Source organism: Exiguobacterium sp. s34, from assembly GCF_018617435.1.
Lineage (GTDB): Bacteria > Bacillota > Bacilli > Exiguobacteriales > Exiguobacteriaceae > Exiguobacterium > Exiguobacterium aestuarii.
Genome location: NZ_JACSKE010000002.1, coordinates 516,502 through 574,172, shown reverse-complemented (window position 1 = coordinate 574,172; position 57,671 = coordinate 516,502). Strand labels below are relative to the sequence as shown.

The window sequence follows — 57,671 nt, the reverse complement described above, 5'->3', positions numbered from 1 at the left end:
GAAGCGCGACTGACGAGTGAAGAGCTAGATGTTGAAGTGGAGTTGAATCGCTACCGGGAACGCGTCATCGAAACGTTTGATCCCTTGCTGTCGGATTTGAAACAGGCGAAGACGATGCAAGCCTACACGCATGCCATGTATGCCTTCTTAGAACGAATCGGTGTATCGGACTGTCTGACTCATTGGCGTGACGAAGCGATTGAAGAAGCGCAGTTGCTCGAAGCTCGTGAACATACTCAAGTATGGGACGCGGTCTTACATTTACTCGAACAGTTAGAAGCGGCAGCTCCAGAAGAGACGTTGTCAACGGAACTGTTTCTCCAGATGATGGACACGGGTCTAGATAGTCTTCGTTATGCGCTCATTCCACCTTCACTCGATCAATTGACGGTGACGGACTATGTCCGTGGTCGATTAATTGATAAGAAAGTGGTGTTCTTGCTCGGGGCGAATGAAGATCAAATTCCTCTTGTCACGACGCAGTCCAAGCTATTGACCGATCACGACTTGGACTTCATGCATGAGAACGGTCTGCGTGCTGGGAAAGCGACCGAGCACTTGTTTGATGATGAAACATATTACTTATATAAAGCAGTGACGGCACCGAGTGAGCGTCTCTACATTAGTTATGCCCTCGTCGATAGAACAGGTAAGGCGATTCAACCGGCGCGCTTCATTGCGGATTTAAAGGCCCGTCTCCATAAAAACGTCATCAAGACCCATTTCGCTGAAGCCGGGGAACACCGACCGCATGACCAATTCGCCTTTTTGACGAATGTGAACCAGACAGCAGCGGTCACGGCTCTCGAACTTCAGCGCTTAAGTCGTCATTATCCGATTCAAGATATGTGGTTCGCCGTCTATAACGAACTGTTGAAACATCCGGACGGTCGCGAGCGATTGCAATTGTTGACGAGCGCCTTGTTTTATCAAAATATCCCGAAATCATTAGACGACGATGTTGCCAAATCGCTTTACACGCCATCGATTCGGGCGAGTGTCTCGCGACTCGAGACGTTCCAAGCGTGTCCGTTCAAGCATTTTGCAAGTTATGGATTGCGTTTAAAAGAACGTCGGCTGTATCGACTCGAAGCACCGGATATCGGAAACCTCTATCACCGAACGATTGAACATATGTCACAGACAGTGAAGATGGACGGAAAAGAATGGCGGGACGTGGCGCCAGATGAATGTGTGAACTTAGCGGAACAGGCGGTAGAACTTGTGACGCCTGAAATCCAACATGCGATTCTGATGAGTTCAAACCGATACGCCTATTTGAAGAAAAAATTGACGGATGTCGTCAGCAAGACGGCAGAGGTATTGATTGAACAGTCGAAACGGGACGGTTTCGACCCGAAAGCGTTTGAACTTGCATTCGGGAGCGGTCAGTTTCCACCTGTCTCATTCACGTTGTCGAATGGGGCGACGTGCGAGCTCATTGGTCGAATCGATCGTGTCGACACGGCAATGGTTCATGACCAGCTGTACGTTCGCATCGTTGATTACAAGTCGAGCAAGCGCGAAGTCGATTTTGCGGAAATTTATTACGGTCTCGCGATGCAAATGCTCATTTATTTGAAAGTGTTGATTGAGCAGGCAGAGGTATGGACGAAAGAGAACGTGGCGCCGGCTGCGGCACTGTATTTCCACGTTCATCGCCCACTCGTACCACCGGCAGGTTCTGATGAAGAGACGCGACAAAAAGTGTTGGAGTCTTATCAGATGCAAGGGTTATTGGTCGACGACCCAGAAATTTTGGAGATGATGGACCGTTCAGCGAAAGAATCTTCGAAAAAATCGATTGTCATCCCGGTCAAATATAAAAAAGATGGCACGCCTGACGCGAATACGTTGAAGAAAATCGTCACACCGCCTCAACTCGAACAGTTGATGGACCATGCGTTTGATGTCGTCAAATCGAGTGCCGAGGAAATGTATGACGGAAAAATAGACGTAGAGCCGTACGAATATAAAGAACGGCGACCGTGTCAGACATGTCCGTATCAGAGTGTCTGCCATTTTGACGAGGCGCTCTCGAATGAACCTCGCAAATTGAAAAAGTTAGAGAAAGAAGATGTATTTCAGGAGTTAGGAGGGGATGACCGTGAAATGGACGAATGACCAGTTCGCCGCAATTGAAGCGAGGGGAAGTCACGTCCTCGTCTCGGCTGCGGCCGGATCGGGGAAGACAGCAGTTCTCGTCGAGCGGTTGTCTAGCCGATTGCTCGATGAAGCAGATGAATTGACGGCAGATCGTATGCTCGTCGTGACATTTACAAACGCGGCAGCGGCAGAAATGAAGCGACGCATCGCAAAGGCGCTGGAAGAGGCGTTGCGTGACGACCCGACGAATGAGTATGTCCGGAAACAGCGACAAATGTTGAACCGGGCACTCATTACAACCATCCACTCGTTCTGTTTAGAAGTGATTCGCGAAAATTACTATTTATTGGACTTAGATCCGGCATTCAAGATTGCGGAAGAGCGAGATCTCGTGTTGTTACAAGATGATGTGTTAGAAGAAGTGCTTGAAGAAGAGTACGGGAAGCAGGATACAGATTTCTTCGCCCTTGTCGATGCTTACACATCAGATCGCGGGGACAGTGAAATCGAAGACCTCATTCTCGGTCTATATCATTATGCCCGTACACTCCCGGACCCCGACGCCTATTTAGATAACCTCATTTCGATGTATACGTTCGGAGATGACCCGGATCGAGAAGCCATCCTCATCGAATTTGGCCACATGTTGTGGCAAGACATCGAAAAAGCGGTGCGTAATCTTCGGAAGCTTGAGGCGGAGCTTCGGGTTGCAGGATATGAACCCCAGTCGGAAAACATCCGTCAGGCAATTTTCCCGTTAGAACAGTTAGAAGGGGAAGCCGTCGTCTGGAGCGAACTCGAGACGGCTGCACGTGCGATGAAGTTTGGCACGATGAAATCCGTTCCTAAAAAAGAGGAACACCAGATTTATCATGAGGTGCTCAAACCGGCGTATGATCAAGCGAAGAAAAAATTGACGGCGGCTGTTGAGCAGGCACGTGTCAGCGGGGCGGATTTATTGGAAAGCGTCTCGATGCAACAACCTCTCGTCAAGACGCTCGTCCAAACGGTTCGTGCGTTCGGAAAAGCATATGAACAAGCGAAGCGCGACCGAGCCTTCGTCGACTTCAGCGACTTGGAACATTATGCGCTCGCCATCTTACGGCAGGAAGATGGACCGTCTGATGTCGCGGCTCTGTACAAAGAACGCTTTGTCGAGGTACTGGTCGATGAGTATCAAGATACGAACGAAATTCAAGAAACCATCATCAATCTTGTCGCAAATGAACGGGAAGAAATCGGGAACTTGTTTATGGTTGGAGACATCAAGCAATCCATTTATCGGTTCCGTCATGCGGAGCCAGGTCTCTTCATCGATAAGGCGACACGCTTCAAACAGGCGGACACGGGAAAACGAATCGATCTCTCCCAAAACTTCCGTAGTCGGGCAGAGGTGCTTCATGGGATCAATGACTTGTTCGTTCAGCTCATGGACGAAGAGGTCGGAGAAATCGCTTATGATGAGGCCGCTCAACTCGTTCCGGGTCGTGAGTATGAACCGATCCCAGCGAATCCCGAATTGATGATTGTCGACGGAGCGAGTCGTGAATTATCGAAACAGGAAGTCGAAGGACGAGCCATCGCGACCCGAATTTTAGAGCTAGTGTCTGGAGATGAACCGTTCAAAGTGACGGATGAAGCGACGGGACAACTCAGGAACTGTGAGTATCGGGACATCGTGATTCTCGTCCGTTCAAAAAAAGGACGAGTCGAGCAGTTGATGGACATTTTGACTCAGTACAATATTCCAGCTTATACGGATTCCGATGGCGGCTATTTTCAAGCGACAGAGATTCGCATGATTCTTGCTCTCTTGAAAGTAATTGATAACCCGCTTCAGGATATTCCGCTCGCCGGAGCGCTCCGTTCCCCGATGTTTCGATTCGATGATGGTGAGCTAGCACGAATCCGACTCGAGTCCGAAGATTCGTTCTATGAGGCGCTGAAGGCGAAAGCGGATGATGATGACGAGCTCGGTGTGAAGTGTGGAGACTTTCTCGATCGTCTTTCCCGCTGGCGTACCTATGCGCGCAATCATAGCTTATCCGAATTGATTCAACAGTTGTTCAACGACACTGGATTTTATGACTTTTCCGGTGGATTGCCTGGTGGAAAAGGGCGCCAAGAAAATTTGAAGGCGCTCTATGACCGCGCGCTCTCTTATGAACGAAGCGGCTATCGTGGACTGTATCGCTTTTTACGTGTCATGGACCGTTTACAAGATACGGGGGAAGATCTATCCGAGGCGCGGTCTCTCGGCGACGAAGAAAACGTCGTTCGTATCATGACTGTGCATAAGTCAAAAGGTCTCGAGTTCCCGGTAACGATTGTCGCCCAGCTCGGAAAACAGTTCAATACACTCGATCAGAAACAGCGAGTCATTTTCCATAAGCAGTATGGAATTTCACTTGATGCAATCGATGTCGTGACACGTACAAAGGCGGAGACGTTCGTGAAAGCGATGATTCGACGAGATTTAGACGCGACGATGAAAGCAGAAGAGATGCGTGTCCTCTATGTCGCGTTGACACGGGCAAAAGAGAAATTGATTCTCGTCGGAACGGTCGGGGATTCGCTCAAACAGCTCCAACAGTGGCTACAAGTCGAACAATCTGGAGAATTGTTAGCGAGTGAGGCGAGACGTGAAGCGAAAACGTACTTGGATTGGATTGCGCCAGCACTCTTACGTCTACCAAGTGCCTCGCCATTTATCGAATCGTTCGGATTCACTACAGCCGCTACATTCTATGAGTCGTCTTCTTGGACGTACCGTATGATTGGTGAAGCTGATTTGGCGGAGGTTGCGACACTACAAGAGATGATGGCGCAGCTACATCATGTTCAACAGTTTGAAGCGATTGATTTCCCTATTCAAAATGAGGAAGCGACGATTCATGCCATTCACCAAGCATTGACATATGCATATCCGGCTCAAGATGCCGTACGCACGGCGGCGAAACAAACGGTGACGGAATTGAAACGAGCGATGCAACTGGAACAAGCCGCCTTTGAAGACCCGGTTCGACCAATCGATACACCTTATCGGGAGCCGAAATGGCGTCAAGTGAAACAGAGCGGTGCCGAACGCGGGACTACGTTACATCTGATTTTCCAAATGGCTGATCCGAATCAACCGATTGTCGATCAAATCGATCAATGGGAGAGACAAGGGATGCTTAGCCCGGTCGAGGCTGAAACGGCACGTCTCGCCATTCCTGACGTAGAGGCGTTTTTCCGTACCGACGTCGGACAGGCGCTCGCCGATGCGCTCAAACAGGGTACCGCTTGGCGAGAACTGCCATTCACCTATACCGTACCGGCTGAACGGGTCAACCCAGATGGGCAGTTTACCGATGAAGACGTACTGATTCAAGGGATTATCGACTGTCTGTACTTCGATGGGACATCTTATATCCTGTTGGACTATAAATCAGACGCCGTCGTTCATTTATCCGGATCCCGTGAAGACGCACATCAACGGCTTCGGGATCGTTACGCGATTCAATTGCAACTGTACCGAGAAGCGATTGAGACGATTTGGGATATTCGTGTCGAGCAGACGCTTATTTACTCACTCGACTTACAAGAAATCGTCACAGTGGCCACCTCATAAAGAGCAAGCCAAGAGCGATGTCAGTTATATGACATCGCTCTTTTTGTTATGTGCATTTTCACATTCTAAATCGTTGACAAGTAAGAGGCGGAGGAGTAATTTATTTTATATAAGTAATTGTTCCATATAGAACAATCCGAGTCGGAACGATAAAAGGAGTGAAGTAGCATGACCGAGATGAGTGCAACAAGAGCGCGGGAAATGATGCAATCGTTTTGGCGCGTACAGCGCGTCTTGATTCGCCTCATGCATCAGACGGCCCAACAAAACGACCTTACCTTGCCACAACTTCATGGACTGATGATGTTGAATGAACAGGGTGCGATCACACAAAAAGAATTAGTGCGGCGCACAAGAATGCCGAAGAGTACGTTGAGTCAATCATTGGATGGTCTAGTGGAGAGAGGGTTGATTCGACGAGACATCAATCCGGATAATCGCCGCGAAGTGGTATTGACGATTGATCAATCTGGCAAACAATTGATTGATGAGATTGAACAACAAGAGGAAGGGACCGAACAACAGTTGAATCAAATCTTGTCTCGCTTAGATGAGGAGACGTATCGTCATATGATTGAAGCCCATCAACAGATTGCAGATGGATTAAATGAAGGATTCACAGATTGTGAAGGGGGATGTCGTCATGATTAAGTTGTTAAAACGTTTGATTACTTATAAATGGGCCGTCCTCATGGTCTTGTTATTTGTGTTCGCACAGTCACTAGCAGATTTATTCTTACCGACATTAATGGCGGATATTATCGATAACGGGGTCGTGACAGGAGATACCGGCTATATTTGGCAAATGGGTGGAATCATGCTCGGTGTGACCGGACTTGGGGCACTCGCGGCAGTCGTGGCAAGTTTTTATTCATCGAAAGCGGCGATGGGATTCGGTCGTGATTTACGAAGACGCGTCTTTAACCATGTCGAGCGTTTCTCGCTCGAAGAGTTCGACCGTGTCGGAACAGCCTCGCTCATCACGCGGACGACGAATGACATCACGCAAGTCCAACAAGTCATTATCATGATGCTTCGGATGGTCGTCAGTGCACCGATCATGTTTGTCGGTGGTTTGATCATGGCGACGTCGAAAGATGCCACGTTGTCACTCGTCATCGTTGCCGCCATGCCTTTTCTCGTCATCTCGATCTTCCTTATTTTTTGGAAAGCGATGCCGCTCTTTAAGAAAGTACAGAAGCGATTGGATCGTTTGAATCTTGTCCTCCGAGAAAACTTGACAGGCATTCGAGTCATTCGGGCCTTCAATCGTGAAAAAGAAGAACAAGTCCGTTTGACAGAGGCGAATGAGCGATTGACGGATGTCTCAATCAAAGTCAACCAAATCATGGCGTTTCTCATGCCGGTCATGATGCTCGTCATGAACTTGACCGTTGTCGGCGTCATTTGGTTCGGTGGCATCCGAATCGATAACGGGGCGATGCAAATCGGGGATTTGATGGCGTTCATTCAATATGTCATGCAAATCATGTTCGCGCTCGTCATGGCTTCTGTCATGTTCATCATGATTCCGCGGGCGTCGGTATCGGCGAACCGAATCAATGAAGTGCTCGAGATGACACCTTCACTAGTTGATGAAGGCACAAAAGCGGCGGATGCTGAGCACGGGACACTCGTGTTTGATGATGTCACGTTCTTTTACCCCGGTGCCGAGGAACCGGCATTATCACATGTCAGTTTTTCAGCGAACCCGGGTGAAGTCACAGCTGTGATTGGTGGAACCGGATCTGGGAAATCGACACTCGTTAATCTGATTCCACGATTTTATGATGTGACATCTGGAGAAATTCGTGTGAACGGGGTCGATGTTCAAGCCGTATCGCAAGAAGAGCTCCGTTCAAAAATCGGATACGTGCCGCAAAAGGCGTTGCTGTTCACGGGAACGATTGCAGAGAACATTCGATACGGGAAAGCCGATGCGTCGACCGAAGAAGTCATACATGCCGCATCGATCGCACAGGCGAGCGACTTTATCGAGAAGATGCCAGATCGATATGAATCTGTGATTGAGCAAGGTGGGTCGAACGTGTCGGGTGGACAAAAGCAACGCCTCTCCATCGCCCGGGCGCTCGTTCGAAAACCAGATTTGTATGTATTCGACGACAGCTTTTCGGCACTCGATTTCAAGACGGATGCCGCGTTACGCAAGGCGTTAAAAGAAGAAACGAAAGATGCGACCGTATTGATTGTCGCACAACGGGTGAGTACGATCATGGATGCTGATCGCATCATCGTACTCGAAGAAGGAAGTGTGGCCGGAATCGGTACACATGAAGAATTGTTTGCGACGAATGCGGTATATCAAGAAATCGTGAAGTCGCAGCTGTCTGAGGAGGAAATCGCATGAGTGAGAAACAAACAACGACGCGACAAACTCATGGCGGGCATGGTGGCCCAGGAGGTCCTGGCGGTGGGAATATGATGATGATGGGTGAGAAGCCGAAGGCGTTCAAAGTCACATTCCGTCGTCTGCTCGCCTATTTGAAACCACGACGAAATACGTTGATTGCGGTTTTCGTCGCAGCCATTCTAAGTACGGTATTCATGATTGCTGGTCCAAAAATCATGGGGATTGCCATCACGGAACTCTTTGAAGGTGCCTATGCGAAATTTACAGGTGTGCCGGGCGCGGAGATCGATTTCACGAGAATCGGACAAATCTTGTCCTTGCTCGCAGGACTTTACGTCATCAGTAGCCTATTCAATTACGTTCAACAGTATTTGATGTCTGGCGTTGCCCAGAAGACCGTTTATGATTTGCGAGAAGACGTCAACAAAAAATTAGAACGACTACCGCTTAAGTATTATGATGGACGTTCAAATGGGGAGACGTTAAGCCGAGTGACGAACGATATTGACTTGATTGGGAGCACGCTTCAACAAAGTGTGACGTCATTCATTACATCAATCGTCACGATTATCGGGATCTTGATTATGATGCTGTCCATCAGTCCCCTTTTGACGATCATCTCCCTTGTGTCATTACCACTGACAATCTTTGCAATTCGTCCGATTTTAAAACGTTCGCAACAATACTTTTCCGATCAACAGCGTCATCTAGGACGATTGAATGGTCATGTGGAGGAAATGTATACCGGACACGCGGTCGTTAAAGCGTTCGGGCGTGAAGATACAGCTGTCCGTGAGTTTGATGAGGTGAATGAAGAACTCTACAATGCCGGGCGTAAGGCGCAATTTATCTCAGGGATTATCATGCCAATGACGATGTTCATCGGAAACATCAGCTATGTGTTAATCAGTGTTGTCGGTGGGATTTTAGTCACACAACGAAGCATCTCGATCGGGGATATTCAAGCGTTTATCACGTATACGCGGCAGTTCACCCAACCGATTACGCAAACAGCGAACATCGCAAACATCGTCCAGTCGACGGTCGCTGCAGCAGAACGGGTATTTGAGTTGTTAGACGAAGAGGAAGAAGTGAAAGAAGTGACGACGTATCGCCTAGAGCGGGCGGAAGGAAATGTCGCATTCCGTCACGTCGACTTTGGATACGGGGACAATCTCCTCATTCAAGACATGAACCTCGACGTGAAGACGGGACAAACGGTGGCGATCGTCGGTCCGACCGGTGCCGGAAAAACGACATTGATCAATCTCCTCATGCGTTTCTATGAATTGAACGGTGGAGAGATTCTGATTGACGGTAAAGATTCTAGACACATGTCGAGAGAAGATTTACGTCATACGTTCGGGATGGTCTTACAGGATACGTGGCTCTTTAATGGAACAATCCGTGACAACATCGCTTACGGAAAAGTGGGTGCGACGGAAGCGGAAATCGTCAACGCAGCGAAGACAGCGCATGCGGATTCATTCATTCGGACGTTGCCGGACGGATATGACACAGTCTTGAACGAAGAAGCGAATAACATCTCACAAGGACAGAAGCAATTGCTGACGATTGCGCGAGCGGTACTCGCGAATCCGCCGATAATGATTTTGGATGAGGCAACATCAAGTGTAGATACGCGTACCGAGATTTTGATTCAACAGGCGATGAAGCGGTTGATGAAAGGACGAACGAGTTTCGTCATCGCCCACCGGTTATCGACGATTAAAGATGCAGACTTGATCTTGGTGATGGACCAAGGCCGTGTCATCGAACAAGGGACACATGAGTCGCTGCTTGAAGCCGGTGGTTTTTATGAAGATTTGTACAACAGTCAGTTTGCTGAAAAAGAAGTTGTATAAGAAGAATATAGGTTTTACGGCCAGGCGATTAGGCAAAAGACGTACGAAGATGAGTTTCGTACGTCTTTTTATTTTGTGTAACAATTACAAATCCGTTAAAATAAAAAAATGGGATAAAAAATGGAGGAACGATTATGGTAAAAATCTTACTTGCGGAAGACGAAGAAGTACTACGCATGCTCGTTATGGATACATTAGAAGACGAAGGATATGACATCGATGAGGCACAAGATGGAGTAGAGGCCTATCGATTGATTGAAGAGAACGAATATGATTTGGTGATTGTGGACCATATGATGCCCGGGATGACAGGGCTTGAGGTCATTGAAAAAGTAAGGAAGTTACCAGGGCGACAAGATACGAAAGTGATGATGTTGACAGCGAAAAGCCAACAATCTGACCGTGATTGCGCGAATGAGATTGGTGTCGACTACTTCATTTCAAAACCGTTCAGCCCACTTGAACTTGTCAAAATCATAGGAGGCATCGTGAAGTGAAAAGGTGGTTTAAACAAAAACTCGGGCGCGACATCATGGTCGTCCTCTATTCGTTCCTCGCCATCGCGTTGGTCGGATCGGTTCTGACCTATGTGTATATCGAGAATCGACTCGAAGCGAATGAGGCTCGTTTACGTCAAGTTGATGAACGCGTCAATCGTTTGACGACGCTCTGGGATGATTGGCAGGCCGATCAGTATGATACACGTGGATATCTCTTGTTTGGAGATACATCGTCTCTTGAACGCGCAAGTGCGAACGAAGCGAAGTTCCAACAAGAAATCAATTGGTTTAAAACGCAAGTCACTACTCGTCAAGGTGAGTTGTTCGCAGAAGATTTGCAGCAGTTCCATGACTTTTACTACGACGTCATCATTCCGGTGACGTATGAGTATGCGCAGGCACAGCTTGATGGTGATGTAACGGAAACGTTTATCGATGCTGAAACAATCGCCGAGTTACCGACGGCGCAACGATTGATTGATCAAGGTGTCGTCCAATTTAATCCGGAGCGTGGCATCGATATTTTAGGGCCGATTGATGAAGTCGAATCCTCGTTAGAAAACTATCGTAAATTGATGGCTTCTGAAAAAGAGGCGGTCTACGCGGAATGGCGCCAAAACAATAACATGCTTCAATTCTTGTGGATTATGAGCATTGCCTCATTCGCTGCATTGATTTTGTTATTCGTCCAACCGTTCCTTCGTCGTCAAACACGCTTGATTTCAAAACTCTCAATCGCATCGAACCGTTTGTTGAAAGGTGAGATCGTCGACTTGAGTGATCAAATGAAACGAGAAGATGAGATTGGTACGATGTCTCGCTCGTTCCATAAGATGGCCGAGACACTTCGTGACAACGAACGTCATTTGATTGAAAAGAACCATGAACTTCAGGCGCAACAAGAAGAATTGATTGCCCAACAAGAAGAGCTTCAGGCACAGCAACAAGAGCTTGAAGAGATTCTCGAGCAGACTCAACAGAACGAACAACATCTCGCTTACCGAAACGAATTGACGGAGACGTTAGCGTCACGTGATTCGCTTACGGCGTATCCAGAGATTATCGAGAAACTCGTTACGATTACGGACTCGGAAGTCGGTGCACTCGTCTTCGTCGATGAATCGGGCACGTACCGCGTGACGAGCCATGGTTTGAATGACACGTTGTCCCGTCAATTGCTCGATAGTGAGAATTCTGTGTTAACGCGGGCGATGACGTTGAAGACGACGGTACACTCAGCGAAACAAGTTGCGAGCGACCATCCGCTTCCTTACCCGTACTATATGTTCGAAACGGCGGTACCGGTCCATGACCCGACGGACGATTCGATTATCGCGTTCATCTATTTGGTCCGCTATAAAGACCGTTTCACACAGACACAGATGGGTGACATCATGTCGTTCGCTCGTCAGCTTTCACTCTCGCTCTTACGGATGCGTCTATTCGAAGAGATGAAACGCGAGAAAGGGAAGACAGAACGCATCCTCGACTCGATTCGAGAGGCGGTCGTCTATATCGAACATGCGACAGATGATGTATTCGTCAACCGTCCACTTTATGAAATGTTCCCGGAACTGAGTGACGTCAGCACACAGGACCTTGAAGAAGAAACATGGGAAGAGTGGCGTAATCGCCTTGTCGAAACGGTGGACCAAGCAGAAGACTTTACGAAGTATACAAATCGATTGTTCACGGAAGACTTCCCACATGACAGTGTGAGCTTCTCAATCCGTAAAGGTGAAATGAACTTGCAGATGTATGCTGAACGGATTATTGTCGGCGGTCTATCGAAAGGGACGCTTCTCGTCTTCCGGGATATCACAAGTGAGACAGAGGCTGAACGATTGAAGAGTGAATTCATCTCAACGATTTCTCATGAATTGCGGACACCGCTTTCGTCCATCTACGGATTCACAGAATTGATGGTGAAAAAGCAGTTACCGAATGAGAAACAAGCAAAATATTTAGAGACAATTCATGCGGAGACGGAACGTCTGACGCATCTCGTCAATGATTTCCTTGATGTGCAGCGGATGGAATCCGGTAGTCAAATGTACGACCGGGAACAACTCGATATCGAACCGGTCGTCCGAGACATGTTGACGTTCTATGAAGCGTCATCTTTGAAGCACGAATTCGAATTGATTGCGGATGATGCACGTCCTTACGAATTGTTCGTCGACTGCCAGAAGTTCAAGCAGTTGATGAGTAATCTCTTGTCGAACGCAGTGAAGTATTCTCCACGTGGTGGAAAAATCACGGTAGAGCTTGCTCATCATGAGCAAATCGTGTCCATCAAAGTGAAGGACGAAGGAATTGGAATTCCGAGCGACGCGCTCGACCGATTATTTGATAAGTTCTATCGCGTCGATAACTCCGACAGCCGTGAGATCGGCGGAACGGGTCTTGGTTTACCAATCTGTCAAGAAATCGTCCGAGGTCATAACGGTCAAATTCATGTGGAATCGATTCAACATGAGGGGTCGACCTTCATCGTTGAAATTCCTAGCTATGAATACGCTGTCCAAGAGGCAGAGATAACACCAGTATAATGAATGGAGTCATCCTCGAAGGATGGCTCTTTTTTTTAGGAAAGCGTTCGCTTGACCAATCAGGAGAGGGTTCGTGTACAATGAAGACTGTACAACAACATAAAGGGGGGCATTAGAATGCCACTGATTGCATTCTTGCACACACACGTCACGAGCTGGATTTTGTTACTTATCTTATTTGCCGTAGCCTATATTGGTTACAAGAACGGCAACAAGAGTGGAAAGATCGCACATATGGCGTTTCGACTCATGTTACTCATCGCATTCGGGACAGGACTTTATCTCTACCTTCAATTGAACGGAGGCGGCACGTTCTATCACGTGAAAATCACAGTCGGGTTACTGGCATTGATTTTCGGTGAGATGACACTTGTCAAAGTGAAAAAGAACAAACCATCGAACGCCTTTTTCGGCGGATTTATCGTATTGGCACTCGTGACAATCTTTATCGGTTACGCATTACCATACGGACAATCTTTCTTCAACAGCTTCATTCAATAATACTTTCCCACTTCGCACACCGAAGTGGGAATTTTTTGTTTGTACACAAATTATTAGGGGAAAATAAAAAAATCAGTAATCATGACGATGAGGTGAAACGATGGATCAACAAATGACGGAATGGACACGCGTATTACATGCACGGAAATGGATGAAACAAACAGAATCATTTTTACCACTATGGCACGGCTATATCGGATATAAGTTTGGTTTATTCGATGCACTTCAAGGTGGCGCAAGTATGGCGGAGATGAATTTACGACTCAAACGCCCGTTGACGCAACTTGCGCTAGAGCGTTGGTTAGAAGTTGGGGTCGCAGTGCGTCATTTGAAGAAGAGAGGATGGCGCTACTATCCGACACGTGGATTAAAATACCAGTTGTCTGGTAACGATGAGCGGAGCATCGGATTCATGCTCCAAGAGATGATGGAACTTCACATCCCTGCGTTGATCGCTTACCCAGAATTCTTAGAGTCTGGGAAACAAAAGACGTTTGATGGGGCCGAACACGGTCAAGTCGTCGCGAAAACATCGACGCTCGTCGAGACGGTCGCATTCCCGATCGTACAGCAACTGTTACGTCAGGCGAACGTCGGGTCGATGCTTGATATCGGTTGTGGGCATGGTGGTTATTTACGTAAATTACAAGCGCTCGAACCGAATTGTGAATTGACGGGAATCGATTTAGAGGAAGAGGTTATCGAAGAAGCGCGGTCTCGTGATGAACGGGGCGATATTCATTTTGAAGTCGCCGATTTCATGAACTGGGAAACAGAAGAACAATTCGATGCGGTCATGATGAACAATATGCTCTATTATTTCTCACCAGAGGAGCGAATCAAACTGCTTGAACGGCTTCGGGATCGTTTAGAAGAGAACGGGGTCGCAGTTCTTGTGACACCACTTGCGGAGACGGCACTCGGCGGACGGTTCGCTTCTGCATTCAACGCCTTCATGACGCTTCACGATAACTTATATCCGCTCCCGACCATTCCACGATTACGCCGACAAATGCAGGAAGTCGGATTTGAACAAATTCGATTCATCCCATTCATCCCAGAAGGGTCTTGGTATATCGTCATCGCCGAGCGAGGAAACAAGAACCTGCTCAATCAACCGATTCAAAATTGAACTTGTCTCCGGTCATTTCTATAATGATAGAGAAGCATAAGAGACTATTCACATAGGGAGTTGTTGAGTGTGTCGAAACAAAGAGTTGCCGTAATAGGGGCAGGACCCGGTGGATTGGCTGCTGCGATGCTACTAGCGCATCGTGGCGTAGACGTCACCGTATTTGAGAAACAACCGTTTGTAGGAGGCAGAACGTCACGTCTACAAGTAGGCGAGTTCACGTTTGACCGAGGACCTACATTTTTAAATATGCCTTACATTTTAGAAGAGATCTTCGAAGAAACGGGACGTGATTTACATGATTACGTCGAGATGAAACGGCTAGAACCGATGTATGATTTGTATTTTGATCGTGGGACGCGCCATCTCTCGATGACGACTGATCGTGACCAGATGCATCAAGCCATCGAAGAACAATTCCCGGGAAATGGGGAAGGATATGAACGGTTCATGAGCGAACAGGCGATCAAGCTCTCCAAGTTGATGCCTGTTCTTCAAACCGCGCATGACAAACTGACCGACTATGTCTCATTACGCGTACTCAAAGCGTTACCGTTCCTTTCAATCGGGAAGTCGCTTTATGACGTCTTATCCGAGTACTTCACGAGCGAAGAGTTGAAGTATGCGTTCACGTTCCAAGCAAAATATTTAGGAATGTCCGCTTGGGAATGTCCAGGCGGTTTCTCGATTTTATCTTATATGGAGCATGCATACGGGGTTCATCATCCGATTGGAGGCGTGAATCAACTTTGTTATGCGATGGCGAAGGTCGTAGAAGAAGAGGGTGGCGTGATTCGCTTAGGTGAACCAGTAGAGCGTCTTCTCATGGATGACAAGAAAGTGACCGGTCTCGTAGCAGGGAGCGTTCATTATGCGTTCGACGAAGTCGTGATCGGTGCTGACTTTGCTCACGCGATGACGTCGTTAGTCCCAGACGGCAAACTGTCGAAGTGGAGTCCGGCTCAACTGAAGAAGAAACGCTACTCGTGCTCGACATTCATGCTTTATCTCGGGCTCGATCACGTCTATGAAGACGTGGCACACCATTCGATTCACTTCGCAGACGATTATGAGTTGAACGTCAAAGAGATGACGCAAGAGTTGAAACTGAGCGAGGATTTCTCATTCTACGTTCAAAACGCCTCGCGCATCGACCCGACGCTCGCACCTGCAGGAAAATCGTCGCTATACGTCCTCGTACCGGTACCGAACAACTTATCTGGTTTGCCATGGGAAGAGTTGCAGCCAACGATGACAGAACGTGTACTCGACGCCCTTGAGACACGGTCACCATACCGAGACATTCGCCAACATATTGAGGTGATGGAGACGTTGACACCTGAGGATTGGGAAACGTTCGGGGTATACGAAGGCGCAACCTTTAACTTGGGCCATAATCTATCGCAAATGATGTATTTCCGTCCGCACAATCAGTTTGAAGAGCTCGACAACGTCTGGCTCGTCGGTGGCGGGACGCATCCAGGAAGCGGGCTTCCGACCATCTTTGAATCAGCGCGCATCACAACGAACTTGTTGCGTGACCGGGCAGGTGTCGGCCGATGAACATCAGCTTTGTCGGGGCCGGGGTCGGCACACTTTACGCCGCCCTCTTATTGACGAAACGAAACCCTTCACTTCACATCACGATTTACGAGAAGGAAGCGCGTGTCGGTGGACGACTAAACTATGTTGAATTTGAAAATGGAGCGAAAGTCGATGAAGGTCCGACGATCGTCTTGTTACCGGGCAAACTGAAGCAACAGTTGATGGAAGCGGGGCTACCGGAAAGTGAGGTCGAATTACTCGAAGTCGATCCACTCTATCGTTTGCGCTATCAAGACGGGACATCGTTCTATAAATATCGGGATATCGAGCGACAGGCAGAAGAGATCGAGCGGACTTTCGGCGAAGGGGACGCATTCCGTCATTATATGTCGCAGAAGAAAGAAGAGTATCGGATTGGGTTCGATACGTTTTTAGACCGCAGTTATGCATCGAAAACAGAGTTGTTCGAACCTAAACTATTGCTTCTCCTCATGCGCTTGAAAGCATATGAAACGGCCCATGCGAACATGAAACGTTTTTTTGAGGACGAACGCTTACGTGTCGCCTACAGTTTACAGACGCTCTATATCGGTGGGAACCCTTATGCGACCCCCTCGTTATATGGACTCATTCCTTATCGTGAACAAGAAGAGGGAGTCTGGTATGTAAAAGGAGGATATTTCTCGCTCGCGGCGAAAATGGAACAAGAGCTGAAACGACGAGGTGTTCATTTCGTAATGAATGCGACCGTCAATCGTGTCCACGTCACGAACGGTGTAGCCACTGGCGTCACGGTCAATGACGAATACGTGCCTTATGACGCGGTCGTCGTGAACGGTGACTTTCCGCTTATGGAACGACTCATTGATGGCGTGACACCGAAGACGTATGAACCGTCCAGTGGTACGCTACTCCTTTATTTCACGGTCAGCGGAGAAATCGATTTACCGGTCCATCAATTCGATTTACCGAATGATTTTGAGGGATCGATGCGAACAATCTTTGAGGATGGTAAACTAAGTGAGTATCCGGCGATGTACACGTTCAATCCATCACGGATTGATCCGACACTTGCGCCGAATGGGACGAGTGTATTATATGTCCTCGTTCCGGTACCTCGTAAATTGGAGCGAGAAGACTTTGAGACGCAAGGAACGATTGACCATCTATTAGGAAGACTCGAGGCACTATTACCCGATTTTCGGGACCGTGTCATCGAGATGAAAGTACGGACACCGATGGATGCCGAGCGATTTGGTCTATTTGAAGGAGGAAGTTTTGGGATTGCACCAAAATTGTCTCAATCAGCCGCTTTCAAGCCACAGGCAAGACCGTTCCCAAAAATCGAACGATTGTATGCGGTTGGTGCATCTGTCCATCCATGTGGAGGCGTGCCGATTGTCATGATTGGTTCACAGTTACTCGTGAAAAAATTGGAAGAAGAAATGGGGGCAATACATCGTGACGACACAAGAAGCGTATCGTCAATGTGAGGAAATCATGAAGAAAGGCTCGTTGACCTTTTATCGGGCCTTCTCTTTGCTCTCAAAACCAGATCGACAAGCGGTCATGGCCGTGTATACGTTTTGTCGGACTCTTGATGATGCGGTCGATGAATCAGACCGTCCAGAAGAGAGTTTGGCGTCGTTTTTGCATGCATTCGATCGCTTTTTAGCAGGATATGACCAGGATGAAGCGCTATGGGTCGCCCTTCGAGATGTATGGCAACGCTATGAGATGGACGTCGATCCATTCTTTGAGCTAGCGGAAGGCATGAAGTGGGATTTACATAAGTCACGATATGAGACGCTCGAAGAGACCGAGCAGTATAGCTATTATGCCGCGAGTACGGTCGGTTTGATGCTACTTCCGATTCTTGTCCCGAATCAAGACGCCGAGACGAAACGTCAGCTCCGACAAGGCGCCATCGACCTCGGCATCGCGATGCAACTGACCAATATTTTGCGAGATGTCGGGGAAGATTTGAATAGAGACCGCATCTATTTGCCACGCACGATGATGCGACAGTATGGCGTAAGTGAAGAGGTGTTACAGCAACGTGAAGTGACACCTTCCTTCATCGAGCTATGGGAGGCGTTGGCGAAGCGCGCGGAGTCCTTGTATGAGCGGGCACGTGCGACCCATCACCTCTATCCACTCGCCAGTCGAAAACCGGTTCAAGCAGCAGCTCTTCTATATGAAGGAATTTTAGATGCAGCTCGAGCAAACGGATATGACGTCTTCACAAAACGGGCATACGTATCGACCTTACAAAAAGGAAAGTTGTTAGCAAAATTATAAGTCATCCAATCTACTGTAGATGCTCCTCGCGTCTACAGTTTTTTGCGCAAAAAAAAACCACTTTTGGCGGGGGACCAAAAGTGGCGTAAGCGTTATGTGATCCATTCATCGGGGAAATGAATGAATCGATTTGTGATGAAGCCCTAAAGATGTGCCGGGATTCATGGGGAATGAATCAGTTGGGACATCTTCGTTGAAACAGGATGCTTGATGGACTAAGGGGGAACATCATACGCAAGCTGTCTCAACTACGGGATACGAGTGGGGAAACTCGCTCATCACTTTTTTCTCGGGTGTGACAAGTTCAAAACGCGATAAGGCTCGGGGAAGCCATTCGATCGCTACAGGTGCAACAAACGTTACAGAACTGCTTGAACTCGAATATGATATTATCACGTCTTTCAATTGTCGACAAGTGTCGAAACTCGCGTTCACAAAATGTTCATATCGTCAGAGGTATGTCCTCTAACATCGATCGTGCCGCGAATTGTCCTGAAAGCGTGACCATTGGGCTCCCGCCTCCAGGATGGGTCGAACCACCTGCAAACCAGATGTTTGACACGTCCGTCGACCGAGCTGCCGGTCTAAAGAATGCCCCTTTTTTCGAATTGGCCGACGTACCGTAAAGTGCACCGTAGTATGCATAAAAATCACGCGTTAAATCTTGCGGTGTCACACGTTGATGGAAAATGACCTCTTCATCTTCCCAGTCCACGCCGAACTCACGCAACCGGCGACGAATCAAATGTTCATACGTGTCGGCATCGATGTCAGTCAAATGGGCAGGTGCATTGACGAGAATGAACAGATTGTCGCCAGCCTCGCCCATCGATGAATCGGTTGCAGATGAATTGGAGATATAGATAGTCGGCTCGTCCGCATAGCGCTCTTCTTGAAAGAGTGATTTGAATTCTCGCTTGTAGTCGTCAGAGAAATAGACGTTATGGTGAGCCAGGTTCAATCGCTTCGATAGTCCGATCATTAAGACGAATGCAGAGATGGACGGTTCGACGGTATCGCGTGTCGGGACTGGGAAAGAAGGACGGTCTTTCGCGTCGACAAGGCGAGGATATTGCGTGAGTAGCTCGCCATTGAGCAAAACGGCATCGCAAGAGATGACTTCTTTATCGTCGACGACGACTTCATGGGCTTTCCCGTTCAAGACCTCGATTTTCGTCACTTCGTGTCCGAGACGGAATGTCACTCCGAGTTCACTCGCTCGCTTCGCAAACCCTTTCGCGATGTTCCAGTTGCCTCCCTTCGCGAAGTAGACGCCATCATTTAATTCTAGATGCGCGATGAGCGCGAACGTTCCTGGCGTCACGTACGGGCTGCTTCCGATGTATGTCGCATATCGGTCGAGTGCCTGGATGATGCGTTTGTCTTTGAAGTATTTTTGATGAAGGGCATGCAAACTTTGGAGCGGGTGTACTTTTACCATGTCCGCCCAAAGACCCGGGTCTAATTTTGTCTCCATGCGGGTGAAGAAGCGTTCGTTCGCGATACGGAATAACTTCTCCGCTTCGTCTAAATAAGCCTTTAATTGATTTTTCTTCATTTGATCATTCGTCAAACGTCGCACTTCCGCCTCGAGCTGTGCACGATCTGCGCTAAATGTGAACGAGGAGCCATCCGAATAATGATTGACGGTATGTTGATCGAGTTTGATCAATTCGAAATAATCATCCGGGTTGGCACCACTGTTTCGGATGACGGAACGAAACACATCTGGCATCGTGATCGTATTCGGACCAAAGTCAAAACGATGACCGTCGGTAATGACGGGCATAAGTTTTCCGCCGACATGTTCATTCTTTTCAATGACCGTGACGTCATAGCCGTGTGTGGCGAGCGTGACGGCAGCGCTCAGTCCACCTAGTCCGGCTCCAATGACAACAATTTGCTTCATACATGTGTCCCCCTTAAGTAAGACGCTCGATTAAGAATAATGGCGACCTTTCCACGTGATGGGTAGTCGTCTCCATTTTCGGATGACGGCGTTCCCGAGTAAGGTCAGATAAGCGATTAAGCTGAGTGGATGCAACCATGTACCAGATCCATGTGATCTCATATCGACAGCAAGTCGGGCTAAGAGTACGAAGAGTGCCGCACTGATTGTTTGCCAACTCGGTGAAACGAGCCATGCGAACATGGCGGTCAACTGGATCCCGTAGTACGTCAAAAAGTACAAGGCAAGTCCTACTGATTCATTCATTCCCTTGAATACGTTTTTTGAAAACCCGCTCCATACTTCTTCATTCGTCTCATACATATCACAGGAGATAAACGGGGCGACTTGAACGAGTGATGTCACTTTTCGATGTCGCTTGAACGTCCGACATAAATCGATGTCATCGATTAACGATGATCGGATCGTGGCATGCCCACCAACTTCCTCGTAACTGTCTCGCTCGACGAGTACGTTCATTCCGTTCGCTGCCGCAAATGCTGGATGTTTTACTTTACGCCAAAACAAAGGCAGGTGTTGGGCGATGAGTACGTGTTGCATCGGGATCAACAATTTCCCGAGAAATGTCGTTGTCGGAAATTGGGGGAATCCTGACAGAAAGACAGCCTGCTCGCGACGGAGAGTGGCATGCATGCGGGCGATAAAGCTCGGATCGATCGTGACGTCCGCATCTAAAAAGAGGAGATATGGTTCAGTCGTGCGTGATGCGAGCTGATGACAGGCATGGACTTTTCCGGCCCAGTCATTAGGCAAAGGGACTCCTTGAATGACGGTGAATCGGACATCGTCCCCAATCGCGCGATTCAATCTTTCGTATGTATCATCTTCGGAGCGGTCTTCATAAATGTAGACATGAGTATTCTCCGGGATCGCCATTTGTAAATTAGAGATCAATCGGTCGACATGTCGAGACTCATTCCGCATCGGGATGCAGACGGCCGTCGCAGGTGTTTTTCCAGGAGTTGCGAGCGGTCGTAAAAACGCTAGATTGATGAGTGTGAAGAGGAGCATACTGAGGGTCACAATCCAAAGTATCATGATTCCCTCCTCCCGAGTCGGACGAGCGTTTCTGTCCATTCGGCAAGGTTACGCCGCGAACGAAACAGGGCAGTGTAGGCGGTCGAACGTGTGATGACGTCATCTCTGACGTCGTCATACAGCTGTTCAAGTGCCTGCGCAATCTCCTGCTTCTGACCTCTCCGTGTCGACGAGGTTACGTTGTGCTTTCGGAATCGGACATAGACGACGGGTTCCGCGTGGCTTTCGAATGCATAATACATGGCGCATAAATGAATCGGGCGATCATTTAGTAGAAGGGTCGCTCCTGATTCGATTTCGACAGGTCGCTGTTCTTGTGGAACTTCTCGACCTTGAGGATATATCCATACGGATTTGCCTGATGTCAGCAACTCATTCGCGTAGGCGAGGGAAGCTCGTACGTCGGAAAGACTTCCCTTTTTTACTGAGAAGGCGCCGAGGTGACGAAAGAACGGGAAGCGGCGCAAACCGTCCTCGTCCATCAATACATGAATGTCATGTCTCAAAAAATATTCATTCACCATATACATGACGAGCCCATCCCACCACGCACTATGTGTACTCAAAATCAATCCTGGCGTCGGGATATCATCAGTTCGTATGTAAATATTGTGGAACGTCGGACGAATCTGACGTTCTCGTACGAATGTTGAGAAGACGTTATTGAACCATCTCTTTTTGTGTGACTCGATCATCGCGACCTCTCCTTTCTAACAGAATGACCCCGGACGTCAACATGCTAAGGAAACCAATCCCATAGAGACCTGCGTTCACGGCTGTGACGCCGAACAAGGCGTGAAGCATGACGAACAAGTACACGCCATGTCGGATGAATAAAGCATCGACGGATCGTTCATGGCGTTGTAACAGCCATGAGAAAATGAGAGAGAGTCCGAACCAGCCGATAAAGTTTTGGGTCGGAATATCATAATACAGCCCATCGTTCGCCCATTCCCAGTAGCCTTTCACGTTAGCCGCCACCGGGTCGATCGCCATATCGAGCCATACCGCGAGAATCGGGACGAGCCATAAAATATGGTTACGGAATGTGAAGAGACGGGCCACGGCAAAACTAGAACCGATCACGGCGAGCCACGCCGCACCGATTGTGACAGGGACTCCAAACACCGTCGGACCAAACGCCTCGGCATAGATGTATTCACTGAACGGGAACCCGGTTTTCACGCCGAGCGTCTCGACAGCGATTGAACCAAAGAAAATAAACGGGACAATCCAGGCGCCTTGCCGCACGCCTTGATAGAGAATGGTTCCGCCAATCGCACCGGCGAGCCATAAAAAGACAGGGTTTGCCCACTCTAGCCAAGGCGGAAGCAGGTCGAACCCAACCAAAATTAACCCAATGAAATACCAGACAATAAACCATTTCCAAATAAACGGATACACTTTCATTCCATCACCTCTTCTTTCATTCTAAAGCTCATCGGAGTCTTCGTCTAACAAATGCATGTACGAAAAAAGAGCCTCGTCGAACGAGACTCTTAATTGGCCATCCGTTTCCGTTTTTTCACGAACGAAAAGGCGATGAATAAGACATAGAACGGCACCGCGATAAACCAGAATGTCGGCCACTCTTTCCAACGTGCGAACATCATGTACGTCACGTAGACGAGACTGATCGTGATGATAAAGGAGTGGCGTGGCAATGGCACATCTTTAAAACTCGGGATGCGGACGCGGCTGACCATCAAAAGGGCGAGCCCTGTAAAGAAAATTGGCGTCAATAGTTCGCTGACGCGGTCACCGAACGTCGTGATGACAGCGAGAAGTCCACCAGCGGCCGTGATCGGCACACCAGAGAAGTAACTCGCCGCAACGTTTGTCGCAGACAAGTTGAAACGGGCGAGACGGTATGCACCGAATAGCGGGAACAGTGCCGCAAAAAACAATCCATAATTGCCGTAATCAATGAAAAACGTATAGTAGGCGAGCATCGCTGGTGCGACACCGAACGTGACGATGTCAGCGAGCGAGTCTAGCTCTTTCCCGAAGTCCCCAGCGACTCCGAGCATACGGGCGAGGCGCCCGTCTAAACTGTCGAGCATCATCGCGATGATGATTAACAGTGTGGCGTTTGAAAAGTCACCACGTGCGGCGTAGACGATTGCGACGACCCCACAAAATAAGTTTCCGAACGTAAAGGAGTTTGGGACCCACGAACGGATGCGTTCTTTCCACATAATTATGCCCCCAGTAAGGTCATTGGCTAAACCAGCGACCGTTTGTGAATTGCAGTAAATCTTCTGGCTTCAACTCGAGTTGATAGCCACGTTTCCCAGCAGAGATGGTGATTGTCTCTTTTTCTTTGGCTGCTTCATGCACATACACCGGAAAAGGTTTCTTCGCTCCGATCGGAGAGACACCCCCTCGGATATACCCGGTCAGAGCTTCGAGCTCTTTCATCGGGACAGGGGCTGCTTTTTTCGCTCCCCAAGCTTTCGCGGCTGCCTTCAAATCGATATCACGCTCTCCGGAGATGAGAAAGAAGGCGTATTGTTTTTTCTCGTTCATGAGACAAATCGTTTTGTATAGTTCATCGAGCGGTTTCTGCAATGTCATCGCCACGTGTTTGGCGGAGACGTCAGACTCATCGACTTCATACGTATGATAGGTGAACGGAATCTTCTTTTGTTTCAGTTGCCGAGCGGCGTTTGTCAGTTGCATCTGACTCATCCTTTCGTGACCGACTCCTTTTAGAATAGCAAATCAACCAACTGCCCGGCAATTGAACTTCAAAAAACTTTTCAGTAAAGGAAGGAGTTTGACGGAATGACGAAGAAATGAACAGTGATTCATTTTAAAGGGGGAATGAAAGTGGAGACGATTCAATTGACGACACACAATGGGGTAGGGTGGTTAAAACTGAACCGCCCGGAAAAGCTGAACGCCTTGAACGAGACGTTGCTTCGCGAAATGAAAACGGCAATCGATGAATTTGAACAGGACGACGCGGTTCGCATCATCGTCCTTGTCGGTGAAGGCCGGGCGTTCTCATCTGGGCAAGATTTAACGATTGAGAGCGATGCAGATTACGGGGAATATTTAGAAGATGTGTATCATCCACTCGTGCGGGCGCTTTTCTCGAGCCGTAAACCAATCATCGCGGGGATTCATGGCGTCGTCGCAGGGGCGGGGCTTAGTTTGGCACTTGCGGCAGACGTTCGAATTGTCGCCAAATCGACGAAGTTCAGTTCAGCCTTCATTAAAATCGGTTTGGTCGCGGATGCGGGCGGACCATATCACTTGCGCCGTCTCATGCGAGACGATCTCGCTTTAGATTGGTTATGGAGTGGCAGTACCATCGATTCAGAAGCGGCGCATACGTTCGGACTCGTCACAGAGCTCGTGGAAGATGCGATGTATACGGAACGATTGACATCATACGCGGAGACGCTTGCTGCAAAATCACCAGTCGCCGTCCAAGGGATGAAGGCGCTCATGCGAGCTGCTTCGTTTGAAGAGGGACTGAGTGAGGAAATCGAATGGCAACGGAAGTGTGGGGACACAGACGTTCACCGCCAGGCGATGCAGGCATTCTTAATGAAATAAAAAAAGCGGCCGCGGCCGCTTTTTTACGTGGTTGTTTTTGCTTCGAACTGGAAGCCTTTTTGTTGCCACGTCCCATATTTCCAACGGCGGAACGCGAAGAAACCGCGGAACCATTCATCAAGAGAGAAGGCGAGCCAAATCCCGAGGATGCCGAGTCCCATTTGAAGACCGAACAAGTAACTGAACGCCACGGCGACGCCCCACATCGAAGCGATTCCGATCATGACCGGGAAACGGACGTCCCCAACGGACTTCAATGACCCCATCAACACGATGTTCATGGCGCGACCCGGTTCTAAAATGAGCGTTGCCCATAAGATTGGCACGCCGACCGCGATAATATCAGGGTTTGAGGTGAACAGCCCAAGTAGCGACTCGCTGAATACCGCCAAACCAAGAGAGGCGACGAACGAGGCGAACATGGCAATTTTCAACGTTTTGACGGCGCGATGATACGCCTCTTTGAAACGTTTGCCTCCGATATCTCGAGCGATCAGGAGTTGCGTCCCTTGTGCGACAGCGACGGTGAACAAGAAAGCGAGCATCGACAAGTTCATCACATATACGCGAGCAGCAAGGGAAGCCTCGCCCATCGTCGCGATGAATCCCGTGATGATGATTTGTGATGCCTGATACGATAAGTTCTCCCCAGCAGAAGGGACGCCGATTTGGAGGAGCGACTGAATGTCGTCTTTCTTCGGACGAATCACTTCTTTTAATGGGAAGCGGATCATAAGCTTCCGTTTGACGAGCCAGAACAACAGAATCATGGCAGCGAATCGTGCAATCACGATGGCCCAGGCGACACCGGCAACACCAGTGACCGGAAGTCCGAACAAGCCGGTAACGGCAAAGATGGCACCGACGGCAGTGATAATATCAATCAACAACGTTGCGAGCATGGCGTGTTTCGTCATACCGTGACTCCGGAGGATTGAGCTGAGCGCCATGATGAGTGCTTCGGTGAATAACGACAAGCCGACAATTTGTAGGAACAACAAACCGTGTGCGAACAATTCGTCCGATAGACCGAATAGGCGTAAGAACGTCTCACCGAACAAGAAGATGACGACGACCATGATTGCACCGAGCCACATATTCAAACTGACAGCGGAGCGGGCGAAGTCCCGACTCTTCTTCATGCGCCCTGCCCCGATGGCCTGACCAATCAAGATGGTCGCGCCGACAGACGTCACACTAAAGACAATCAAGAACACGTTTAAAATTTGGTTGGCGACCCCGACGGCCGAAGCGGCGGCGTCTGAGTAGTGTGCGAGCATCAATGTGGCGATGATCCCGGTTCCCATATGGAGGGCAAGCTCGATGAAAATCGGCCACGACAGTTTGAACAGGGTGAGCTGTTCCGTTTGTTTCGTCTGCATGTAGTGTATTCTCCCTTTTCTCTATAATTCTTTCTGTTAACTATTTGTTTTATAAAAATGTCAAAGGTCATCTTACTCCTTATAAAATGAAAAAGATAGGGGGTTTGCTAAATTATTTTCAACAAAAAAATCACCCGAAGAAATCAGGTGATTTTCGAAATTATTTCAATTTCAGAATAGCTGCACTAAATGGTGCCAGTTCGATTTCGAGTGACTCGAGATTGCGGTCGTGTAACAAATCATAGGCGGCGCCACGATAACCGAGCGGACTTAGTTTCGAAGTGGAGTCCGAGTTGTTGAAGTAGACCAAGTACGTCTCATCTTTCGTGCATCGCTCGATGATGACGGCGTTGTTGGCATCGTCAACCAAGTTGAAACGATACGAGCCAGCGTTCGCGAGCACGGGATGGTCTTTTCGTAGCTGGATAAGCTTTTGGATGTAGCGGAAGAGGTTCCGGTCTTCAACGGATTCGTCCCATGGCATACAGCGACGGCATCCTGGGTCTTGTTCGCCTTCGAGTCCGATTTCGTCTCCGTAGTAAATGCATGGGCTACCAGTATATGTGAGCATCGAGGTCATCAAAAGCTTGAACTTTCCTTTATGACCTTTCGCCCGAGTCAACGCACGTGGTGTGTCGTGTGAGTCAATCAAGTTGAACGTGACTTCGTTGACGTTCATCGTGTTCATCATCTCGACACGCGTCAATTCATTACGGAACTCAGAAGCGGTCGTCCGGTCGAGCGCAAAATAGTTCAAGCTCGCGTTCGTGAACGGGTAGTTCATAACAGCGTCGAACTGGTCACCTTGTAGCCAAGGCTGCGAATCGTGCCAGATTTCCCCGAGGATATAAGCTTCTGGGTTCGCTTGTTTAACTGCCTTGCGGAAGTCACGCCAGAACGCATGGTCGACTTCGTTGGCGACGTCAAGACGCCACCCGTCGATCCCGAACTCTTCGACCCAGTAACGGGCAACATCTAATAAGTAAGCTTTTAATTCTGGATGCTCCGTATTAATCTTCGGCATGTTCTTCTCGAACGCGAACGTATCATAGTTCGGCTTCGGTTCTGTGACAACCGGGAAGTCGCGAAGATAGAACCAGTCGCGGTACTCAGAAGACGGACCGTTCTCGACGACATCTTGGAACCACGGGTGATGGTATCCGATATGGTTGAAGACGGCGTCGAGCATCACTTTGATGCCATTGTCGTGTAAGAGGTCGACCATCTCTTTGAACTTCTCTTTCGTCCCGAACTGTGGATCGATTTCCATATAGTCGAGCGTGTCGTACTTATGGTTCGTCGTCGCTTTAAAGATTGGACAGAAATAGACTCCGGTAATGCCGAGCTCGACTAAGTGGTCAATATGGTCGATCACCCCTTGGAAATCGCCACCGAAGAAGTTGGTGATCGTTGGCTCTGTCGAGTTCCATGGAAGCGTGCCTTCTGGATTGAGTGAAGCATCTCCATTTGCGAAGCGGTCCGGGAAGATTTGATACCAAACCGTATCTTTCACCCAAGAAGGTGCATGGAAGATATCAACGGGATTGATGAACGGGACGCAGAAGTAATAGCCCGTATCATCGAGTGGTTTTTCCTCGAACCATCCTTTTTCGGTATAGACGGCCGTCTCTTGTCCGTCATTCAGACGGAATCCGTAGCGAAGGCGACGGAATGGAGGCTTAACTGCAATAAACCAGTAGTCATAGGCGTCGTCAAAACCGATTTTCTCCATTGGAGTCTCGTATGTACGCCAGTAACTCGGTTTGTCCGGATCAAAGTTCCACATCGCCGGGTCTTCAGAATGCCAATCGTATGGGTCGTTCCAAATCAAATCGACCGATTCGATATCGCCACGCTTCGTATGGAAACGAATGTGGATCGTCTCACGATCATATTTGTAAACGAACGGGGACATGGCACGATGATAAATCGCTTCTTTCATCATAAGGAAAACATTCCTTTCTTTATAGGGGATGACATCATTTTACAACACTGTGAATCAAAGAGAATAGGTGTTGCGAAAACGTTTGCTCAAGCAAAGGGTAATAAAGCGTTTACATTTTGTCAATTGCTGAAACTCATAAAAAGTGAGGAATTAAGAACAAAATTTTATAAATTACATAAATGGGTCAACAGACGTAAAAAAAGTGTAAAAAAAGACTTGTAAAACGCTTTCACAACTGTATAATAAAAATTGAGGTGAGGATGCAAACGTTTTCACTACCGTGTCAATTTCGTAGCGGAGTTTTAAAATTGACGTGGTCGTGCGATTGCGCAAATCTGACCATACTATTTCCTTGGGGAGGTTTTTCATCATGAAGATGAAAAAAATGGTAGCAGGACTTTCAACAGCAGTATTCGCATTCGGTGCACTTGCTGCATGTGGTGGCGGAACAGACAACGGATCTTCTAACGAAGGTGGTTCTTCAAGCGAGAACAAACCTGAAAAGATCGTCATCTGGGAAGACATCGAAAAGTCTGAAACAACGAAAGAAGTTGCGAAGGCGTTCGAAGAAGAGCATGGCGTAAAAGTTGAAGTCGTTGAAGTACAGATGACGGATCAAAAAGACAAGCTCGCGCTTGACGGTCCAGCTGGTAAAGGTCCAGACATCGTTCTCGTACCACACGACCAAATCGGTACAATCGCTGACCAAGGTCACTTGGCTCCGATCGCTGACGAAGGATCACTTGATGCATTCACAGACGCTGCGAAATCAGCTGTTATGTTCGATGGTCAAGCTTACGGATATCCTAAATCAGTTGAGACACCAGTTCTCATGTACAACAAAGACTTGATGTCTGAAGCTCCAGCATCTATGGACGACCTTTACAAGTTGTCAAACGATGTAAAAGCTGACGGTCAATACGGATTCCTCGCACTTTGGGATAACTTCTACTTCGCACACGGTGTTGTCGCTGGATTCGGCGGATACGTGTTCAAAGAAGACGGTGGCGCACTCGACCCATCTGACATCGGTTTGAACAACGAAGGCGCAGTTGAAGGATTCGAATACATCGGTAAATGGTACGAAGAAGGCCTCTTCCCTAAAGGATTGATCGGTGAGTCTGGTGGCCAGGCGATGGACCAACTCTTCACTGAGAAGAAAGCTCATTCAGTCATGAACGGACCTTGGGCTGTAGCTGGTTACACAGATGCAGGCGTGAACCTCGGAGCGGCTCCAATGCCAACACTTCCGAACGGTGAGCCAATCAAGACGTTCATGGGTGTGAAAACATATGCCCTTTCAGCTTACACAGAAAACCAAGAGTGGGCTGAAATGTTCCTTCAAGAGTTGACGAATGAAGAAAACGCATTGGCAATGTTTGAAGCTTACAACGAGATCCCACCAGTAGCAGCACTCGAGTCGAACGAGACAATCACGTCGAACGAAGTTGCGAAAGCGGTATTCGATCAAGCAACAAACGCAATCCCAATGCCGAACATTCCTGAAATGGGACAAGTTTGGGAGCCAATGGCACAAGCACTTCAGCTTGTAGCGACTGGTAAACAAGATGCACAAAAATCTGCAGACGATGCAGTGAAAGTCATCGAACAACAAATCCAAGCAAACAACCAATAAGGAATTGAAATGACGGGGTGCGCCATATGGCGTTCCCCCTCATTTTCTAGCATTGAGCAAACGTTTGCTTGATTGATTTGCTCAAATCGAAAGGAGAAACTGAGGATGGCTGCAATTGCGAACCCTAAAACACCGGACCAACGCCCGGACAAGCCTACAAACCATGCTCGGAACGCGGGACTACTTTCCATCATTCCGGGACTCGGACAGTTATACAATAAACAATACGCGAAAGCGGTAGCGTTCTTTATCGTCGTCGTATCATATTTTGCCGTAAACTATGATCTATTTTTCAAAGGGGCGGGCGCCGGACCAGGTGACCGTGGAGGACTTTGGGGATTGATCACGCTTGGTGAAGTGCCAGGACCTCGTAACGACCACTCCATCTTCTTGATGGTCGAGGGGATTGTCGCGTTAATTTTACTTTTCTTCGGAATCGCGTTCTATGTTTGGAACATTCGTGACGCCTATCGTGTCGGTCGCGCTCGTGATCAGCATCTAAACCTTCCATCGTTCCAAATGCAACTTCGCAACTTGCGTGACCATGGATTCCCATACTTAATGTTAATCCCATCACTCATTTTGTTAGTGTTTACAGTTATTCTTCCATTGATCTTCACGTTCTTGATCGCCTTCACGAACTATCGCTACAACAACGCACCACCAGCGAAACTCGTCGAATGGGTCGGATTCGAGAACTTCACGCGTATTTTTGAAATCGATATCTTCCGTGACACGTTCGTCGGGGTACTCGGCTGGACGCTTGTCTGGACGGTCGCTTCAACGACAGGGGTCATCGCAATCGGGATCTTCCTTGCGGTGCTCTTGAACCAAGAGGGTCTACGTTTCCGTCGCTTGTTCCGCTCAATCTTAATTTTGTCTTGGGCAGTTCCGGCATTCATCACGATCTTGATCTTCCGTTCGATGTTCAACGAATCGTTCGGGGTGTTCAATACGACGATCTTACCGGCACTCGGTCTTGACCCAGTCAACTGGATGACCGATCCGACAGCAACACGAACAGCACTCGTTCTCATTCAATGGTGGCTCGGATTCCCGTTCATCATGACGCTCATGACAGGGGTTCTTCAATCGATTCCTGGTGACTTATATGAAGCAGCGACGATTGACGGAGCAACCATCTTTGATAAGTTCCGCTTGATCACATTGCCGATGCTCTTGTTCGCAACAGCACCGATCTTGATCACGCAGTTCACGTTCAACTTCAACAACTTTAACATCATCTATCTCTTTAATGGCGGTGGCCCTGCTGTACCTGGACAAACGGCCGGCGGTACCGACATCTTGATTTCTTGGATTTACAAATTGTCTCTCGGTGCCAACCCGCAATACGGACTTGCGGCTGCGATCACACTTATCTTGTCATTCTTCATCATGACGCTTGCCGTGATCCAATTCCGTCGGACAAAATCTTTCAAAGACGAGGATATGATCTGATATGAAAAAACAAAAACGAATCAATTTGGCGATCTCGTATGTCATCTTGACGCTTGCGTCGATCATCATTCTCTATCCGATGCTTTGGGTTGTCGGTACATCGTTCAACCCAGGGCGTACGATCACGTCAACGATTATTCCAGCGAACCCGACGTTTATTCACTATAAAAACTTGTTCGACCTAACGATTTCGGATTATAGTTTATGGTATGTGAACACGTTGAAAATCGCTTTCATCACGATGGCACTCTCTGTCGTCTTGGTGACGATTACTGGTTACGTCTTCTCACGCTATCGTTTCGTCGGACGGAAGAACTCACTCGTCTTGTTCCTCGTCCTTCAAATGGTGCCACAGTTCGTTGCGATCATCGCGATTTATGTATTGCTCAACATGCTCGGCCTTCTTGACACACATACAGCGCTCATCTTGCTCTATGCGGGTGGTGCGATTCCGATGAACACGTACTTGGCGAAAGGGTACTTCGACACGATTCCTAAAGAACTTGACGAAGCTGCTCGAATGGATGGTGCAGGTCACCTCCGAATCTTCTGGCAAATCATTTTGCCACTTGCGAAGCCGATTGTCGCAACGATTGCTCTCTTTAACTTCATGGGACCATTCAACGACTTTATCTTGGCATCGCTCGTCCTTCGTTCACCAGAGAAACAAACATTGGCAGTTGGTCTTTACAACATGATTTCGAAACAGTTCGATAACAACTTCACGTTGTTCGCGGCAGGTGCGGTTCTTTCAGCCCTTCCGATCGTCATCTTGTTCTTCATGTTCCAACGCTACTTCGTTTCTGGCCTTACAGCGGGTGGTACGAAAGGATAATACTCGTAAAAGGAGGAAGCGATATGAGGCGAGGCGTCGTGCTCGTGCTCCTGTCGCTTCTTTTGTTTCCGACCGTCGTCGGTGCAAAGGAAGCTGCTACTTGGGAACAAGAACGCATGTATTTTATTATGGTCGACCGATTTGTTGACGGAAATCCGGATAACAATGAGCAGGTCGACAAAGATGACCCGAAAGCATTTCATGGCGGAGACATCCGTGGGGTCATCGAGAAGCTCGATTATATCGAGTCACTCGGATTCACATCGATTTGGTTGACACCTGTTTTTGAAAATATGCCAGACGGCTATCACGGGTATTGGATTAAAGATTTTTATAACATCGACCCGCAATTCGGGACGAAAGAGGATTTGCAGGAACTCGTCGACGAGGCACACAAACGAGACATGAAAGTTATTCTCGACTTCGTCGTCAACCACGTCGGTCCAAACCATCCGTGGGTGGAAGAAAAGCCGGAATGGTTCCATGAACAGCTGCCGATCGTATTCTGGAAAGATCAAGAACAGGTCGAGACGCATTGGTTGTTCGATTTACCGGACTTCAAAACAGAAGACCCGGAAGTCAAATCGTATTTGATTGATGCGGCAAAGTATTGGATTGAAGAAACCGACATCGATGGCTATCGCCTCGACACAGTCCGTCACGTCGATAAGGCGTTCTGGAAAGACTTTGTCGAAGGTGTTCGGTCGGTAGACCCGGACTTTTACTTACTCGCCGAAGTGTTTGACCCGGACCCACAATACGTCGCGCAGTATGACGACCTCGGGTTCAACAGTATCACGAACTTTACATTTTATGATCGTGTCTCGAAAACGATGACGCAACAGCAGGCGAACGTTGATGAAATCGATGTTGCCGCAAGCTATGCCGAAACGTTCTTCAACGACCCGAACCAGATGGCGACGTTCCTCGATAACCATGATGTCGAACGGTTCATGCATATGGCCGAACTCGGTGGTGTGGAATCAGCGGAACGACGGTTACGCCTCGGGTTGTTCGCGCTTTATGCGTCACCGGGTATGCCGATCGTTTTCCAGGGAACAGAGAATGCTCAGACGGGCGGGGCCGATCCTGCGAACCGAGTGATGACTGAATTCCCGGGAAATGAAGAGTTACATGAATACGTCGCAACGATGAACCGCATGCGTGAGGAGTACCCGGTCTTTGCGACAGGTGAACAGCGCATGATTGCATCGGAAGACGGGATGGCCGTCTTTGAGCGTAAAGACGGAGATGACGTCGCATTATATGCGATCAACATGAACAGTGAGGATCGAGAGATTAAGATCGAGGTCAGTGAAATCGGGGAAGATACAAGACTTCGCGGTCTATTATTCTCACAACTGGTCACAGATCAACGCGGAACGTTTACAATTGAACTATCTGGTGAAAGTGCGAACGCTTACATCGTCGAGGAATCATCGGTAAATCCGTGGATGATGGGCTTACTCGTTGTCACGATTCCGATTTTCTTGACAGGTTTGGTCATGTGGAAGCGCCGCAAATAAAGATATGAATGGCCGAAAGGCACGAATTGAATTCACGGAAGCAGGGGGGAACACCATGCAAATCACAATTAAAGATGTTGCGAAGCATGCGAACGTCGCGCCGTCGACGGTATCTCGCGTCATCGCCAACAGCCCAAGAATTAGTCAAAAGACAAAAGAACGGGTCAGAAGCTCGATGGAAGAGCTCGGTTATCATCCAAACATCCATGCGAGAAGTCTCGCCAACCGCTCGACACAGTCGATTGGTCTCGTCATGCCGAGCGCGGCGACAAAGACTCTCCAAAACCCATTCTTCCCAGAAGTGCTACGAGGAATCAGCACGAAAGCGCACCAAAATGGTTATTCACTCTATATGACGACCGGTGTGACAGAGGAAGAAGTGTTGTCGGGTGTCATCGAGATGGTACAAGGACGCCGCGTCGACGGTGTCATCGTCCTCTATTCACGTGAAGACGACCAAGTCGTCCAATACTTACGACAAACGAAGTTTCCGTTCGTCGTGGTCGGGAAGCCGTTCGGGGACGCTTCTTCGATTACGTACGTCGATACGGACAACTACTTGGCTGGTCGTGAAGTGACGAAGCATCTCTATAACCTAGGGCATCGTCGCATCGCCTTCATCGGGGGATCGGACAAACTCGCTGTGACGCAAGATCGCCGTAACGGATACGCGACGGCTCTCATGGAGGCTGGCATTCCAGTAAGTGAAGACTATATCGCACGGGCTGAATTCATGACAAAAGGCGGGGCGAAGGCCGTTCGTGAGTTGCTTCAAAATGAAGAGCCGCCAACCGCGGTCGTCGTCAGTGATGACATGATGGCACTCGGTGTCATCAGTACATTGAGTGAGATGGGGCTCAAAATCCCAGAGGACGTAGCCGTCGTCAGTTTTAACAACGTCTATATCGCGGAGCACTCGAACCCGCCACTCACATCGGTCGAAATCAACATTTTCGGTCTCGGTTTTGAGGCGACGAACTGCTTGATTGAACAAATCAGCGATAATGCGCCACCTTACGGGAAGCGCGTCATCGTCCCGCACTATTTGGTCGTCCGCCAATCGTGTGGCCAGAAGAAGAGCAAGGTAACCGAGACATTAGAATCGAATTCCTGATTGTTTAGACGATCTCGCGAGAGCGAGGTCGTTTTTTGCATATCCGATTGATTGAATCATTTTGAAGTGGGGAACATCACTCACGAATGGATAAATCGAAAGGATGGATTGAGATGAGTCAGAGACGATTTGTTGGAACATATGATACGAAAGAAAGTTTGCTTTCTAAAATTAACGAACTGAATGAAAATGGCTACGATGAAGGAGAATTATATGTCGTGACCGAACAAGAAGACGCAGTCCACGTGCTCAAACGGGAGACGAACGTAAGCGTGGAAAACGTTGACACGTCTTGGTTAGACAACCTTCAAGACGATACACAAGGTAAAGATATGAAACAAGCGCTGAGTGACTTAGGCATTTCAGATGATGAGGTGAATCAGGCACACGAACAGATTAAAAAAGGTGGATATGCGCTCGTGATCGATGAACCAGATACGGGGTTCAATGATGGTCGGAGCGCTCTATTCGAAGGTCATGAGGCGAATGCGGCGTTCGGTGAGGGCGAAAAAAAGCATAAGTGAAGTTTGGATGAGACTGACTCTTCAAGAGGCAGTCTTTTTTGTCTAAAAATGTGACGAAAAAAAGAAAGAAAAAGTTTTATGCAAACGATTGCATTCTTTCTTCAGTTGTGTAAAATGAAAGGTGAGATTAAATACAGCGCTTTCATAGACAAACGGTTGCACGAACTTGTTGTCCGTCGAAGGTAGCCTTGTAGAGAAAAAGGAGTGGCAGACAGATGAAACGATTGTTTGCAGTCGATGAATGGAAAGTAACAGAAGAAGGTCTTCACCCGAAAGAAAACCGTCTTGCTGAATCGATCACATCGCTCGGTAACGGGCACATGGGGATGCGAGGTAATTTTGAGGAAGATTACTCGAATGATACGCACCAAGGATTCTATGTGGCGGGCGTCTATTACCCAGACAAAACACGTGTCGGTTGGTGGAAGAACGGATATCCTGAATACTTTGCCAAAGTATTGAATGCGACAAACGTCATCGGTCTACGTGTCGTCATCAACGGTACACCCGTCGATTTGGCGAAATGGGACGTGAAAGATTTTACACGTGAATTGGATATGCAGCGTGGTGTCCTCACACGGACGTTCACATTGATGAATGGTACAGAAGAGACAAAAGTAGAGGTCGTCCGTTTCTTCTCGATCGTTGACAAAGAAGTATTGGCGATTCGTTACAATGTCACACCGGTGAACTACGAAGCGAAAATCGAATTCACTCCATACTTAGACGGCGATGTCGTCAACGAAGATTCGAACTATGATGAGAAGTTCTGGCTCCCGGTTGACAGCGGCATCGAAGAACGATTTGGTTTCGTGACAACGAAGACGAAAAAACTCGATTGGCACGTCACGGCGTCGATGATTGCCGATGTAGAAGGTGCTCGTTGCGAAGTTCTCGAAGCGACAGACCTCTTCGTAGCGAACAAATTCACGGTCAGTGCGACTGCCGGCGAAACAGCGACAGCCTATAAATATGTATCTGTCGTGACGAACCGCGACCACGCGATTGACGACCTTCAGTCTGCAGGGATGACACGAGTCGAAGCGGCATTTGAGAAAGGTTTCGAGACGCTTCTCGCTGAACAGACGGAAGCATGGCTCGCACGCTGGGAAGATGCGGACGTTCGAATCGATGGAGATATCGAAGCACAACAAGGGATTCGTTTCAACATCTTCAACATGTACCAAACGTACACGGGCGAAGATTCACGCCTCAACATCGGACCGAAAGGGTTCACGGGAGAGAAATATGGTGGTGCGACGTATTGGGATACAGAAGCATACTGCCTCCACTTCTATTTGGCGACGACCAAACCAGAGGTCTCATGGAACTTGCTCAAATACCGTCACAACCAGTTACCACAGGCAAAAGAAAATGCTGTGAAGAATGTCGGTATGGAAGGTGCACTTTACCCGATGGTCACGATGAACGGGGAAGAGTGCCACAACGAGTGGGAAATCACACATGAAGAGATTCACCGTAATGGTGCGATTGCCCATGCCATCTTCAACTACACGAACTTCACAGGCGACAAGTCGTACCTTGGACAATACGGGCTTGAAGTATTGGTCGAGATCTCGCGTTACTGGGCTAGCCGCGTCAACTTTGTACCACACAAAGACGTGTATATGATCCTAGGCGTCACAGGTCCGAACGAATACGACAACAACGTGAACAACAACTGGTACACGAACTTGATCGCTGCGTGGACGCTCGAATATACGCAAGAAGTGTACAACTACTTGAAAGAAGCGGAGCCTGCACGTCTCGAAGAGCTCGTGTCGACGCTCGGCATCACGGACGCGGAACTCGCGAAGTGGGCAGATATCCAGACGAAGATGTACTATCCAAAAGATGACCTCGTGCCAGATGTCTTTATGCAACAGGATGGCTTCATGGATAAAGAACAAATCTTAGTGAAGGATCTCGATCCAAAACATCTTCCACTTAACCAAAACTGGTCGTGGGATCGTATTCTCCGCTCGAACTTCATCAAACAAGCGGACGTACTTCAAGGACTCTACACGTTCGGTGATCGCTTCACCATCGAGCAGAAACGTGCGAACTTTGATTTCTATGAGCCACGCACGGTTCATGAGTCGAGCTTATCACCATGTGTCTATTCAATCATTGCGGCAGAAGTCGGTTATGAGGATAAGGCGGTCGAATTGTATCAACGTTCGGCACGACTCGACCTCGACAACTACAACAACGATACAGAAGACGGCTTGCACATCACATCGATGGTCGGCTCATGGATGTCAATCGTTCACGGGTTCGCGGGTATGCGCATTCAAGAGGATAACCTTTCGTTCAGCCCGATGATTCCGAAGGACTGGAACGGCTACTCGTTCAACATGCTCTGGCGTGGTCATCACTTGACGGTCACATCATCGCGTGAACAAGTGACGATCAAACAAACAGGTGGTACAGATGTAACGCTTCATGTGTATGGAAATGCAGTAACGGTTCCTGCAAATGAATCGATTACAATCGAAACAGTGAAAGCGTGACCAATTGCTTCGTACGAACAAGCCGACCTCAGTCGGCTTGTTTTCGTATGAAAAACTTATCGGAATTCCTGCATATTTGCTGTATGCAGCATGAATAATCTATGTTATCTTGATTCTTAGCTATTTTGAGAAAGGGGAGTTGAAGCTTGACGGAAGCCGTTAAAGAACATACACGAATCGGGGTTGTCTCGATCATCGGAGGATTGTTCGTTGCCTTATCCATGACATTATTTTTAATTCCAGCCGGTGTCTATTCGACAGGATTTACGGGCCTTGCCCAAATCTTGACGGCACTACTTGCTGGTACACCGTTTGAACTAGGGGAAGGACTCTGGTTCTTTATTCTGAACGCACCACTGCTCGTCGTTAGTTATTTTATGCTCGGGCGGAATATGATGATCCATACGCTTGTCAGTGTCGCCTCGGTCACGTTGTTCATTCGTATGCTTCCGCAATCGCAGCTCCTCTCGGACGACCCGCTCTTGAACGCCGTGTTCGGCGGTGTGCTTTTGGCAATCGGATCAGGGATTACGATTCGTTACGGGGCCTCGACAGGAGGCTTTGACATCGTCGCGTTGATTCTCGCGAAGTTCACGAACAACTCGGTCGGTGTCTACCTCTTCTTGATGAACATGATGATCGCGCTCGCAGCAGGTGCCTTGTTCGGATGGCCGACAGCGCTCTACACAATCGTCTTCTTGTATGTGACATCAAAAGTAATCGATGAGATTTACACGAATACGCAGCGTCAGACGCTCTTCATCGTGACGAACCATCCGGATGAAGTCACGAAAGAATTGCATCAACACGTGTTCCGCGGAATCACGCTCATGCCGGCAATCGGCACGTACTCGAAAGTCGAGAAGGCGACGCTCATGATGGTCGCGCAACGACACGAGGTGCGTGAAATCACACGGATCTGCAAAGATGCGGACCCATCGGTTTGGATCAATATCTTGCCGACAGAGGACGTCGAAGGTACGTTCCGTCGCTAATTGAATAAATCACAAAAAGCACCGACTTTTTAGTCGGTGCTTTCGTTATACCTTATACCTTGATTCCAAGTCGTTCTTCTAGGAAGAGGGCAATGCCGTCGTCCATGTTCGAAGCCGTCACTTCGTTGGCTACGTTTTTCAGTTGGTCGATGGCATTTCCCATCGCGACGCCCGTCCCGACATAGTCGAGCATCTCGAGGTCGTTCTCTTCATCACCGAACGCGATGATCTGCTTCCGATCGATGTTTAAATGCTTCGAGACTTCCTGGAGTCCGAGTGCCTTCGACGTATTTTTGCTCATGACCTCGATCATGTGCTCGGGCATACGCCACTGACGATTCAATACCGCCTCGGCATGAATGTCGTCGAGTTGGGAGCGGACGTGCGCCACGTGTTCTTCTGTCGCATGAATCAATAGTGACGTTGGCTCGTCCTGCAAGTGCTTCAACAAATTACCCGACGTGACGCTGAGCGCACGTTCTGCATACGGGCTGTAGAACTCTTGCGGGTCCTTTTGGAAGTAAACGTGGTCCGTCACTTCGACAACGATGTTATGTGCTTTCGTGTCGGCGACCTCTTCAATGATATCGTGTGCGGTCTTGAGTGGAATCGGGCGATGTGTGACCGCGTAATTCGCATCTTTCGGGTGATGCACGAGGGCACCGTTAAAGTTGACGAGCGGAGTCGTCAATCCCATCTGCTCATAGTACATGATGGAGTGGCGCTTTGGACGCCCTGTCGCGATCATGACTTCATGACCAGCTTCACGTGCCGCTTGAAGGGCACGGAGATTTCGTTCACTAATGGTTTTATCATCTCTTAATAACGTTCCATCTAAATCAACTGCGATTAAATAACGTGACATCAGTTATCCTCTTTTCTTCACAATGATGTTTCTACGACCGTATCACATTTTTTGATTTGACGGAAAGAATATACAATCGAAGTCGCATATTCCATTCGAACAATGCTATACTAATGTCGTATGAATTTTTACGAATCATCTGTGAGATGGAGGGGACGTTCAATGCGTTATTTAGTGACATTGATCTGGGCGATTGTGCTCTCAAATACAGCGGTGTTTATCATTTCTGCTGTTGATGGTGTAGAGTTCAACGCGATGCTCGCGACAGGATTTGGCGTGGCCATCACAATCTTCGTTGCGCTTCTCGATGTCTTAAACCAAGACATGGGAATCAGCGACGTTGCACAAGAGAAGTAAGCCGTCTACAATCAAACTGACTCGTGCATGAGTCAGTCTTTTTTCTTTATCTAACAATAAGAGGAGGATCATGCATATGAAAAACCCTGAAAAACGCGCGAATTTTATTACGTTCGCCATCATCGGAGCGATTATCGTCATCGGGATCGGTCTGTTGTTCTTTTTAAACGGAGCGAATGAAGAAGAAGGCGTCAATGCCGTCACTGCAGATGAATTACAGCAACAATTAGACCAGGACGGCGAGGTTGTCGCTTACTTCTGGCAAACAGGCTGTGAATATTGTGAGCAAGTAAAACCATATGTCGAACCGCTCATCGAAGAATATGATGCGGTATCAATCAACTTGGCAGACCATAACGTATGGGAAACATACGGCATCAACGGAACACCGACCATCATCCGATTCGAAGATGGAAAAGAAGTCGGTCGCATTGAAGGTGCTGTCTCTGAACAACAATATGAGACGTTCTTTAAGAATGAGGAGGCAAAAGAGGAATGAAGCGTCGTTTTTACCAAACGTTATTTGAGTTGAACGCCTCGCCTTGGATTGCCACGCGCCTCAAACGCTTCGCGGAGTCGAGCGTGAGTCGACACTTGGTTCCGTCGTTTGCCAAAGTGTATGACATTGCGGTGGAGGAAGCGGAACAGCCGCTTCACGCCTATCCGTCACTTCATGCATTTTTCACGCGTCACCTAAAACCGGGGGCACGTACGATTGATGAATCAGCCGACACACTCGTCTCACCATGTGACGGGAAACTCTCGGTCATCGAATCGATTACGGAAGATAGTCGCTTTGAAGTAAAAGGACAGTCTTACACGCTTGCGGAGTTGCTCGGTTCTCAACAAGAAGCGAGACGCTACGCTGACGGAACGGTCGTCGTCCTTTACCTCAGCCCACGCGATTATCACCGGGTCCATACGCCGCTTTCGGGGCGTGTGCTCAGTCACTATGAACTGGGGGACCGCTCGGCGCCAGTAAACGAGATCGGGTTGACGGAGACGGTGAGACCGCTCTCTCGCAACTACCGTCGTGTGACACGATTTGACAGCCCGGCTGGAACGTATGAACATATCATGGTCGGTGCCTTGAACGTGAATACGATCGAGTGGACGCTCGATGGCGATCAAGCCGATAAAGGGCAAGAAGTAGGATACTTCTCATTCGGTTCGACTGTCGTCCTTTGTTTTGAGAAGGATACGATTCAAATGGACCGTGAAAAAATGGGTCCGGTTCGACTCGGTGACGTCATCGGAACGATCAAAACCAACTAATTTTGTATCAATTTTCTTCCGACCGAACGATAGACTAGTCGTTTGGTCGGTTTTCGTTTACCATAGAAGGGATATCAATACTTGTATAAGTAGTTGAATCGTTTAGCTAATTGGAGGAATTTTACGTGTTTAATCGACTTTATCCGAAACAGTTCGTCGCGACTGTGTTTGACATCGACTTACAAGAATTGAAAGACCGTGGGGTACGCGTCATTTTGACCGACCTTGATAATACACTCGTGGCCTGGGACGTCCCGCATGCGCCTGAGCTTTTATTGATGTGGCTTGAAAAAGTGAAATCATACGGTTTCGATGTGATTGTCGTATCAAATAATAACGAGAACCGTGTACGAACGTTTACGGAGCCGCTTGGCCTTCATTATGTCGCTCGTGCCAAGAAGCCGTTACCTTCTGGTTTCAAAGCAGCGCTCTCGAAATACGGCTATTCGCCGAAAGAAGCCATCTTCTTAGGAGATCAGCTGTTCACGGACGTGCTCGGTGCGAATATGGCCGGTATCCACGTCATCCACGTACAACCGGTCGTCAAGACGGACGGACTCGTCACGAAATTCAACCGGATGCTTGAGAAGGTTGTCTTCGCGCACATGAAGCGTCGCGGGAAGTATGTATTGATCACGAAAAAAGTGGAAGAGCTTGCTGTGGATGCACAGCGGGCGAAAGTCGCAGTCGCTGAAAAAATTGGCGAGGCGATGCATTCACGTTCCGAAGATTCACATAAAAAAGATGAATAAGACCTCGAACGCACAGGAAGAAGGAGGCTGCCCATGTACGGCGACCAAGGCGTCGGAATTAACGCTTCAGGAGTAGCAGCGAGGTGCTACGGCGAATGAAGAAGGGGAAACCTAAACGGCAGTAAGTACAACTATGGAAGAAACCAAACGATATTGCGCTGGGTGCGGTGTAGCCATCCAAACGGAAGACCCGAACGGGGTTGGCTACGCACCGAAATCGGCACTTGACCGAGAAATTGTCATTTGCCAACGTTGCTTCAAATTGAAGCACTATAACCAAGTCCAAGACGTAGAGTTATCTGATGATGACTTCTTACGTATCTTGAACGGAATCAGTTCAAAAGAGGCGCTCGTCATTAAGATTGTCGACATTTTCGACTTCAATGGCAGCTGGCTCCCGGGACTTCAACGTTCTGTCGGCTCGAACCCGGTCCTATTAGTCGGGAACAAGGTGGACTTGTTGCCGAAATCCGTCAACCCGAACCGGATGGCGAACTGGATGAAGGCTGAAGCAAAAGAACTCGGCTTGAACCCAATCGACGTCCATTTGATCAGTGCGAAAAAAGGGCATGGGATCGACGAACTCGCTGAAAAGATTGAATATTACCGAAAAGGAAAAGACGTCTTTGTCGTCGGTTGTACGAACGTTGGGAAGTCGACACTCATCAACCAGGTGATCAAACGTTTCGGTGAAGAGGATGAAGCCATCATCACCGTCAGTCATTTCCCGGGAACGACGCTTGACTTGATCGACATTCCGCTCGATGATGATGCGAACTTGTACGATACACCAGGAATCATCAACCGTCATCAAATGGCACACTATGTCGATGCAAAAGATTTGAAGACGATCACGCCGAAAAAAGAAATCAAGCCACACGTATTCCAATTGAACCCGCAACAGACGCTTTACTTTGGCGGTTTGGCACGCTTGGATTACTTGGAAGGCAATAAACGTTCGTTCGTCATCTATATGTCGAATGAGTTGAAAGCACACCGTACGAAACTCGAACGCGCGGATGAGCTCTATGACCAGCATATTGGGAAGATGCTCAATCCTCCGAACGAGAAGACGCTCGAAATCTTACCACCACTCGTACGCCACGAATTCAGTTTACGAGATGGTGTGAAGACAGACATCGTGTTTAGCGGTCTCGGATGGGTCGCGATTCACGGTAAAGGCGGTCGCATTGCGGCTTGGGCTCCGAAAGGCGTCGCAGTCACACTCCGCGAGGCGCTCGTATGAATCTGGCTGTCATCGGCCACCCGATTGCTCATTCGCTCTCTCCCCAACTGCACGAGCAGTGGTTGAGGGCGTCTGGGCTTTTCGGGCGTTATGAGGCCATTGACGCGATGGAGACCGACCTGCCTCGCCTGTTCGAAGCGATGCAGGAAGGCGAATGGGACGGGTTCAACGTAACGATCCCATACAAAGAAGCGGTCGTTCGTTATGTCGACGAGCTCGACGAGGCTGCCAAGATGGCCGGTGCCGTCAACACGGTGTATAAGCGGGACGGACGCCTCGTCGGAACGAATACAGACGGTGCCGGGCTCGTCCAAGCATTGATGCCGTTCACGGATTGGTCAGGGAACGTTCTTGTCATCGGTGCTGGCGGTGCCGCACGTGGAATCGTGCAGGCGTTACCGACGCGTCAGGTATCAATCGTCAATCGGACAGTTGAACGGGCAAAAGAGCTCGCCAACACGTTCGGCGTTACCTATACGACGTTCGACGAGGTCGACATCTCACGCTATGACGTCATCATTCAGACCACTTCTGTCGGGATGGACGAGAGATCGACACCACTTTCATTAGAAGGATTACGACAAAACACGGTCGTTTGTGATATCATATATCGTCCACTTGTCACCCCGATGCTTCAAGAAGCGAAACGTCGCGGAGCAAGAATTGTGACAGGTGTTGCCATGTTCGTCGGTCAGGGCGCGCTCTCGTTCGAGAAATGGACGGGCGTGAAACCGGACGAAACCATCGGAAAAAAGTTAATCGAAGGATTATTGGAGGAATAATATACTATGCTATCAGGTAAACAAAAACGCTTTTTACGCGCAGAAGCGCACCATCTCTCACCAATCTATCAAGTTGGGAAGAATGGGGTCAGCGAAGCGATGTGTAAAGATATCGTGGACGCACTCGAGAAACGCGAATTGATCAAAGTTCAAGTACTTCAAAACTGCATGGACACGCCAAAAGACGTGGCCGGTGAGTTGTCAGAAGGTACACGAGCTGAGGTCGTTCAAGTTATTGGTAAAGTCATCGTCTTATACAAAGAGGCGACTGAGAAAGAAAATCGCCAAATCAAACTCCCATGAGCCGCATCGGTTTGATGGGGGGCACGTTCGACCCGCCGCATCTCGGTCATCTATTGATTGCCGAACAAGCTCGCGAACAGCTTGAACTCGATGAAGTCTGGTTTTTACCGGCCGCGATTCCGCCACATAAAGTCGGATTCAGCTCGGCAGACCATCGAATCGAGATGACCCGTCGTGCCATTCAAGGTCAGTCAGACTTCAAGTTGAACCTGATTGAGTTTGAACGGAGTGAACCGTCTTACACGGTAGAGACGATGAAGCGGTTGATTGAACGGCATCCAGACGATACGTTCTACTTCTTGATTGGAGCGGATTCGCTCGTCGCACTCGAATCGTGGCACGACTATGAGACGCTCATCGGTCTCGTCACGTTCGGTGCGGTCGCCCGTCCCGGGACACGTTACTTGATTCCGGAGAAGGCGGACGTTCGTCCAATCGATATGCCGCAACTTGAGATTTCGTCTACTGATATCCGGGAGCGGGCGAAGCGTGGCAAGTCCATCAAATATCTGGTCCCGACTTTGGTCGAGACGTATGTGAAGGAGCATAAGCTGTATGACGTTTGAAGAAGCGCACGAGTTGATTAAACGAACGCTACCGGAAAAACGCTATATCCATACGCTCGGTGTTGTTGAGACAGCGGAGCGAATGGCGATTCAGTACGGCGAGAACGTCGAACAGGCCCGTCTTGCTGCAATGCTTCACGACTATGCAAAATATGTTGACACCGAAGAAATGCGTCAAGTCGTCATCGAAGAAGGACTGGATTCAGCTCTTCTTGAATACGGGGACGAGTTGTTGCATGCGCCGGTCGGAGCCGTCTTGCTGGCTCGTCAATACGACCTCGATGAAGCGGTGCTCTCTGCGATTCGGAACCATACGACGGGAGAGCCAGGGATGTCTCGTCTCGATCAAATCCTATTCGTGGCCGATGCCATCGAACCGAATCGGAATTACCCGGGAGTTGATCGCCTGCGAGCAGAAGCGGCTCAATCGCTCGAAGCGGCGGTTGTCGCAACACTGCGCCAAACGATTGAATTTTTATTGAAGAAGTCGGTGCGGATTTTTCCACTGACGATTGATACGTATAATGATTTTGTGAATACACCTTAGGAGGGTCAATATGACTGCAAGAGAAGAATTAGAATTGATTGTGAAAGCGGCTGACGATAAACGTGCCGAGGAAATCGTCGTACTCGACATGGAAGGTATCTCGCCAATTGCGGATTATTTCGTCATCTGTCACGGGAACTCGGAGAAACAAGTTGAAGCGATCGCGCGTGAAATCAAAGACGTCGCTGGCGAAAATAACTTGCCACTCCATAAGTTTGAAGGAATGGATACAGCGCGTTGGGTACTTGCTGACCTTGAGAACGTCGTTGTCCACATTTTCCACCGCGACGACCGTGATTACTACAACCTAGAGAAATTGTGGGCTGACGCGCCGCACGTCGAAGTGGAAGTCGGCTAATGGCATACGAAGGATTCGCCTATGTATACGACGAGTTGATGAAAGACGCGCCGTATGATGAGTGGGTCGCTTTCGTGCGTCGTCACGTCGAAGATGGCGCGACACTCGCGGATGTCGGATGCGGGACAGGGTCGGCGACGATCCGCCTCGCCGAACATTACGACGTCATGGGGATCGACTTATCGGAGTCGATGCTCGAAGTCGCACAAGAAAAGGCACTTGAAGCAGAAATCGAGTTGCCGCTTTGGGAACAAGATATGCGTGAGTTGGAACTACCGGAACCGGTCGATGCGGTGACGATCCTCTGTGACTCACTTTGCTATCTTCAGGATGAGGCAGACGTGATTGACACGTTCGAATCCGTCTACAACCAACTCAAACCAGGTGGGCTGTTCATCTTTGATGTCCATGCCCCGAATAAGATGCAGACGCTCTTCAACCAAAAGACGTACGCGTCAAACGGGGAAGACTGCTCGTATATCTGGTTTGCCGATCCGGGAGAAGCTCCGCTTTCGGTCGTTCATGATTTGACGTTCTTCGTCGCGCTTGAAGACGGGACGTACGAACGGATCGAGGAGACGCACGAACAACGGACGTATGAACCAGGGCAGTACATGCAATGGTTGATCGGTGCCGGGTTCCACGTCAAATCGGTTACATCTGATTTCACCGAACATGCACCAGGAGCGGATGCCGAGCGTATCTTCTTCGTAGCCCAGAAATAAGCAAATCCCCGATTCTTGACGAATCGGGGATTTTTGTCGTTACGCTTCGTGGCTGAACTGCCACTGGACACCGAACTGGTCTTCGAGCATACCGTACGCCTTGCTCCAAAACGTTTCTTGGAGCGGCATCAAGACACGTCCGTTCACGGCTAGTGCATCGAATTCGCGATGGATGGCATCAAGGTCATCCGTGACGACGGCGAGCGTGACGTTATCGCCAAAGTTGACCGGTCCGTCAGGCATGGCATCAGAGAACATGAGTGATGAGCCGTGAATCGATAGTCGGGTATGCAACACGAGATCAGCCATTTCACTCGGGACCGGTTGACCATCTGGACCGGGTTGGTCACCGAACGTCATGATGTCTGGAGTGGCATGATTAAACACATTGGCATAGAAGTTCACGGCGTCGCGGCAATTCCCGTTAAAGTTGAGATACGGATTGATCGGCATAGCAAGTTCCTCCTCGGATTCATAATATTAATTATAGAACATATGTTCGTTTAATGCAATCGAGTCATCGAATTTCCATTGTGTAGGTTGAACACGATTGAGAGTCGGGAATAGAGATTATAGAGAATAAATTAAATGAAAGAAGGCGAAGTATCATGAAGCTTACGAAAGGACGCATCCTTGAGTTCGGATTCGTCTTATTCATGGCGGTCATGCTTGTCACATCGATCATTGAAGAATCATGGTTCGACGCGAGTGTGGCGGGGGCAGGCATCATCTCAGGTCTCATCCCGTTTTTCATTGAAAAGACGTTTAAAACAGAACTCGATAGCAAGATGAAGGTAGCATATATCCTGTTCTTGTTTGCCTCACAGTATTTAGGGTCCATCGTCGGATTGTACGGAAACGGCTGGTGGGACACGTTCCTTCATCTATTGAGCGGTATCTTTCTTGCATTCTTAGGGTTCGACTTCTTCTCCCGGCTCGATGACGACATTCGGACCGAGATTCCGAAACGATTTTTATTCGTCTATATCGTCGTCTTCTCAATGGCAGGAGCGGCGCTTTGGGAGATGTATGAATTCACATCTGATGTCGTTTTGAACACGACGATGCAAGGGAACGGGAACGACGATACAATGGTCGACATCATCGCCGGTTCACTCGGAGGAGTGCTCGCCGCATTTTTCGTCGTCACCCTTCATCAACGTGAAAAATCCAAACAAAAGAGACACATGAAAAAAAGTTCGTGATTCACGAGCTTTTTATTTGTAATCATTCTAATGTTTTATTAATATCAAGATTGTAATGATTATAAATAATGGGAGGCAATCATATGGATCAACATCGTCAACTAACTACTAACCAAGGCGCACCAATCGGGGATAACGCCAACTCCATCACTGCGGGTCGTCGGGGCCCGACGCTTCTCGAAGACTACCAACTAATTGAGAAATTAGCGCATTTCGATCGTGAACGTGTACCAGAACGTGTCGTTCACGCGAGAGGGGCAGGGGCGCATGGTGTCTTCACTGTAAAAAATAGTATGAAACGATATACAAAAGCAGCATTCTTGCAAGAAGAGGGGCAAGAGACACCTGTGTTTGCGCGTTTCTCGACTGTCATCCACGGTTTAGGTTCACCAGAGACACTTCGTGACCCGCGTGGATTCGCCGTCAAGTTTTATACGGAAGAAGGGAACTATGATTTCGTCGGAAACAACTTGCCGGTCTTCTTCATCCGTGACGCGATTAAATTCCCGGACGTGATTCACTCGCTCAAACCGGATCCACAAACAAACCTTCAAGACCCAGACCGCTTCTTCGACTTCATGTCGCTCACGCCAGAATCGACGAACATGCTTCTTCATTTGTTCAGTGATGAAGGTATCCCGGCATCGTATCGCCATATGCGCGGGTCATCCGTCCATTCTTTCAAATGGGTGAATGAGTTTGGAAACACGGTGTACATAAAGATGCGCTGGGTACCGAAGCAAGGTGTTCAAAACTTATCGATGGAAGAAGCTGCGAAAATTCAAGCGGAAGACTTCAACCACGCGACACGTGATTTGTTCAATGCGATTGAAAATGGAGACTATCCGGAATGGGATCTGTACGTACAGATTTTAGATCCGGCGGACATGGACAACTTTGACTTCGACCCGCTCGATGCGACGAAAGATTGGTTCGAAGACGTCATCCCGTACCAATTGGTCGGAACGATGACGCTCAACAAGAATGTCGATAACTTCTTCGCCGAGACAGAGTCTGTCGGCTTTAACCCGGGTGTTCTCGTCCCAGGAATTCAGCCGTCGGAAGACAAGATGCTTCAAGGACGTCTCTTCTCGTATTCGGATACGCAACGTCACCGTATCGGACCGAACTACCTTCAACTTCCGATCAACTGTCCGTTTGCCCAAGTTGCGAACAACCAGCGTGACGGAGCGATGCCGTTCAAGCAACAGACGAGCCCAGTCAACTACGAGCCGAACCGCTATGAAGATGCACCGAAGCCGAATGCGGATTACATTGAGACGCCGCAACCGATCACAGGTGTGACGGGACGTCAGAAGATTGAGAAGACAAACGATTTTGGTCAGGCTGGAGAGGTGTATCGTCGTTATTCTCAGGAAGAGAAGGACGCGCTCATCCGTAACCTCGTTGCGCACATCAAAGAAGTTCGTCATGAGAAGACGGTTCTCCTCTTGATCTGTAACTTCTATCGTGCAGACCGCGAACTCGGGGAGCGTCTCTCAAACGAGTTGAACGTTGATCTCGCACCATTCTTGAACCAAATGTCGAACTAAACGAGTAGCCGCGGTCACGTACCGCGGTTTTTTGTATGCAAAAAGACGCCTCTCGCATGGAGAAACGTCTCGTCTATCGTCGTTATTCACCGACCATCCCGTCACCGTCACGGTCGTCCATATACTGATACAACCAATGGTCACGCGTGATGGGCATCTCGAATCCGGCGTTTTTTGCTTCCTTGATCGTCACTTGTCCGTTTCCGTCAATATCGATATCGGATAATTCTCGTTCCTCGACCGGCTCCGTGGTCACGTCAGGTGGAGAGTCGTCCGTCAGTCCGAGTGATTCGTTCACTTCTTCTGGGTCCGCATTATCATACGTATCCGTGACCGTATTGCCCCGTACGGTATACGTGTATTGGTAGCGGGAAGGGATCTGTGTCGTCGTATTCGGGTAGGTGATGATGGCCTCGAAGTCTTTCGCCCCGCCTGCTTTTCGAATGACGTCTTCCATGAACGCCTGATCCCCATAGCGATTGAGTGCACTGTTTTGTGGTGTGATATTATAGGCATTCGAGACACCGCCGAGGGAATCGGCAATAATGTGACCTTCATCGAGGTTCGGGTCTTCGACGCCCGGAACCTTTGCCTCGTCTGAATAATAACGACCAGAAGAATTGACGTCTTCGGTCTCATCGTCTTGGAGGGTGATCTCGTCAGCAATGACACGAATCAATTGACCATGCTCGTTCGTGAACGCCCAGTACTCACGGTCGCCGAAGCCGATATCGACGACGACATTCGCTTCCCGTGTTCCGGACTGATCACCGCCATCGACCTCGATTTTCGTATAGCCTTCAAATAAATCTTCTTCCTGTTCAGGTGAAGGCGTCTCGGTTGTCTGTTCTTCTTGTCTCTGTTCCTCTTCGACGGTTTCTTCAGTCGACGTCGGGACGCTCACATCGGCATCCGTACAACCGGAGAGGAGCAGTACCCCAAGCAGGAATGGAATGTAAAATGGTATTCTTTTCATATATCTCGCCCCTTATTCGAAGTTACGCTACCGTATTTTCTATGTAGTCTATAATGATAGCATAAGAAAACAAGAAGTGAGCGTCCCCCTTCAAAATGTGCCCGATAGATTCCTCTCATTTGTGGATTCAGAAAGCTTGTGCCAAGATTGAAAAAAAGGGGGAAGAACGTATGAACGAAGTGATTGAGACATTATTGAACCACCGTTCCGTCCGTGACTTTACGGACGAGACATTAACAGATGAACAAATCCAGACCATCGTCGAGAGCGCCCAACGCGCATCGACGTCTAGCTTTATCCAAGCCTATTCCATCATCGGGGTGACCGATGAAGCGAAGAAGAAACGACTTGCCGAGATTGCCGGTAACCAGTCCTATGTCGTCGAGAACGGTCACTTTTTCGTCTTTTGTGCGGATTTACATCGCCATGAAGTGATTGGTGAGCTGCAGGAAGCTGAAGTGTCTGCGACGCTTGAAACTGATGAGAAACTCTTGGTCGCCGTGATTGACGCTGCACTCGCCTCGCAAAATGCGGCAGTGGCGGCAGAATCGATGGGACTCGGCATCTGTTATATCGGCGGCATTCGGAACGACCTCTTTGCGGTCAAAGAAGTGCTCGGGTTACCGGAACGGGTCATTCCGCTCTTCGGGATGGCAGTCGGTGTACCGGCCAAGGTCGAAGATCAAAAACCACGCTTGCCGTTCCAACATGTGTACCATGAGAATACGTATGAAGCGAATCCAGAACAGATTAAGCAGTCCCTTTCCGATTACGATGCCTTGATTCACGATTACTATATGGTTCGTGGCTCGAACCCACGTAAAGACACGTGGACCGGACAGATGGGGCGCATGTTGTCAAAATCGACGCGTCTTGACGTCAAAGATTTCTTGAAAGCACAAGGCTATTTGAAGCAATGACAAAAACCGCCGACAAATCAATGTCGGCGGTTTTGTCATGTTCAGTTCAGTTGGGCATTGAGCCAATTCTTGTCGATGGCACCGAATTGTTTTGCGATGATCACACCGGATTCATCGAGCACATACGTCGTCGGCATCGCCTGAATTCGGTACGCATCCCCGACTTGACCGTCACGGTCATAGACGACAGTAAACGCGTCTTCGTACGGTTCGACGAACGAGATGGCATTGTCCGGGTCACGTTCGCTCGTCGTCGTGTTGACGGCGACGATGGTCACGTCGTCTCGCTCTTTCGCAAACGCAGCCATATCTGGCATTTCTGCGCGACATGGAGGACACCAGGACGCCCAGAAATTGACGACGACGAGCTTACCGCGTAAAGATGATAAGTCGAACGTACTCCCGTCAGTTCGTTGTAATTCGAACGAAGGGGGAATTTGCCCGATGTTTAGACCGGTCGATGCCGTCTCTGTCGTGACGGTTTGCGTAGCACGTTCCGGCAAGGCAACATTCACGACCGCGAGCAAGACGAGGACACCGATACTCACTTGAATCGCTTTCTTTGAAGGGCGAGCGACATAGAGCGAAAGCCCGAACAGGATGAAGACAATCCCAATCATCCACCATTGAACCTGCCCGACCGTATACGACTGAAACAGCCAGATGCCATATGCACCGAATGCGGTCCAAAGAATGCGTCCTTGCGTTGGCGCATGCATCCATCGCCACGTCGTTCCGAGTAGTAGAAGAATGAGGGCGGCGCTCCATAGATGAATCGGCTGGTCGGAAAGATTCAAAATCGTCCCGTATACCGGAACCGCGAGTGTCATCCCGAGCCAGATGAGGAGCCCGCTCAGCATCCAATATCCTAAAAGGTCTCGATCGAGTCGATAGACGAACAAAAGGACAACAGAGGCCGCAATCCATTGAGACCATACGCCTCCTGTAGCATAGATGGCAAGAGAAATATCACGTGTCGTCAACAGACCGATGACGATGGCGCTCCCTTTCCAGGCAAGAAATCCATAGAACCATGTACCGATGACGGCTTCACGCTGCTTACTCGTCAAACCGAGGAAACGGAAGATACCGTAAAGGACGGCAAGGCTTAATAAAAAGATGAGTAAATCGAAACGAATGTTGAGTGGACCGATAGCGACCACGTCTTTCCCTCCTAAACAAAAGGCGCCCCTCTTGAAGCGGGCGCCATATTCATAGTCAGTATAGCATTACTTGATTTGTTGAGCGTTCAAGACAGTCTTCATCGCGCCGTAGCCACCGAGGATATTGTGAATATCTTTGTAACCGAGTGATTGAAGGACACTTGCCGCCATGCGTGAGCGGACGCCTGATGCACAATGGACCGCAATCGTTTTGTCTTTCGGAAGCCCTTCGTGATCACGTGTGAGTTTACCGAGAAGGATACGCTCTGCCTTTTCGTAATGGCTTGCGTTCCATTCTGTCGCGTTACGAACGTCGAGGACGAACACGTCACCTTTTTCAGCAACTTCGATCGCTTCCTCTGCTGTCACGTCCGTATACGTTTCCGTCGCGAGTGATGCGTCGAGTTCTTCGACAGGGACGATGAAACGAAGGCGATCGAGACCGATTGATTGAAGATCGGTTTGTACTTGATCAACGTTCTCTGCACTTGCGATAACCGTGATGTCTTTGTCGAAGTTGACGAGCCATCCCGCCCAAGAGACGAACTTGTTGTTGTATGGGATGTTGATTGTCCCTGGTACGTGACCATTTGCGAAGTCTTCGCCTTTACGTGTATCGACGACCTGTGTCTCTTCGACGAGTGTATCAAGACGGTCCGACCCGACGACTTCAGGACGAGCGATATCTGTCGTCACTTGAATGCCTTCTTTGTTCACTTTCTTCATCATGGCGAAGTAGTTCGGCGGTTCTGGTTGATCCGTCGTCAACTCTTTGATGAAGGCATCTTTGTCCGTCATTTGAAGCGCCCAGTTCGTCGCTTTTTCGTAACCGACCGTCGATGTTGGAATCGCACCGAGTGCTTTCCCGCAAGCACTGCCTGCACCGTGTCCTGGCCAGACTTGAACGAAGTCAGGAAGCGCCATGAACTTTTTGAGTGAATCAAACATTTGTTCCGCGCCAATTGCCGTCGTTCCTTTCACACCGGCTGCTTCTTCGAGAAGGTCAGGGCGACCGATATCTCCGACGAAGACGAAGTCTCCTGTGAAGATTCCCATCGGTTGTGTCTGGTTGCGGTCATAAAGAAGGAACGAGATGTGTTCCGGTGTGTGACCAGGTGTATGCATGACTTCGAGTGTCACGTTTCCGATTTTGAACGTGTCGCCTTCTTTGACTAGTTGTGCGTCGATGTCTTTCGCGAATGCATACTTCCAAGAAGCATCACCTTCGTCTGATAGATAGGCTTTCGAACCTGTGCGCTTCGCGAGTTCGAGTGAACCCGATACAAAGTCCGCATGGATATGTGTCTCTGCCGTTGCGACGATGTTCATTCCTTCTTTTTTCGCTTCTTGAAGATAAGGCTCGATGTTACGGGCAGGATCGATGACGATTGCCTCGCCTGTCATTTGACAACCGACCATATATGAAGCTTGTGCTAGTTTCTCATCATAAAAATAACGTAATAGCATATAAATTTCCCCCTATGAGTAAAGTAATCGTTTATTCGACTTCGCCTTGCCAGCTCATCATCCCACCGTCGACGTTCGTGACGTCGAACCCGAGTGAGTCGAGATAAGCAGATGCGTTCATGCTGCGTCCACCGGCTGCGCAAATGACGTGAATCGGTTTAGAGCGATCGAGCTCATCGACTTTTGCCCCGAATTCAGAAAGTGGTACGTTTTTCGCTTGTTTGATGTGACCTCCAGCATATTCATCTACCTCTCGTACATCGATGAGGTTGAGTGAGTCGTCAGCTTGAAGTAACGCTTCTAATTCAGTAGTCGTAATCGTCTTCATGAGTCTTTGATCTCCTTTTCATGTTTAAGGTTTTTGGCAACGAGAATGTTTCGTTGGCTTTAATATACCCCCTAAGGTATAATGAGCGCAAGTGAAAAGAATTGGAGGGGAAAACATGAAGAGAATTTCCTTATTTGTTGGGATTTTGGTTTTAATGGCGATTTTTATCTTTGTAATCACATCAGAAAAGGATGGAATTACGAAAATTGACGTTAAAACTCTACAAAACAAATTGGAAAACGAGGAAATAACACTCCTTGACGTACGAGAAGTGTCAGAATACGAGGGGGGGCATATCGAGGGGGCGGTGAACGCACCACTTTCTTCATTAGATGCAAACCAACTGTCGTATCCGAAAGATGAACCGATCTATGTCATTTGTCGGAGCGGTAACCGAAGTGCCCAGGCCGCTAGCCAATTACAAGATGCCGGATATACAGACATTTATGATGTGTCGGGTGGCATTATGGCTTGGGAATCGATTGAATAAGTAGAGAATACGAAAACAAATGGAGGAGTCTATATGGAGTTCGGGTTTATCATTACAATCTTTCTAATTGGATTTATCGGGTCGTTCATTTCTGGGATGGTCGGGATTGGTGGGTCGATCATCAAATATCCGATGTTGTTGTACATTCCACCGCTTTTAGGATTTGCCGCTTTTAGCGCGCACGAGGTGTCTGGGATCAGTGCCATCCAAGTGTTCTTTGCGACAATCGGTGGGATTTATGCCTATCGTAAAGGTGGATACTTAAACAAGCAGTTGATTCTTTACATGGGTGTGGCCGTCTTGATCGGAAGTTTTATCGGGGGATACGGCTCGACCATTTTATCTGAGACGATGATTAATGTCGTATATGCCATCCTTGCGACGATTGCGACGATCATGATGTTCTTGCCGAAACCACAAGTGGACGACATGCCACTCGACCAAGTGCAGTTCAACAAGGTGATCGCGGCAAGTTCAGCGTTCATCGTGGGAATCGCAGCTGGTATCGTCGGGGCAGCGGGGGCATTCATTCTCATGCCGATCATGCTTGTCGTCTTACGGATCCCGACGAAGATGGCGATCGCGAGTTCACTCGCCATCACGTTTATTTCGTCGATTGGTTCGACGTTCGGTAAAATCATTACCGACCAAATCGTTTGGGAGCCAGCTATCATCATGATTATCGCAAGTCTGATCGCCGCGCCGATCGGGGCAAATGTCGGGAAAAATATGAATACGAAAGCACTCCAATGGATTTTGGCGTTACTCATTTTAGCGAGTACCGTTAAAATTTGGAGCGACTTGATCGCATGAAAAAATCACGATGCCTATATTCTGGCATCGTGATTTTTTTGCGTTACTTCGTAATGAAATAATAGAGAAGTCCGAGTCCGATAAACGAGACAGGGAGCAAGATGATGTAGAGCCAAGAAACCATCGACCAGCTCTTCTTTTGGCTATACGTGGAGCGGTCTTTCCCGAGACCGACCATGATGGTGAAAATGAGTGCAATCAAACAGACGAGCAATGCTAACCCAATCGTGAGAGCCATGTTGTCACATCCTTTTCCAAACTTGTTATCTTCATCATATCGTATGCACCGAAGAGACTTTCGACAGAATGTTGAGGTTGTGTGACAAAGGTGAAGGAGAAGAGTCACACTTACAAAATCATACAAGAAAAATCCCTTGTCACTCGAACGAATCGAATGAAAGGGATTGAATGTTTATTCCGCGAACGTTTTGCTACGGAACATAAAGGCCGTGATGAGATAGAAGGCGATGATATGAAGGGCGACATAGAAGATCGAGAAGCCCATCGTAGCGTCCATCGCTTTCATAAACTCAGGGTTAACGTCATAAATCGAAAGGTCGGTATGCAAGAAGACAATCCATTTTGCGAGTTCAGGTTTCCAGGCGACGAGAAGACCACCGATAATACTTGAGGCAAAGTTCGCGAGCACCGTGAAACCGATGACGACACCGACCGATTTGAAGACGACCGAGAACATAAGCGTCAAGAAGATGATGAAGATCGGTCCACTCACGCTGATGAGGATTGGTCGCACGACGTCCCATGTGACAGAACCGTCTAACGTGAGTGAGAACCCGAACGCGACGATTAGGATAAAGACGAATTGGAGCAACATGACGAGGACGGACATGACGAGTTTTGATAATAAGATGCGGTCTCGAGAATACGGACTCATCAAGAGATGCTTCAACGTATCAAATTTCAGCTCATTCCCGACCATCTCGGCCGTGAAGACGATGGTAAAGATGCTGAGGAAGGCGATGGCGCCCATCGTTGAGAATTCAAAGAACGATGCCGCTTCCGGTGTACCATTTCCGCTCGCCAATACGGCGTATACGATGAGAATAATCGCGGTGTATACGCCTAAGGCGACGTAAGGTTTAATCGTGCGACGCCACTTCATCCATTCATTGCTGAGTAATGAACGCATTGTTTGTACCTCCTTCTTTTTTCGTCAATTTCAAGAATTGTTCTTCGAGCGACTCGTGCTTCATCCCGATCTGGTAGACGGCGATGTCACGCTCGATCAACTGTTTCAATAAGACAGGGATATCCGTTTCCTGACGTGGCACGATGAACGATTCGGCAGACTGTTGAATGATTTTCACATCATCGAAAGCGAGAGCCGCGACGTCGAGCGCATCGCTCATCTGCTCTTTCGCGACTTTACAAAGGATGACGCTATCTGCTTTCGTCTGTCCGTCTTCCACCGACTTGATTTGTCCTTGGTCGATGATGGCAAAGCGGTCCGTGATCAATTCCATTTCGCTCAACAAGTGACTCGAAATGAGGATGGCAATCCCGCGATGGTCAGCGAGGTGACGTAAGTAATTTCGAAGATCGGCGATTCCGGCTGGGTCGAGACCGTTTGTCGGCTCATCAAGGATAAGTACTTTAGGATTATGCAACAAGGCACGGGCAATCCCGAGGCGCTGTTTCATCCCGAGCGAGTATTGTTTGACTTTCATATCGAGCTTTCCGTCGAGTCCGACGAGCGCACCAAGTGCGTTCAAATCGACTTTCTTTAAGTTCGGGATCAAGTTCATGGCATGAATCAAGTTCTCACGACCGGTCATGTACGGATAAAACGCCGGATTCTCGACGATGGCTCCGATTCGGCTAAGTGCCTCTTGGCGGTTGTTCGCGACGTCATACCCATCGACCGTCACGGTACCGTGTGTTGCAGGCATGAGGCCTGTAATGATTCGAATCGTCGTTGTTTTCCCGGCGCCGTTCGGTCCGAGGAAACCAAAGATTTCACCTGGGACGACA

The 57,671-nt window shown here is 48.7% G+C and carries 54 protein-coding genes (2 of these 54 only partly in view); 37 read left to right on the top strand and 17 right to left on the bottom strand.

Annotated elements, in window-relative coordinates:
• The 12 genes from addB to KNO87_RS06475 all read left to right on the top strand — a co-directional run.
• Positions 1-2,124, top strand: partial view of a helicase-exonuclease AddAB subunit AddB gene (gene addB, locus KNO87_RS06530; protein ID WP_214794502.1) — the 3' portion only. Its footprint begins 1,314 nt before the window's first position; only the last 2,124 of its 3,438 coding nucleotides appear in the window; its start codon lies off the left edge, out of view; it ends in the stop codon at positions 2,122-2,124.
• Entirely contained in the window at positions 2,102-5,719 is a 3,618-nt protein-coding gene (gene addA, locus KNO87_RS06525; protein WP_214794500.1) for a helicase-exonuclease AddAB subunit AddA, read from the top strand. Before addB ends, addA begins: the two co-directional genes overlap by 23 nt.
• 168 nt (positions 5,720-5,887) lie before the next feature.
• Positions 5,888-6,370 carry a MarR family winged helix-turn-helix transcriptional regulator gene (locus tag KNO87_RS06520; protein WP_214794498.1) on the top strand — a complete coding sequence of 161 codons (483 nt, stop codon included), beginning with the start codon at positions 5,888-5,890 and terminating at the stop codon, positions 6,368-6,370.
• Entirely contained in the window at positions 6,363-8,087 is a 1,725-nt protein-coding gene (locus KNO87_RS06515) for an ABC transporter ATP-binding protein (RefSeq protein WP_214789668.1), read from the top strand. The genes KNO87_RS06520 and KNO87_RS06515 overlap by 8 nt, the downstream gene beginning before the upstream one ends.
• Positions 8,084-9,955 carry an ABC transporter ATP-binding protein gene (locus KNO87_RS06510; protein WP_285800644.1) on the top strand — a complete coding sequence of 624 codons (1,872 nt, stop codon included), beginning with the start codon at positions 8,084-8,086 and terminating at the stop codon, positions 9,953-9,955. The genes KNO87_RS06515 and KNO87_RS06510 overlap by 4 nt, the downstream gene beginning before the upstream one ends.
• Positions 9,956-10,089: 134 nt before the next feature.
• Positions 10,090-10,452, top strand: a complete 363-nt coding sequence (locus KNO87_RS06505; protein ID WP_074032651.1) for a response regulator — start codon at positions 10,090-10,092, stop codon at positions 10,450-10,452.
• A complete protein-coding gene (locus KNO87_RS06500) occupies positions 10,449-13,007 on the top strand; it encodes a sensor histidine kinase (protein ID WP_214794496.1) in 2,559 nt (852 codons plus the stop codon). Before KNO87_RS06505 ends, KNO87_RS06500 begins: the two co-directional genes overlap by 4 nt.
• Before the next feature lie 117 nt (positions 13,008-13,124).
• Positions 13,125-13,508, top strand: a complete 384-nt coding sequence (locus KNO87_RS06495; RefSeq protein WP_214789665.1) for a YisL family protein — start codon at positions 13,125-13,127, stop codon at positions 13,506-13,508.
• Between the two features lie 100 nt (positions 13,509-13,608).
• A complete protein-coding gene (locus tag KNO87_RS06490; protein ID WP_214794494.1) occupies positions 13,609-14,640 on the top strand; it encodes a class I SAM-dependent methyltransferase in 1,032 nt (343 codons plus the stop codon).
• Between the two features lie 69 nt (positions 14,641-14,709).
• On the top strand, positions 14,710-16,203 hold the full coding sequence (locus KNO87_RS06485) for a phytoene desaturase family protein (protein ID WP_214794493.1): 1,494 nt from the start codon (positions 14,710-14,712) through the stop codon (positions 16,201-16,203).
• The gene (locus KNO87_RS06480; RefSeq protein ID WP_214794491.1) at positions 16,200-17,678 is read left to right on the top strand and encodes a phytoene desaturase family protein; all 1,479 of its coding nucleotides are present in this window, start codon (positions 16,200-16,202) and stop codon (positions 17,676-17,678) included. The genes KNO87_RS06485 and KNO87_RS06480 overlap by 4 nt, the downstream gene beginning before the upstream one ends.
• The gene (locus KNO87_RS06475) at positions 17,647-18,486 is read left to right on the top strand and encodes a phytoene/squalene synthase family protein (protein WP_214794489.1); all 840 of its coding nucleotides are present in this window, start codon (positions 17,647-17,649) and stop codon (positions 18,484-18,486) included. The genes KNO87_RS06480 and KNO87_RS06475 overlap by 32 nt, the downstream gene beginning before the upstream one ends.
• Before the next feature lie 442 nt (positions 18,487-18,928).
• Here KNO87_RS06475 and KNO87_RS06470 read toward each other — a convergent pair whose 3' ends face one another.
• The 6 genes from KNO87_RS06470 to ybaK form a co-directional block, all read right to left on the bottom strand.
• A complete protein-coding gene (locus tag KNO87_RS06470) occupies positions 18,929-20,395 on the bottom strand; it encodes a phytoene desaturase family protein (protein ID WP_214794487.1) in 1,467 nt (488 codons plus the stop codon).
• A 30-nt stretch (positions 20,396-20,425) separates the two neighbouring features.
• Positions 20,426-21,493 carry a glycosyltransferase family 2 protein gene (locus KNO87_RS06465; RefSeq protein WP_214794485.1) on the bottom strand — a complete coding sequence of 356 codons (1,068 nt, stop codon included), beginning with the start codon at positions 21,491-21,493 and terminating at the stop codon, positions 20,426-20,428.
• On the bottom strand, positions 21,490-22,188 hold the full coding sequence (locus tag KNO87_RS06460) for a lysophospholipid acyltransferase family protein (RefSeq protein WP_214789650.1): 699 nt from the start codon (positions 22,186-22,188) through the stop codon (positions 21,490-21,492). Before KNO87_RS06460 ends, KNO87_RS06465 begins: the two co-directional genes overlap by 4 nt.
• A complete protein-coding gene (locus tag KNO87_RS06455; RefSeq protein WP_214794483.1) occupies positions 22,154-22,903 on the bottom strand; it encodes a carotenoid biosynthesis protein in 750 nt (249 codons plus the stop codon). Before KNO87_RS06455 ends, KNO87_RS06460 begins: the two co-directional genes overlap by 35 nt.
• Positions 22,904-22,992: 89 nt before the next feature.
• Positions 22,993-23,691 (bottom strand): CDP-diacylglycerol--serine O-phosphatidyltransferase, encoded by a 699-nt coding sequence (gene pssA, locus KNO87_RS06450; RefSeq protein WP_214789647.1) that lies wholly within the window; start codon positions 23,689-23,691, stop codon positions 22,993-22,995.
• Between the two features lie 19 nt (positions 23,692-23,710).
• Positions 23,711-24,175 carry a Cys-tRNA(Pro) deacylase gene (gene ybaK, locus KNO87_RS06445; RefSeq protein ID WP_214794481.1) on the bottom strand — a complete coding sequence of 155 codons (465 nt, stop codon included), beginning with the start codon at positions 24,173-24,175 and terminating at the stop codon, positions 23,711-23,713.
• Positions 24,176-24,319: 144 nt separating this feature from the next.
• Between ybaK and KNO87_RS06440 the strand changes: the two genes are divergently transcribed.
• On the top strand, positions 24,320-25,060 hold the full coding sequence (locus KNO87_RS06440; protein ID WP_251126776.1) for an enoyl-CoA hydratase/isomerase family protein: 741 nt from the start codon (positions 24,320-24,322) through the stop codon (positions 25,058-25,060).
• Positions 25,061-25,083: 23 nt separating this feature from the next.
• Here KNO87_RS06440 and KNO87_RS06435 read toward each other — a convergent pair whose 3' ends face one another.
• Entirely contained in the window at positions 25,084-26,442 is a 1,359-nt protein-coding gene (locus KNO87_RS06435) for an MATE family efflux transporter (RefSeq protein ID WP_214794477.1), read from the bottom strand.
• Positions 26,443-26,602: 160 nt separating this feature from the next.
• Complete coding sequence (locus tag KNO87_RS06430; RefSeq protein WP_214794475.1) at positions 26,603-28,387, bottom strand: glycoside hydrolase family 13 protein; 1,785 nt, start codon at positions 28,385-28,387, stop codon at positions 26,603-26,605.
• A gap of 370 nt (positions 28,388-28,757) precedes the next feature.
• Between KNO87_RS06430 and KNO87_RS06425 the strand changes: the two genes are divergently transcribed.
• The 8 genes from KNO87_RS06425 (at position 28,758) to KNO87_RS06390 (ending at position 38,988) form a co-directional block, all read left to right on the top strand.
• Positions 28,758-30,023, top strand: a complete 1,266-nt coding sequence (locus KNO87_RS06425; RefSeq protein WP_214789636.1) for an extracellular solute-binding protein — start codon at positions 28,758-28,760, stop codon at positions 30,021-30,023.
• 105 nt (positions 30,024-30,128) lie between these two features.
• On the top strand, positions 30,129-31,481 hold the full coding sequence (locus KNO87_RS06420; protein WP_074032667.1) for a sugar ABC transporter permease: 1,353 nt from the start codon (positions 30,129-30,131) through the stop codon (positions 31,479-31,481).
• Between the two features lies 1 nt (position 31,482).
• Positions 31,483-32,316: a sugar ABC transporter permease gene (locus tag KNO87_RS06415; protein WP_214696113.1), complete on the top strand. Its 834-nt coding sequence runs from the start codon at positions 31,483-31,485 to the stop codon at positions 32,314-32,316.
• 23 nt (positions 32,317-32,339) lie between these two features.
• Complete coding sequence (locus tag KNO87_RS06410) at positions 32,340-33,842, top strand: alpha-amylase family glycosyl hydrolase (RefSeq protein WP_214794473.1); 1,503 nt, start codon at positions 32,340-32,342, stop codon at positions 33,840-33,842.
• Positions 33,843-33,897: 55 nt separating this feature from the next.
• The gene (locus KNO87_RS06405; protein ID WP_214789630.1) at positions 33,898-34,956 is read left to right on the top strand and encodes a LacI family DNA-binding transcriptional regulator; all 1,059 of its coding nucleotides are present in this window, start codon (positions 33,898-33,900) and stop codon (positions 34,954-34,956) included.
• A gap of 86 nt (positions 34,957-35,042) precedes the next feature.
• A complete protein-coding gene (locus tag KNO87_RS06400; protein WP_251126758.1) occupies positions 35,043-35,480 on the top strand; it encodes a YflT domain-containing protein in 438 nt (145 codons plus the stop codon).
• 215 nt (positions 35,481-35,695) lie between these two features.
• On the top strand, positions 35,696-37,993 hold the full coding sequence (locus KNO87_RS06395) for a glycoside hydrolase family 65 protein (protein WP_214794471.1): 2,298 nt from the start codon (positions 35,696-35,698) through the stop codon (positions 37,991-37,993).
• A gap of 146 nt (positions 37,994-38,139) precedes the next feature.
• Positions 38,140-38,988: a YitT family protein gene (locus tag KNO87_RS06390; protein ID WP_074032674.1), complete on the top strand. Its 849-nt coding sequence runs from the start codon at positions 38,140-38,142 to the stop codon at positions 38,986-38,988.
• 52 nt (positions 38,989-39,040) lie between these two features.
• Here KNO87_RS06390 and KNO87_RS06385 read toward each other — a convergent pair whose 3' ends face one another.
• Positions 39,041-39,853, bottom strand: a complete 813-nt coding sequence (locus KNO87_RS06385) for a Cof-type HAD-IIB family hydrolase (RefSeq protein ID WP_214794469.1) — start codon at positions 39,851-39,853, stop codon at positions 39,041-39,043.
• A gap of 162 nt (positions 39,854-40,015) precedes the next feature.
• Here KNO87_RS06385 and KNO87_RS06380 point away from each other — a divergent pair, with 162 nt between their 5' ends.
• The 11 genes from KNO87_RS06380 (at position 40,016) to KNO87_RS06330 (ending at position 46,764) form a co-directional block, all read left to right on the top strand.
• Positions 40,016-40,210 (top strand): YjzD family protein, encoded by a 195-nt coding sequence (locus KNO87_RS06380; protein ID WP_074032676.1) that lies wholly within the window; start codon positions 40,016-40,018, stop codon positions 40,208-40,210.
• 76 nt (positions 40,211-40,286) lie between these two features.
• Complete coding sequence (locus KNO87_RS06375; RefSeq protein ID WP_214696100.1) at positions 40,287-40,709, top strand: thioredoxin family protein; 423 nt, start codon at positions 40,287-40,289, stop codon at positions 40,707-40,709.
• The gene (locus tag KNO87_RS06370; RefSeq protein WP_214789620.1) at positions 40,706-41,485 is read left to right on the top strand and encodes a phosphatidylserine decarboxylase; all 780 of its coding nucleotides are present in this window, start codon (positions 40,706-40,708) and stop codon (positions 41,483-41,485) included. Before KNO87_RS06375 ends, KNO87_RS06370 begins: the two co-directional genes overlap by 4 nt.
• Positions 41,486-41,610: 125 nt before the next feature.
• The gene (locus tag KNO87_RS06365; protein WP_214789618.1) at positions 41,611-42,237 is read left to right on the top strand and encodes a YqeG family HAD IIIA-type phosphatase; all 627 of its coding nucleotides are present in this window, start codon (positions 41,611-41,613) and stop codon (positions 42,235-42,237) included.
• A 133-nt stretch (positions 42,238-42,370) separates the two neighbouring features.
• The gene (gene yqeH / locus KNO87_RS06360) at positions 42,371-43,483 is read left to right on the top strand and encodes a ribosome biogenesis GTPase YqeH (RefSeq protein ID WP_015880995.1); all 1,113 of its coding nucleotides are present in this window, start codon (positions 42,371-42,373) and stop codon (positions 43,481-43,483) included.
• Positions 43,480-44,265: a shikimate dehydrogenase gene (gene aroE, locus KNO87_RS06355; protein ID WP_214789616.1), complete on the top strand. Its 786-nt coding sequence runs from the start codon at positions 43,480-43,482 to the stop codon at positions 44,263-44,265. The genes yqeH and aroE overlap by 4 nt, the downstream gene beginning before the upstream one ends.
• A gap of 6 nt (positions 44,266-44,271) precedes the next feature.
• Entirely contained in the window at positions 44,272-44,568 is a 297-nt protein-coding gene (yhbY, locus tag KNO87_RS06350) for a ribosome assembly RNA-binding protein YhbY (protein WP_214789614.1), read from the top strand.
• A complete protein-coding gene (locus KNO87_RS06345; protein ID WP_214789612.1) occupies positions 44,565-45,134 on the top strand; it encodes a nicotinate-nucleotide adenylyltransferase in 570 nt (189 codons plus the stop codon). Before yhbY ends, KNO87_RS06345 begins: the two co-directional genes overlap by 4 nt.
• Positions 45,124-45,681 (top strand): bis(5'-nucleosyl)-tetraphosphatase (symmetrical) YqeK, encoded by a 558-nt coding sequence (yqeK, locus tag KNO87_RS06340; RefSeq protein WP_214789610.1) that lies wholly within the window; start codon positions 45,124-45,126, stop codon positions 45,679-45,681. The genes KNO87_RS06345 and yqeK overlap by 11 nt, the downstream gene beginning before the upstream one ends.
• 10 nt (positions 45,682-45,691) lie before the next feature.
• A complete protein-coding gene (gene rsfS, locus KNO87_RS06335; protein ID WP_214739453.1) occupies positions 45,692-46,039 on the top strand; it encodes a ribosome silencing factor in 348 nt (115 codons plus the stop codon).
• Positions 46,039-46,764: a class I SAM-dependent DNA methyltransferase gene (locus KNO87_RS06330; RefSeq protein WP_214794467.1), complete on the top strand. Its 726-nt coding sequence runs from the start codon at positions 46,039-46,041 to the stop codon at positions 46,762-46,764. The genes rsfS and KNO87_RS06330 overlap by 1 nt, the downstream gene beginning before the upstream one ends.
• A 39-nt stretch (positions 46,765-46,803) precedes the next feature.
• On the opposite strand, the gene KNO87_RS06325 is transcribed toward KNO87_RS06330, so the two are convergent.
• Entirely contained in the window at positions 46,804-47,217 is a 414-nt protein-coding gene (locus KNO87_RS06325) for a VOC family protein (RefSeq protein ID WP_214789606.1), read from the bottom strand.
• 155 nt (positions 47,218-47,372) lie between these two features.
• On the opposite strand from KNO87_RS06325, the gene KNO87_RS06320 reads away from it, so the two are divergent.
• Together KNO87_RS06320 and KNO87_RS06315 are read left to right on the top strand one after the other, a co-directional pair.
• Complete coding sequence (locus KNO87_RS06320; protein WP_214789604.1) at positions 47,373-47,969, top strand: DUF2238 domain-containing protein; 597 nt, start codon at positions 47,373-47,375, stop codon at positions 47,967-47,969.
• 83 nt (positions 47,970-48,052) lie between these two features.
• The gene (locus KNO87_RS06315) at positions 48,053-49,522 is read left to right on the top strand and encodes a catalase (protein ID WP_214794465.1); all 1,470 of its coding nucleotides are present in this window, start codon (positions 48,053-48,055) and stop codon (positions 49,520-49,522) included.
• An 82-nt stretch (positions 49,523-49,604) separates the two neighbouring features.
• On the opposite strand, the gene KNO87_RS06310 is transcribed toward KNO87_RS06315, so the two are convergent.
• The gene (locus KNO87_RS06310; protein ID WP_214794463.1) at positions 49,605-50,498 is read right to left on the bottom strand and encodes a DNA/RNA non-specific endonuclease; all 894 of its coding nucleotides are present in this window, start codon (positions 50,496-50,498) and stop codon (positions 49,605-49,607) included.
• A gap of 170 nt (positions 50,499-50,668) precedes the next feature.
• Between KNO87_RS06310 and nfsA the strand changes: the two genes are divergently transcribed.
• Entirely contained in the window at positions 50,669-51,418 is a 750-nt protein-coding gene (gene nfsA, locus KNO87_RS06305) for an oxygen-insensitive NADPH nitroreductase (protein WP_214794460.1), read from the top strand.
• 41 nt (positions 51,419-51,459) lie between these two features.
• Here nfsA and KNO87_RS15570 read toward each other — a convergent pair whose 3' ends face one another.
• The 3 genes from KNO87_RS15570 to KNO87_RS06290 all read right to left on the bottom strand — a co-directional run bounded on the left by KNO87_RS15570 (position 51,460) and on the right by KNO87_RS06290 (position 54,376).
• Positions 51,460-52,581 carry a TlpA family protein disulfide reductase gene (locus KNO87_RS15570; protein WP_214794457.1) on the bottom strand — a complete coding sequence of 374 codons (1,122 nt, stop codon included), beginning with the start codon at positions 52,579-52,581 and terminating at the stop codon, positions 51,460-51,462.
• Between the two features lie 66 nt (positions 52,582-52,647).
• Entirely contained in the window at positions 52,648-54,048 is a 1,401-nt protein-coding gene (locus KNO87_RS06295) for an MBL fold metallo-hydrolase (protein ID WP_214794455.1), read from the bottom strand.
• A 31-nt stretch (positions 54,049-54,079) separates the two neighbouring features.
• On the bottom strand, positions 54,080-54,376 hold the full coding sequence (locus tag KNO87_RS06290) for a rhodanese-like domain-containing protein (RefSeq protein WP_015881009.1): 297 nt from the start codon (positions 54,374-54,376) through the stop codon (positions 54,080-54,082).
• Positions 54,377-54,491: 115 nt separating this feature from the next.
• Between KNO87_RS06290 and KNO87_RS06285 the strand changes: the two genes are divergently transcribed.
• Together KNO87_RS06285 and KNO87_RS06280 are read left to right on the top strand one after the other, a co-directional pair.
• Positions 54,492-54,866 (top strand): rhodanese-like domain-containing protein, encoded by a 375-nt coding sequence (locus KNO87_RS06285; protein WP_251126757.1) that lies wholly within the window; start codon positions 54,492-54,494, stop codon positions 54,864-54,866.
• A gap of 33 nt (positions 54,867-54,899) precedes the next feature.
• A complete protein-coding gene (locus tag KNO87_RS06280) occupies positions 54,900-55,679 on the top strand; it encodes a sulfite exporter TauE/SafE family protein (RefSeq protein ID WP_214794453.1) in 780 nt (259 codons plus the stop codon).
• A gap of 43 nt (positions 55,680-55,722) precedes the next feature.
• Here KNO87_RS06280 and KNO87_RS06275 read toward each other — a convergent pair whose 3' ends face one another.
• The 3 genes from KNO87_RS06275 to KNO87_RS06265 all read right to left on the bottom strand — a co-directional run.
• Positions 55,723-55,917: a hypothetical protein gene (locus KNO87_RS06275; RefSeq protein WP_214696058.1), complete on the bottom strand. Its 195-nt coding sequence runs from the start codon at positions 55,915-55,917 to the stop codon at positions 55,723-55,725.
• Between the two features lie 174 nt (positions 55,918-56,091).
• Positions 56,092-56,829, bottom strand: coding sequence for an ABC transporter permease (locus tag KNO87_RS06270; RefSeq protein ID WP_214789589.1), 738 nt, complete (start codon positions 56,827-56,829; stop codon positions 56,092-56,094).
• Positions 56,807-57,671 carry the 3' portion of an ABC transporter ATP-binding protein gene (locus KNO87_RS06265; RefSeq protein WP_214696054.1) on the bottom strand. The gene runs 68 nt beyond the window's last position, so only the last 865 of its 933 coding nucleotides appear in the window; the start codon falls outside the window, past its right edge; it ends in the stop codon at positions 56,807-56,809. The genes KNO87_RS06270 and KNO87_RS06265 overlap by 23 nt, the downstream gene beginning before the upstream one ends.

Bases quoted from the DNA above. Each gene is read 5' to 3' on its own strand.
- addA (WP_214794500.1), top strand. From the start codon at position 2,102: ATGACCGTGAAATGGACGAATGACCAGTTCGCCGCAATTGAAGCGAGG.
- KNO87_RS06520 (WP_214794498.1), top strand. From the start codon at position 5,888: ATGACCGAGATGAGTGCAACAAGAGCGCGGGAAATGATGCAATCGTTT.
- KNO87_RS06515 (WP_214789668.1), top strand. From the start codon at position 6,363: ATGATTAAGTTGTTAAAACGTTTGATTACTTATAAATGGGCCGTCCTC.
- KNO87_RS06510 (WP_285800644.1), top strand. From the start codon at position 8,084: ATGAGTGAGAAACAAACAACGACGCGACAAACTCATGGCGGGCATGGT.
- KNO87_RS06505 (WP_074032651.1), top strand. From the start codon at position 10,090: ATGGTAAAAATCTTACTTGCGGAAGACGAAGAAGTACTACGCATGCTC.
- KNO87_RS06495 (WP_214789665.1), top strand. From the start codon at position 13,125: ATGCCACTGATTGCATTCTTGCACACACACGTCACGAGCTGGATTTTG.
- KNO87_RS06490 (WP_214794494.1), top strand. From the start codon at position 13,609: ATGGATCAACAAATGACGGAATGGACACGCGTATTACATGCACGGAAA.
- KNO87_RS06480 (WP_214794491.1), top strand. From the start codon at position 16,200: ATGAACATCAGCTTTGTCGGGGCCGGGGTCGGCACACTTTACGCCGCC.
- KNO87_RS06470 (WP_214794487.1), bottom strand. From the start codon at position 20,395: ATGAAGCAAATTGTTGTCATTGGAGCCGGACTAGGTGGACTGAGCGCT.
- KNO87_RS06465 (WP_214794485.1), bottom strand. From the start codon at position 21,493: ATGATACTTTGGATTGTGACCCTCAGTATGCTCCTCTTCACACTCATC.
- KNO87_RS06460 (WP_214789650.1), bottom strand. From the start codon at position 22,188: ATGATCGAGTCACACAAAAAGAGATGGTTCAATAACGTCTTCTCAACA.
- KNO87_RS06455 (WP_214794483.1), bottom strand. From the start codon at position 22,903: ATGAAAGTGTATCCGTTTATTTGGAAATGGTTTATTGTCTGGTATTTC.
- pssA (WP_214789647.1), bottom strand. From the start codon at position 23,691: ATGTGGAAAGAACGCATCCGTTCGTGGGTCCCAAACTCCTTTACGTTC.
- ybaK (WP_214794481.1), bottom strand. From the start codon at position 24,175: ATGCAACTGACAAACGCCGCTCGGCAACTGAAACAAAAGAAGATTCCG.
- KNO87_RS06440 (WP_251126776.1), top strand. From the start codon at position 24,320: ATGAAAGTGGAGACGATTCAATTGACGACACACAATGGGGTAGGGTGG.
- KNO87_RS06435 (WP_214794477.1), bottom strand. From the start codon at position 26,442: ATGCAGACGAAACAAACGGAACAGCTCACCCTGTTCAAACTGTCGTGG.
- KNO87_RS06430 (WP_214794475.1), bottom strand. From the start codon at position 28,387: ATGATGAAAGAAGCGATTTATCATCGTGCCATGTCCCCGTTCGTTTAC.
- KNO87_RS06425 (WP_214789636.1), top strand. From the start codon at position 28,758: ATGAAGATGAAAAAAATGGTAGCAGGACTTTCAACAGCAGTATTCGCA.
- KNO87_RS06420 (WP_074032667.1), top strand. From the start codon at position 30,129: ATGGCTGCAATTGCGAACCCTAAAACACCGGACCAACGCCCGGACAAG.
- KNO87_RS06415 (WP_214696113.1), top strand. From the start codon at position 31,483: ATGAAAAAACAAAAACGAATCAATTTGGCGATCTCGTATGTCATCTTG.
- KNO87_RS06410 (WP_214794473.1), top strand. From the start codon at position 32,340: ATGAGGCGAGGCGTCGTGCTCGTGCTCCTGTCGCTTCTTTTGTTTCCG.
- KNO87_RS06405 (WP_214789630.1), top strand. From the start codon at position 33,898: ATGCAAATCACAATTAAAGATGTTGCGAAGCATGCGAACGTCGCGCCG.
- KNO87_RS06400 (WP_251126758.1), top strand. From the start codon at position 35,043: ATGGATAAATCGAAAGGATGGATTGAGATGAGTCAGAGACGATTTGTT.
- KNO87_RS06395 (WP_214794471.1), top strand. From the start codon at position 35,696: ATGAAACGATTGTTTGCAGTCGATGAATGGAAAGTAACAGAAGAAGGT.
- KNO87_RS06385 (WP_214794469.1), bottom strand. From the start codon at position 39,853: ATGTCACGTTATTTAATCGCAGTTGATTTAGATGGAACGTTATTAAGA.
- KNO87_RS06380 (WP_074032676.1), top strand. From the start codon at position 40,016: ATGCGTTATTTAGTGACATTGATCTGGGCGATTGTGCTCTCAAATACA.
- KNO87_RS06375 (WP_214696100.1), top strand. From the start codon at position 40,287: ATGAAAAACCCTGAAAAACGCGCGAATTTTATTACGTTCGCCATCATC.
- KNO87_RS06370 (WP_214789620.1), top strand. From the start codon at position 40,706: ATGAAGCGTCGTTTTTACCAAACGTTATTTGAGTTGAACGCCTCGCCT.
- yqeH (WP_015880995.1), top strand. From the start codon at position 42,371: ATGGAAGAAACCAAACGATATTGCGCTGGGTGCGGTGTAGCCATCCAA.
- aroE (WP_214789616.1), top strand. From the start codon at position 43,480: ATGAATCTGGCTGTCATCGGCCACCCGATTGCTCATTCGCTCTCTCCC.
- yhbY (WP_214789614.1), top strand. From the start codon at position 44,272: ATGCTATCAGGTAAACAAAAACGCTTTTTACGCGCAGAAGCGCACCAT.
- KNO87_RS06345 (WP_214789612.1), top strand. From the start codon at position 44,565: ATGAGCCGCATCGGTTTGATGGGGGGCACGTTCGACCCGCCGCATCTC.
- yqeK (WP_214789610.1), top strand. From the start codon at position 45,124: ATGACGTTTGAAGAAGCGCACGAGTTGATTAAACGAACGCTACCGGAA.
- rsfS (WP_214739453.1), top strand. From the start codon at position 45,692: ATGACTGCAAGAGAAGAATTAGAATTGATTGTGAAAGCGGCTGACGAT.
- KNO87_RS06330 (WP_214794467.1), top strand. From the start codon at position 46,039: ATGGCATACGAAGGATTCGCCTATGTATACGACGAGTTGATGAAAGAC.
- KNO87_RS06325 (WP_214789606.1), bottom strand. From the start codon at position 47,217: ATGCCGATCAATCCGTATCTCAACTTTAACGGGAATTGCCGCGACGCC.
- KNO87_RS06320 (WP_214789604.1), top strand. From the start codon at position 47,373: ATGAAGCTTACGAAAGGACGCATCCTTGAGTTCGGATTCGTCTTATTC.
- KNO87_RS06315 (WP_214794465.1), top strand. From the start codon at position 48,053: ATGGATCAACATCGTCAACTAACTACTAACCAAGGCGCACCAATCGGG.
- KNO87_RS06310 (WP_214794463.1), bottom strand. From the start codon at position 50,498: ATGAAAAGAATACCATTTTACATTCCATTCCTGCTTGGGGTACTGCTC.
- nfsA (WP_214794460.1), top strand. From the start codon at position 50,669: ATGAACGAAGTGATTGAGACATTATTGAACCACCGTTCCGTCCGTGAC.
- KNO87_RS06295 (WP_214794455.1), bottom strand. From the start codon at position 54,048: ATGCTATTACGTTATTTTTATGATGAGAAACTAGCACAAGCTTCATAT.
- KNO87_RS06290 (WP_015881009.1), bottom strand. From the start codon at position 54,376: ATGAAGACGATTACGACTACTGAATTAGAAGCGTTACTTCAAGCTGAC.
- KNO87_RS06285 (WP_251126757.1), top strand. From the start codon at position 54,492: ATGAAGAGAATTTCCTTATTTGTTGGGATTTTGGTTTTAATGGCGATT.
- KNO87_RS06280 (WP_214794453.1), top strand. From the start codon at position 54,900: ATGGAGTTCGGGTTTATCATTACAATCTTTCTAATTGGATTTATCGGG.
- KNO87_RS06275 (WP_214696058.1), bottom strand. From the start codon at position 55,917: ATGGCTCTCACGATTGGGTTAGCATTGCTCGTCTGTTTGATTGCACTC.
- KNO87_RS06270 (WP_214789589.1), bottom strand. From the start codon at position 56,829: ATGCGTTCATTACTCAGCAATGAATGGATGAAGTGGCGTCGCACGATT.